General features: G+C 71.6%; 42 protein-coding genes and 3 pseudogenes. 31 read left to right on the top strand and 14 right to left on the bottom strand.

Annotated elements, in window-relative coordinates; genetic code table 11:
* Positions 1-263: pseudogene (locus GEV28_RS19280) on the bottom strand (hypothetical protein); the annotation flags it as partial.
* A gap of 133 nt (positions 264-396) precedes the next feature.
* Between GEV28_RS19280 and GEV28_RS19275 the strand changes: the two are divergent.
* Positions 397-1176 carry a hypothetical protein gene (locus GEV28_RS19275; protein ID WP_291413478.1) on the top strand — a complete coding sequence of 260 codons (780 nt, stop codon included), beginning with the start codon at positions 397-399 and terminating at the stop codon, positions 1174-1176.
* Positions 1177-1489: 313 nt separating this feature from the next.
* Here the strand turns inward: GEV28_RS19275 and GEV28_RS19270 are convergent, their stop codons facing one another.
* Entirely contained in the window at positions 1490-2299 is an 810-nt protein-coding gene (locus GEV28_RS19270) for an alpha/beta hydrolase (RefSeq protein ID WP_291413477.1), read from the bottom strand.
* A 75-nt stretch (positions 2300-2374) separates the two neighbouring features.
* Here GEV28_RS19270 and glmS point away from each other — a divergent pair, with 75 nt between their 5' ends.
* The 5 genes from glmS to tsaE all read left to right on the top strand — a co-directional run bounded on the left by glmS (position 2375) and on the right by tsaE (position 8528).
* Positions 2375-4249 carry a glutamine--fructose-6-phosphate transaminase (isomerizing) gene (gene glmS, locus GEV28_RS19265; protein WP_291413476.1) on the top strand — a complete coding sequence of 625 codons (1875 nt, stop codon included), beginning with the start codon at positions 2375-2377 and terminating at the stop codon, positions 4247-4249.
* Between the two features lie 4 nt (positions 4250-4253).
* Positions 4254-5729 carry an NAD(P)H-hydrate dehydratase gene (locus GEV28_RS19260; RefSeq protein ID WP_291413475.1) on the top strand — a complete coding sequence of 492 codons (1476 nt, stop codon included), beginning with the start codon at positions 4254-4256 and terminating at the stop codon, positions 5727-5729.
* A gap of 140 nt (positions 5730-5869) precedes the next feature.
* On the top strand, positions 5870-6985 hold the full coding sequence (gene alr / locus GEV28_RS19255) for an alanine racemase (protein ID WP_291413474.1): 1116 nt from the start codon (positions 5870-5872) through the stop codon (positions 6983-6985).
* Entirely contained in the window at positions 6982-8073 is a 1092-nt protein-coding gene (locus GEV28_RS19250) for an alpha/beta hydrolase (protein ID WP_291413473.1), read from the top strand. The genes alr and GEV28_RS19250 overlap by 4 nt, the downstream gene beginning before the upstream one ends.
* Positions 8061-8528, top strand: a complete 468-nt coding sequence (gene tsaE / locus GEV28_RS19245) for a tRNA (adenosine(37)-N6)-threonylcarbamoyltransferase complex ATPase subunit type 1 TsaE (protein WP_291413480.1) — start codon at positions 8061-8063, stop codon at positions 8526-8528. Before GEV28_RS19250 ends, tsaE begins: the two co-directional genes overlap by 13 nt.
* A gap of 322 nt (positions 8529-8850) precedes the next feature.
* Here tsaE and GEV28_RS19240 read toward each other — a convergent pair whose 3' ends face one another.
* Positions 8851-9951: an HAD-IA family hydrolase gene (locus GEV28_RS19240; RefSeq protein ID WP_291413472.1), complete on the bottom strand. Its 1101-nt coding sequence runs from the start codon at positions 9949-9951 to the stop codon at positions 8851-8853.
* A 279-nt stretch (positions 9952-10230) separates the two neighbouring features.
* Here GEV28_RS19240 and GEV28_RS19235 point away from each other — a divergent pair, with 279 nt between their 5' ends.
* From GEV28_RS19235 to GEV28_RS19210, 6 genes are read left to right on the top strand one after another with little or no spacing between them, the layout of a single operon-like run.
* A complete protein-coding gene (locus GEV28_RS19235) occupies positions 10231-10932 on the top strand; it encodes an HAD family hydrolase (protein WP_291413471.1) in 702 nt (233 codons plus the stop codon).
* A gap of 43 nt (positions 10933-10975) precedes the next feature.
* Entirely contained in the window at positions 10976-11611 is a 636-nt protein-coding gene (gene tsaB, locus GEV28_RS19230) for a tRNA (adenosine(37)-N6)-threonylcarbamoyltransferase complex dimerization subunit type 1 TsaB (protein WP_291413470.1), read from the top strand.
* Positions 11608-12099, top strand: a complete 492-nt coding sequence (rimI, locus tag GEV28_RS19225; RefSeq protein WP_291413469.1) for a ribosomal protein S18-alanine N-acetyltransferase — start codon at positions 11608-11610, stop codon at positions 12097-12099. The genes tsaB and rimI overlap by 4 nt, the downstream gene beginning before the upstream one ends.
* On the top strand, positions 12096-13139 hold the full coding sequence (tsaD, locus tag GEV28_RS19220) for a tRNA (adenosine(37)-N6)-threonylcarbamoyltransferase complex transferase subunit TsaD (protein ID WP_291413468.1): 1044 nt from the start codon (positions 12096-12098) through the stop codon (positions 13137-13139). The genes rimI and tsaD overlap by 4 nt, the downstream gene beginning before the upstream one ends.
* 33 nt (positions 13140-13172) lie before the next feature.
* Complete coding sequence (locus tag GEV28_RS19215; RefSeq protein WP_291413467.1) at positions 13173-14054, top strand: TIGR01777 family oxidoreductase; 882 nt, start codon at positions 13173-13175, stop codon at positions 14052-14054.
* A 29-nt stretch (positions 14055-14083) separates the two neighbouring features.
* Complete coding sequence (locus GEV28_RS19210; RefSeq protein WP_291413466.1) at positions 14084-14428, top strand: DUF4873 domain-containing protein; 345 nt, start codon at positions 14084-14086, stop codon at positions 14426-14428.
* Between the two features lie 165 nt (positions 14429-14593).
* Here the strand turns inward: GEV28_RS19210 and GEV28_RS19205 are convergent, their stop codons facing one another.
* From GEV28_RS19205 to GEV28_RS19190, 4 genes and pseudogenes are all read right to left on the bottom strand, one after another.
* Positions 14594-15025 (bottom strand): hypothetical protein, encoded by a 432-nt coding sequence (locus GEV28_RS19205; RefSeq protein WP_291413465.1) that lies wholly within the window; start codon positions 15023-15025, stop codon positions 14594-14596.
* Between the two features lie 74 nt (positions 15026-15099).
* A complete protein-coding gene (locus tag GEV28_RS19200; protein WP_291413464.1) occupies positions 15100-17025 on the bottom strand; it encodes an N-acetylmuramoyl-L-alanine amidase in 1926 nt (641 codons plus the stop codon).
* 128 nt (positions 17026-17153) lie between these two features.
* Positions 17154-17425, bottom strand: a pseudogene (locus tag GEV28_RS19195) (PhoD-like phosphatase N-terminal domain-containing protein); the annotation flags it as partial.
* Between the two features lie 297 nt (positions 17426-17722).
* Positions 17723-18667 (bottom strand): helix-turn-helix transcriptional regulator, encoded by a 945-nt coding sequence (locus tag GEV28_RS19190; RefSeq protein WP_291413463.1) that lies wholly within the window; start codon positions 18665-18667, stop codon positions 17723-17725.
* A 111-nt stretch (positions 18668-18778) separates the two neighbouring features.
* On the opposite strand from GEV28_RS19190, the gene GEV28_RS19185 reads away from it, so the two are divergent.
* From GEV28_RS19185 to groL, 3 genes are all read left to right on the top strand, one after another.
* Positions 18779-19579, top strand: coding sequence for a toll/interleukin-1 receptor domain-containing protein (locus tag GEV28_RS19185; RefSeq protein ID WP_291413462.1), 801 nt, complete (start codon positions 18779-18781; stop codon positions 19577-19579).
* A gap of 150 nt (positions 19580-19729) precedes the next feature.
* The gene (gene groES / locus GEV28_RS19180) at positions 19730-20038 is read left to right on the top strand and encodes a co-chaperone GroES (RefSeq protein WP_291413461.1); all 309 of its coding nucleotides are present in this window, start codon (positions 19730-19732) and stop codon (positions 20036-20038) included.
* 80 nt (positions 20039-20118) lie between these two features.
* Entirely contained in the window at positions 20119-21750 is a 1632-nt protein-coding gene (groL, locus tag GEV28_RS19175; protein WP_291413460.1) for a chaperonin GroEL, read from the top strand.
* Positions 21751-21827: 77 nt separating this feature from the next.
* Here groL and GEV28_RS19170 read toward each other — a convergent pair whose 3' ends face one another.
* Positions 21828-22127 (bottom strand): WhiB family transcriptional regulator, encoded by a 300-nt coding sequence (locus GEV28_RS19170; RefSeq protein ID WP_291413459.1) that lies wholly within the window; start codon positions 22125-22127, stop codon positions 21828-21830.
* Positions 22128-22350: 223 nt separating this feature from the next.
* On the opposite strand from GEV28_RS19170, the gene GEV28_RS19165 reads away from it, so the two are divergent.
* The 6 genes from GEV28_RS19165 (at position 22351) to GEV28_RS19140 (ending at position 26899) form a co-directional block, all read left to right on the top strand.
* On the top strand, positions 22351-23343 hold the full coding sequence (locus GEV28_RS19165) for a MerR family transcriptional regulator (RefSeq protein ID WP_367115134.1): 993 nt from the start codon (positions 22351-22353) through the stop codon (positions 23341-23343).
* Positions 23340-24167, top strand: a complete 828-nt coding sequence (locus tag GEV28_RS19160; protein ID WP_291413458.1) for a hypothetical protein — start codon at positions 23340-23342, stop codon at positions 24165-24167. Before GEV28_RS19165 ends, GEV28_RS19160 begins: the two co-directional genes overlap by 4 nt.
* Positions 24168-24289: 122 nt before the next feature.
* A complete protein-coding gene (locus GEV28_RS19155; protein ID WP_075129007.1) occupies positions 24290-24886 on the top strand; it encodes a response regulator transcription factor in 597 nt (198 codons plus the stop codon).
* Positions 24887-25164: 278 nt separating this feature from the next.
* Complete coding sequence (locus tag GEV28_RS19150; RefSeq protein WP_291413457.1) at positions 25165-25737, top strand: sigma-70 family RNA polymerase sigma factor; 573 nt, start codon at positions 25165-25167, stop codon at positions 25735-25737.
* A 39-nt stretch (positions 25738-25776) separates the two neighbouring features.
* The gene (locus tag GEV28_RS19145; protein WP_291413456.1) at positions 25777-26691 is read left to right on the top strand and encodes an anti-sigma-D factor RsdA; all 915 of its coding nucleotides are present in this window, start codon (positions 25777-25779) and stop codon (positions 26689-26691) included.
* A 31-nt stretch (positions 26692-26722) separates the two neighbouring features.
* The gene (locus GEV28_RS19140; RefSeq protein ID WP_291413455.1) at positions 26723-26899 is read left to right on the top strand and encodes a hypothetical protein; all 177 of its coding nucleotides are present in this window, start codon (positions 26723-26725) and stop codon (positions 26897-26899) included.
* An 81-nt stretch (positions 26900-26980) separates the two neighbouring features.
* Here the strand turns inward: GEV28_RS19140 and GEV28_RS19135 are convergent, their stop codons facing one another.
* Complete coding sequence (locus GEV28_RS19135) at positions 26981-27382, bottom strand: DUF5319 domain-containing protein (RefSeq protein WP_291413454.1); 402 nt, start codon at positions 27380-27382, stop codon at positions 26981-26983.
* Between the two features lie 86 nt (positions 27383-27468).
* Between GEV28_RS19135 and guaB the strand changes: the two genes are divergently transcribed.
* From guaB to GEV28_RS19115, 4 genes are read left to right on the top strand one after another with little or no spacing between them, the layout of a single operon-like run.
* On the top strand, positions 27469-28971 hold the full coding sequence (guaB, locus tag GEV28_RS19130) for an IMP dehydrogenase (RefSeq protein ID WP_291413453.1): 1503 nt from the start codon (positions 27469-27471) through the stop codon (positions 28969-28971).
* A gap of 24 nt (positions 28972-28995) precedes the next feature.
* Positions 28996-30141, top strand: a complete 1146-nt coding sequence (locus GEV28_RS19125; RefSeq protein ID WP_291413452.1) for a GuaB3 family IMP dehydrogenase-related protein — start codon at positions 28996-28998, stop codon at positions 30139-30141.
* Positions 30138-31157, top strand: coding sequence for a GNAT family protein (locus GEV28_RS19120; protein ID WP_291413451.1), 1020 nt, complete (start codon positions 30138-30140; stop codon positions 31155-31157). Before GEV28_RS19125 ends, GEV28_RS19120 begins: the two co-directional genes overlap by 4 nt.
* Before the next feature lie 33 nt (positions 31158-31190).
* A complete protein-coding gene (locus GEV28_RS19115) occupies positions 31191-32879 on the top strand; it encodes a GMC family oxidoreductase (protein WP_291413450.1) in 1689 nt (562 codons plus the stop codon).
* Here the strand turns inward: GEV28_RS19115 and GEV28_RS19110 are convergent.
* Positions 32860-33615 carry a Fic family protein gene (locus GEV28_RS19110; RefSeq protein ID WP_291413449.1) on the bottom strand — a complete coding sequence of 252 codons (756 nt, stop codon included), beginning with the start codon at positions 33613-33615 and terminating at the stop codon, positions 32860-32862. The two genes, GEV28_RS19115 and GEV28_RS19110, sit on opposite strands and share 20 nt — an antisense overlap.
* Positions 33616-33722: 107 nt before the next feature.
* Between GEV28_RS19110 and GEV28_RS19105 the strand changes: the two genes are divergently transcribed.
* Positions 33723-34682, top strand: a complete 960-nt coding sequence (locus tag GEV28_RS19105; RefSeq protein WP_291413448.1) for an MBL fold metallo-hydrolase — start codon at positions 33723-33725, stop codon at positions 34680-34682.
* Here the strand turns inward: GEV28_RS19105 and GEV28_RS42430 are convergent.
* Entirely contained in the window at positions 34579-35133 is a 555-nt protein-coding gene (locus tag GEV28_RS42430) for a hypothetical protein (protein WP_367115133.1), read from the bottom strand. The two genes, GEV28_RS19105 and GEV28_RS42430, sit on opposite strands and share 104 nt — an antisense overlap.
* A 76-nt stretch (positions 35134-35209) precedes the next feature.
* Positions 35210-35398, bottom strand: a pseudogene (locus tag GEV28_RS42425) (SAM-dependent methyltransferase); the annotation flags it as partial.
* A 116-nt stretch (positions 35399-35514) separates the two neighbouring features.
* Between GEV28_RS42425 and GEV28_RS19095 the strand changes: the two are divergent.
* Positions 35515-37068, top strand: coding sequence for an FAD-dependent monooxygenase (locus tag GEV28_RS19095; RefSeq protein ID WP_291413447.1), 1554 nt, complete (start codon positions 35515-35517; stop codon positions 37066-37068).
* A 28-nt stretch (positions 37069-37096) separates the two neighbouring features.
* On the opposite strand, the gene GEV28_RS19090 is transcribed toward GEV28_RS19095, so the two are convergent.
* A complete protein-coding gene (locus GEV28_RS19090) occupies positions 37097-38053 on the bottom strand; it encodes a helix-turn-helix transcriptional regulator (protein ID WP_291413446.1) in 957 nt (318 codons plus the stop codon).
* 150 nt (positions 38054-38203) lie between these two features.
* Here GEV28_RS19090 and GEV28_RS19085 point away from each other — a divergent pair, with 150 nt between their 5' ends.
* From GEV28_RS19085 to GEV28_RS42420, 3 genes are read left to right on the top strand one after another with little or no spacing between them, the layout of a single operon-like run.
* Positions 38204-38692, top strand: coding sequence for a hypothetical protein (locus tag GEV28_RS19085; RefSeq protein WP_291413445.1), 489 nt, complete (start codon positions 38204-38206; stop codon positions 38690-38692).
* Between the two features lie 41 nt (positions 38693-38733).
* Entirely contained in the window at positions 38734-40065 is a 1332-nt protein-coding gene (locus tag GEV28_RS19080) for an FAD-binding oxidoreductase (protein WP_367115132.1), read from the top strand.
* On the top strand, positions 40062-40256 hold the full coding sequence (locus GEV28_RS42420; RefSeq protein ID WP_367115131.1) for a BBE domain-containing protein: 195 nt from the start codon (positions 40062-40064) through the stop codon (positions 40254-40256). The genes GEV28_RS19080 and GEV28_RS42420 overlap by 4 nt, the downstream gene beginning before the upstream one ends.
* Here GEV28_RS42420 and GEV28_RS19075 read toward each other — a convergent pair.
* On the bottom strand, positions 40237-41691 hold the full coding sequence (locus GEV28_RS19075) for an aldehyde dehydrogenase family protein (RefSeq protein ID WP_291413444.1): 1455 nt from the start codon (positions 41689-41691) through the stop codon (positions 40237-40239). The genes GEV28_RS42420 and GEV28_RS19075 overlap by 20 nt on opposite strands.
* Before the next feature lie 42 nt (positions 41692-41733).
* On the opposite strand from GEV28_RS19075, the gene guaA reads away from it, so the two are divergent.
* Positions 41734-42905, top strand: a 1172-nt coding sequence (gene guaA, locus GEV28_RS19070) for a glutamine-hydrolyzing GMP synthase (RefSeq protein WP_291413443.1), incomplete at its 3' end; no start/stop codon positions are given.

Raw genomic sequence — 42905 nt, 5'->3', positions numbered from 1 at the left:
TCGACCAGCAACCCGCCGGGCTCCAGCGGGCCGGGTGAGTCGTCGACGCCGCCGCCGGTGAGCACGCCGCCGCCGAGCGGCCCGGGTGGTCCCGGCGGGCCGAGCAGTGTCTCGCCGCCGCCTCCGCCCACGCCGCCGGAGGTCCCGATGCCGCCGAGCAGCACGGACCCGTCCGGCACGACCGACCCGTCCTTCGCCGGCCCCGGCCAGGTGCCGCCGGGCAGCTCGCCGGGCGGTCCCGGCGAGACCAGCCCGTCCGGCACCCCGGGCACCGGTCCGGGTGGAGTGCCGGCGGTACCGCTGCCGGGGACGAGTGGGCCGGGCTCCGGAATGCCGGGTACCGGCCTGCCGGGTTCCGGTGTTCCGGGCGCGGGTACGCCGGGCGCGCCCAAGGAAGTGACGATCAAGGACGGCAACCGCACGATCACCGTCGGCCAGCCGGACTCGAGCGGCCGCAGCAAGGTCACCGTCGACGACGGCGAGGGAGACCCGTCGGAGTACGTGGTCGACTGGACCGACGACCCGGGTGAGCAGCCCGAGGAGGGGGTGATCCGGGCGGAGGACGGGAAGGCCGTCATCCAGGACGGCGACGCCGCGATCACGCTCGAGCAGGTGCCCGGCCCGACCGACCGGCTGAAGATGACCGTCGACGACGGCACCCCGGCCAGCTACGACGTGGACTTCGGGCCGGACTCGGAGCTGCCGGACGTGCCCGATGTGCCGTCCACGCCGCGCCCGTCCCTGCCGGACGTGCCGACCCCGTCGAGCTTCGGCGGCGACGCCGGCGGCGACGCCGGTGGTGGCGGAGGTGGCTCCCCCGGCGGTGGTGGGGGTGGCGGCTCCTTCGGCGGCGCCGATACCCCGGGCAGCTCCACCGGTGGTCCTCAGCCGGGCACCATGGTCGGCGCTGGCTCCCCGGACACCGGCGGCGACCAGCGCGCGGCGGCCGCGAGTGCCGGTGGTGGAGGTGCCGGTGGTGGCGCCTCCGGGCAGGGCGCGATGGGCGGAATGCCGATGGGCGGCATGGGCGCCGGCCAGGGCGGCGGCGACCAGACCCGCCAGAGCAAGTGGCGCACGACCGGCCAACTCTTCGACGACGCCGACCCGGCGGCCAACTTCAGCGGCGTCGTGGGCCGAGACCCGGGCGAGACCAACAAGTCCGCCCCGAAGCGTTAGTGGTCGCGAACGGCGCCTTCCCGAAACAGGGGAGGCGCCGTTCGCGCGTCACGACCCGCCGGCCCCGACTTGCCCACAGGCGCCGCCCGCGCCGACCGAAACCGTCGGTGCGCCCGGGTAGCGTTGAAACCGGGGGTCCCCCGGCGAGTTGCCCACAGGGGACCTCTGTGCGGGCCGGAACTGTCGGTGCCCGCCCGTAGAGTTGAAACCGGGGGTCCCCCGGAGGGTTGTCCACAAGTGGCTTCTGCGCTCGCCGAAGTTGTCGGTGGCCTGCGGTAGCGTTGGAACCGGAGCCGGAGGCCACGGCGCCGCCTCAGCGCACCAGTTCGTCCTCTTCGGTCTCGATCACGGCGCCCTTGATGTCCTCGTCCAGCAGCGGCTGGAACCGGTTCTCGCCGGCCAGGTGGACCAGGAAGAACGCGGTCAGCAGGATCCGCGACAACCGCTGCGTCGCATGCTCGGACTTGCCCGGCAGCACCAGGTTCGACCAGTGCCGCCCCTCCGTGAAGCCCAGGTGGCTCGCCTTCGGCACGGTCCGGAGCTGCGCGGAACCGCCCCAGTTCGACGCGATCAGCCCGGCGTGCCCGACGGCCGGCGCGACCACGTCCTGACCCGCCGCCAGGTGCAACGACGGCATCCGGCAGCGCGCGGCCGCGTCCGTCGAGAACGGCTTCGTCTGCGTCGCCGCCAGCGTCGCCACCGCCCGCACGCGCGAGTCGTCGGCGGCCGCCAGCACCGCGCACCCGCCACCCACCGAGTGGCCGGCGAGCCCCAGTCGCGCCGGGTCGACGCTGATCTCGCCGTCGCCGAGGCGCACCCCGACGCACACGTCCAGCGCCGTGCGCAGGTCGGCCGCGAACAGCCGGTGCGACGCGAGCGGCCCGCGCTGGGTCGCCGGCGCGGCCACCACGACGCCCCACGACGCCAGATGGCGCAGCAGACCGAGGTAGCGCTCCGGCGGCTGCAGCCACCCGTGCCCGAACGCGACGGCCGGCAGCCCGAGTCCCGCCGTCGGGGTGAACACCACGCCCGGCAGGCCGACGAGGGCCAGGTCACCGCGCAGCACCCGGTGCGGCCCCTTGTGGGACAACTCCTCAGCGAGGTGCTTCGCCTTGTTCGCCATGGTCGTTGACCCTATCGAGATCGAGGGCCGAAGGCCCTACCGGCGGCCTCACCCGACCTCGTTACGCTCGTCGGTGTGTGCGGAATCGTGGGATATGTAGGGCATCGCCCGGCGCTCGACGTGGTCCTCGACGGGCTGCGACGGCTCGAGTACCGCGGGTACGACTCGGCCGGTGTGGCCGTACTCGCAGGTCAGGGTCGGCTCGCGGTCGAACGCAAGGCCGGCAGGCTGAGCAACCTGGAGGACCGGCTGACGGAGGTCGGCCGGGACGCCTTCGCCGGCACCGCCGGCATCGGGCACACCCGGTGGGCCACCCACGGCGCGCCGGTGGACCGCAACTCGCACCCGCACCGGGACGCTGCCAACAGGGTGGCGGTGGTGCACAACGGGATCATCGAGAACTTCGCCGCGCTGCGCGCCGAGCTGGAGGCCGCCGGCGTCGAGTTCGCCAGTGACACCGACACCGAGACCGTCGCCCACCTGGTCGCCCGCGCCTACGACGGTGTCGACGGGGCCGAGGGCACCGCCGGTGACCTGCCGGCCAGCATGCGGGCCGTCTGCCGGCGCCTCGACGGGGCGTTCACCCTGGTGGTGACCCATGTCGATCAGCCGGACGTGATCGTCGCCGCGCGCCGGTCCTCGCCGCTCGTGGTCGGCATCGGCGAAGGGGAGACGTTCGTCGCATCCGACGTGGCCGCGTTCATCGAGCACACCCGCGACGCCGTCGAGCTCGGCCAGGACCAGGTCGTTACGATCAACCGGGACGGCTACCACGTGACCGACTTCCGCGGCGAGGACGCGGTGAGCAGGCCGTTCCACGTCGACTGGGACCTCTCGGCCGCCGAGAAGGGCGGCTACGAGTACTTCATGCTCAAGGAGATCGAGGAGCAGCCCGAGGCGCTCGCCGACACCCTCCGCGGGCACTTCAACGGCGGTCGCATCGTGCTCGACGAGCAGCGCATGTCCGACCAGGACCTGCGCGACGTGGACAAGGTGTTCGTGGTCGCCTGCGGCACCGCGTACCACTCGGGCCTCATCGCGAAGTACGCCATCGAGCACTGGACCCGGCTGCCCGTCGAGGTCGAGCTGGCCTCGGAGTTCCGCTACCGCGACCCCGTGCTCGACCGGGACACGCTGGTGGTCGCCGTGTCCCAGTCCGGCGAGACCGCGGACACGCTGGAGGCCGTGCGGCACGCGCGTGAGCAGAAGGCCCGGGTCCTCGCGGTCTGCAACACCAACGGCGCGCAGATCCCGCGCGAGTCCGACGCGGTGCTCTACACGCACGCGGGCCCGGAGGTCGGCGTCGCGTCGACCAAGACCTTCCTGGCCCAGATCGCGGCGAACTACCTGGTCGGACTCGCCTTGGCGCAGGCCCGCGGCACGAAGTACCCGGACGAGGTGGCCCGCGAGTTCGACGAGCTGGCCGCGATGCCCGAGCAGGTGCGCCGGGTGCTCGGCACGGTGGAGAAAGTCCGGTCGCTGGGCCGGTCGCTGGCCGACGCGAAGGCGGTGCTGTTCCTCGGCCGGCACGTCGGCTACCCGGTGGCGCTGGAGGGCGCGCTCAAGCTCAAGGAGCTGGCGTACATGCACGCCGAGGGGTTCGCGGCGGGTGAGCTCAAGCACGGGCCGATCGCGCTGATCGAGGAAGGTCTGCCGGTCGTCGTGGTGATGCCGTCGCCCAAAGGGCGCGCGGTGCTGCACGCGAAGCTGCTGTCGAACATCTCGGAGATCCAGGCCCGGGGCGCGCGCACGATCGTGATCGCCGAGGAGGGTGACGAGACCGTGCGGCCGTTCGCCGACGAGCTGGTGGAGGTGCCCGCCGTGCCGACGCTCCTGCAGCCGCTGGTGTCGACGGTGCCGCTGCAGGTGCTGGCCGCGGAGATCGCCAGGGCGCGCGGGTACGACGTGGACAAGCCGCGGAACCTGGCGAAGTCGGTGACGGTGGAGTAGCGCCGTGCGCGGGGTGTGGACGACCGAGCAGGTCAAGGCCGCCGAGGACCAGCTGCTGGCGCGGACGCCTCCGGGTGCGCTGATGCGCAAGGCCGCCTTCGGGGTGGCCGTCCAGGCAGCAGCGATGCTGCGGTCGCTGACCGGCGCGGTGGCCGGGCGGCGGGTCGTGCTCCTGGTCGGCGCCGGCAACAACGGCGGGGACGCGTTGTGGGCCGGGTACTTCCTGCGCCGGCGGGCGGTCGCGGTGACGGCGTTGTTGCTGTCGCCGGACAAGGCGCATCCGGAGGGCTTGGCGGCGTTGCGGCGGGCCGGTGGTCGGGTCGTCCCCGCCGAGGGTGCGACACCTCCGGTGGCGTCCGCGCTCGGTGGTGCCGACCTGGTGATCGACGGGATCGTGGGGCTGTCGGCCCGCGGCCCGCTGCGCCCGCCGGCGGCGGAGCTGGTCGAGGCGGTCGAGGCGCCGGTGCTCGCGGTGGACCTGCCCAGCGGCGTCGACCCGAACACGGGCGCGGCGCGAGGCCCCGCGGTGCACGCGGACGTGACCGTGACGTTCGGCGCGCGCAAGCCGGTGCACGTGCTGGCCGAAGGCGCGGTCCGGTCCGGGACCGTGCACCTGGTGGACATCGGCCTCGGGCCGTGGCTGGACGAGCCGTCGCTCGTGGTGCTGGAGCAGTCCGACGTGGGCCGGATGTGGCGGGTCCCCGGTCCGGGCGACGACAAGTACAGCCAGGGCGTGACCGGTGTGGCCGCGGGTTCGGCGACGTATCCCGGGGCGGCGGTCCTGTCCTGCGGGGCGGCGGTGCTGGCGACGTCCGGGATGGTGCGCTACGCCGGCTGGGCGGCGGACGGTGTCCGCGCCCGCTGGCCGGAGGTCGTGGCGACGGGTTCGGTGGAGGACGCCGGTCGGGTGCAGGCGTGGATCGTCGGCCCGGGCCTCGGCACGGGCCAGGCCGGTCGGGACGTTGTGGCCGATGTGCTGTCGGACGGCGTCCCCACCTGCGTCGACGCGGACGGCATCACGTTGCTGGCCGCCGACCCGTCGCTGTGGGACCGCCGCGAGCCGGACGCCGCGGTGGTCCTGACCCCGCACGACCGCGAGTTCGCCCGCATCGCCGAGCCGCTGGGCATCGAGCTGGGCGACGACCGCCCCGAGGCGGCGCGTGCCCTGGCCCGGCGCTTGGACAGCGTCGTCCTGCTGAAGGGCCACACGACGGTGATCGCCGATCCCGGCGGCCGCGTGCTGGTGAACCCGGCGTCGTCGGCCTGGCTGGCGACCGCGGGCTCCGGCGACGTGCTGTCCGGCCTGGTCGGCGCCATGCTGGCAACCGGGTTGGACCCGTGGCTGGCGACGGGCTGCGCGGCCTGGATCCACGAACGAGCGGGCGTGCTGGCCGCGGCCGACGCCCCGGCCCCGGCCTCAGCGATCCTGCACACGATCCCCGACGCAATACGCTCCGCCCGAGCGACCCGCAACCCCTGACCCGTACGAACGGCCCATTCGCACGGCCCTGGGGACCCCCCGGTTTCAACCCTGCCAGGCCACACCGACGGTTTCGGCCGCCGCTGAGAGCTGCCTGTGCACAACCCGGCGCCCGGGGCTGTGCAAACATTGGCCACGTCATGGCTGTTCATCCACCGCGGGCCGAGGCGGTCGTCGACCTCGATGCCCTGCGCCACAACGTCACCCTGCTCGCCGGCCGGGCCGCTGCGTCCGGGGCCGCCACCATGGCCGTCGTCAAGGCCGACGGCTACGGCCACGGCGCGGTTCAGGTCGCCCGTGCCGCGCTCCAGGCCGGCGCCACCTGGCTCGGCTCGTGCTCGCTCGCCGAGGCCCTCGTCCTGCGCGACGCCGGCATCACCGCCCCGATCCTGAGCTGGCTCGAAGCCGCCGACCGGGACTACGCGCCTGGCATCGCCGCCGGCGTCGACCTCACCGCCTCGAGCGTCCGCGAGCTCGGCGCCATCCTCGACGCGGGCCACCCGCGGGTCCACCTCAAGATCGACACCGGGCTCTCCCGCAACGGCTGCCCCGCCGACGAGTGGCCCGACCTCGTCGAGACCGCCGCCAAGGCCCAGGCCGACGGCCGCGCGGAGGTCGTCGCCATCTGGTCGCACCTCGCCTGCGCCGACGAGCCCGGCCACCCGTCCGTCGACGCGCAGGCACGCAGGTTCCAGCAGGCGTACGACATCGCGACCGACGCCGGCCTGGATCCCAAGCGGCACCTCGCGAACTCGGCCGGCACGCTCAACCGGCCCGACCTGCACTTCGACCTCGTCCGCGTCGGCATCGCCATGTACGGGCTGAACCCGTTGCCGGGCAAGGAGGACCTCCGCCCGGTGCTGACGTTCCGTTCGTCCGTCGCGCTCACCAAGCGGATCGCGCGGGGCGAGTCGGTCTCGTACGGGCAGATCTGGACCGCACCGCGGGACACCACCGTCGCACTCGTGCCCGTCGGCTACGCGGACGGCGTGCCGCGGCTGCTGTCCGGCCGGATGGACGTGTGGCTCGCCGGCCGGCGCCGGCCGGTCGTCGGCCGGGTGTGCATGGACCAGATCGTGGTCGACTGCGGTGACGACGACGTGCCGGTCGGCGCGGAGGTCGTCCTCTTCGGCGCCGGTGACCGAGGCGCGCCGACCGCGACCGAGTGGGCCGACACGATCGGCACCATCGACTACGAGATCGTCACCGGCATGTACCGGCCGCGGGTCACGCGGACCTACCGGGGCGCCCGGTGACGGTGTCCAAGAAGGTCGGCGCGGTGATCGGCACCGCGATCGGCGTCGCGGCCGCGGGCACCGCCATCGCGGTCGGCGTCTCCCGCCGCCGCCACGACCCCGACGACCCGTACGCCGGCGAGCCGCTCGGCCGCCTGCGCCCCGACCGGACGTACACAGTGATCACCGACGACGGCATCGAGCTGGCGGTCGAGGAGGTCGACCCCGCCGACGGCGGCAAGCCGGAGCTCACCGTCGTCTTCGTGCACGGCTTCGCGCTGTCCCGGCGTTCCTGGCACTTCCAGCGCCGCGCGCTCGCCCAGCTCACCGAGCCGCGCGTGCGCCAGGTCCTCTACGACCACCGCAGCCACGGCGACTCCGGCCGGGCCAACGAGGCGTCCAGCACCATCGACCAGCTCGGCCTCGACCTCGGCGAGGTCATCGACAAGGCGGGGATCGTGGGCCCGACCGTCCTGGTCGGACACTCGATGGGCGGCATGACGATCATGGCGCTCGCCGAGCAGCGGCCGGAGCTGTTCACCGAGCAGGTCTGCGGCGTCGCGCTGATCGGCACCTCGGCCGGCGAGGTCGGCAAGAGCGGTCTGCCGCGGCCGCTGCTGTCCCGGTACAACCCGCTGACCAGGGGTATCGGCAGGCTCGCCGACTGGCAGCCGGGCATGGTCGAGCTGGTCCGCGCGGCCGGCGGGCAGCTCACCCGGCGGGCGGTGCGCTCGCTCGCGTTCGGGTCCAAGGACGTCAGCCCGTCGCTCGTCGACTTCCTGCTGGAGCTGCTCGACGCGACGCCGGTGCGGGTGCTCGCCGACTTCATCGGCACGCTCGGCACGCATAACCGCTACGCCGCGCTCGCCGGCCTCAAGCACGCACACGTGCTCGTGATCAGCGGCGACGCCGACCGGATGACCGCGTTCTCGCACGCCGAGCGGATCGCGGTCGAGCTGCCGGACGCCGAGCTGGTTCGGGTGCGCGGCGGCGGGCACATGGCGATGTTCGAGCAGCCGCAGCTCATCAACGACCACCTGGTGATGCTGTTGCAGCAGTGCGCGTTCGGCGACCCGGAGCACGACCGGCGCAAGTGGTGGCGCCGGTGACGACCGTGGAGCTGCCCGAGGTGTCGGACACCCTGCGGTTCGGCCGCGGCCTCGGCGCGGTGCTCGAGGCCGGTGACCTCGTGCTGCTCGCCGGACCGCTCGGTGCCGGGAAGACCGTGCTGGCCAAGGGAATCGCCGAGGGTCTCGGCGTGGCCGGCCGGGTCAGCTCCCCGACCTTCATCATCGCGCGCGAGCACCGGCCGGCGCCCGGCGGTCGCGGGATCCCGCTCGTGCACGTGGACGCCTACCGGCTCGGCGGCGACCTCGACCAGCTCGACGACCTCGACCTGGACACGTCCCTGGTCGACGCGGCCGTGGTGATCGAGTGGGGTGAGGGCGCCGGTGAGCGGCTGTCCGCCGACCACCTGCTGATCCGCCTGGAACGCCGCGCGGACGACGCCCGCCTGGCGACCGTCATCCCGCACGGCGCGTGGGTCGACCGCCCGCTGACCTAGTGTCCTGAGTCGGCAGTTTGGCGCCAGATCCGGTGATCCGCGTGGTGGCTGGCAAGGCGGCGGGAAGTCCTCGTACCGGGTCGTACTCGGGCTTTCTGCCAACGCCGCCAGCCGCCGCGCGGGCGCCGGAGGTGGTGTCGAATCTCCAACTCAGGACACTAGTGTCCTGAGTCGGGAGTTCGTCACTCGATTCGCCGGCCCAGCTTCCTGCTGGCGGCGTCGCCGGTCCGCCCGAGTACAACCCGGTACGAGGACGAACCGGCGCCTTGCCAGCAGAAACCTGGACTCGCCGACTCAAGCAACAGACTCCCGGCGGGGGACACTAGACCCCGAACCTGTCCAGTGTGGACACCAGGGCGTCCGGCCGGTCGGCGGTGGGCAGCGCGTCGATGATCGCGGTCCGCACGCCGACTGCCTCCGCGCCGCCGTCGGCCTCGGCGCTGTCGCCGACCATCAGCGCGTCCTCGGGCGCGACCCCGATCCGCTGGCACGCCACGAGGAAGATCTTCGGGTCCGGCTTCATCGAACCCTCCACATAGGACAGAACAAACTCGGCGACGAGGTCCGCCGCGCCGTGCCGGCCGAACACGTCCCGGATGTCCCAGGCGATGTTGCTGACCACGGCGACGGGGATCCCGGCGGTCCGCAGCCGGCGCAGCGCGGCGACCGTGTCCGGGTAGGGCTGCCAGGCGGTCGGGTCGAGGACGCGTGCGTAGGCGGCCTCGGCCATCCCCGGCCCGAGCTCGACCCCGCTTCGCGCGAGCGCGGTGAGGTAGACCCGCCGGTGGAGGGCGGGATCGAGGTCGCGGCGCGCCCACTCGTCGGCGAAGTCCGGCGGCAGATCCTTCGTGCCGTTCGGCGACCACGTCGTCACGACGCGGGTCAGCTGGTCCCGTTGGGCGTCGCTGAGCTGCGAGAGCTCCTCGCCCCAGGAAGCCCCGGGTTCGAGATGGAAGAGAGTGCCGGAGAAGTCGAGGAGAACACCGCGGATCATGCCCGCCACGTTACGGCCGGCGGCCGCGGGCCGGCTCCAGGTGGCTGCCGAAGTACCAGTCGTAACCGGCGGCCAGGTGGGGTTGGCCTCGACCTGTTCACGCAGGGGGCGATGGCTCCACGGCCGGCGGGCCTCCTCGGTGAGGAGCTCGTGGCCCGCCTCGTCGCCGATGATCTCGACGTCCGGCCAGGCGCACCCGCCCCAGGTGTGGTCCCAGTGGTGGTGCGTGTAGACGAGCCGGCCGGCGGGCGGCAGCCCCGCCCCGACCATGGCGGCCTGCACGTTCCTCGCGAGCGCCGGACTGTGCCCCGCGTCGACGACGGTGCTGTCCTCACGCCCGGCGATGACCGCGACGCCGCCCTGCACGTTGTCGGGGTCGGGATCGTGCGGGTAGAGCCAGCCGCGGCCGGCCAGATGCTGGAGGGTCACCGGCCCATCATCCGAGGACGCGGCCCGAACGGCCACGATGTCCCGAAGAACCCCGCTGACCTGCCCGAACAACTCCTCGCGCGCACGCGCGCGGGCAGAACCCGAGCCCCGAAAGCCCCCACCCTCTCCGGGGGCACCCCGTCATCCACTTTACCCGCGGGCGGCGGCCCAGAGGGGATGCAAGATCGACTTGTGGACAAGTGGGCTGGTTGTGGATAACTCGGTTCGGACCGGGCCAAAAGGCTTGAGACTGTCGTGGGGCACCGTCAGGCTGGGGGCATGCGTGCGGTGATCTTCGACTGGGGTGGCACGCTCACCCCCTGGCTCACAATCGACTATCTCGCGGCCTGGCGTAGCTACGCCGACGTGCTGCACCCCGGTGACGCCGACCAGGCCGATCGGGTCGCGGCGGCCATCCATGAGGCCGAGGAGGCGGCCTGGCGCCTCGCGCGCGACGAGCATCGGGCCTTCACCATCGGCCAGGTGCTCGCGGCAGCCGACACCGTCGAGCACGACGGCGGGTTCGCGGCCTATCGCACCTTCTGGGACCAGGCCACCCACACCGACCCGGACGTCGCCCCGCTCGTGCAGGCCCTGCGCGACAAGGGCTTACGCATCGGCATCCTCTCCTCCACACCGTGGCCCGCGGCCTGGCACGAGGAGGTCCTCGAGCGCGACGGCGTACGCGACCTGTTCCACGCCCGCGTCTGGAGCAGCGACCTCGAGTACACCAAGCCGCACGCCGCGGCCTTCCGCGCCGCCATGACCGCCGTCGGCGTCGAGGACCCGGCCGACTGCGTCTATGTCGGCGACCGCCCCTACGACGACATCAGTGGCGCAAAGGCCGTCGGCATGCGCGCGGTCCTCGTCCCCAACAGCGACATCCCCACCCACCAGCAGGTGCCCGTCGACGTCGAGCCCGACGCCGTCGTCACGCGCCTCGCCGAGCTCGAGGAGGTGGTCGACCGCTGGCTGGCCTGACCAGCGCCGAGCGGACAACGAGAAGCACGTAGGCTTGACGGCCGTGCTGGTACTCGCAGTCGACTCCGCCACGCCCGCGGTCACCGCAGGCGTGGTCGCCGTCAACGGCGCGCGTCTCGACGTGCTCGCCGAACGCGTCACCGTCGACGCCAAGGCGCACGGTGAGCTCCTGACCCCGCACATCCTCGCGGCGTTCGAGGACGCGGGCCGCCGACTCCAGGACCTCGACGCGATCGTCTGCGGCGCGGGCCCCGGACCGTTCACCGGACTGCGCGCCGGCATGGCCACCGCGGCCGCGCTCGGCCATGCGCTCGGCATACCGGTCCACCCGGTCTGCACGCTCGACGCCATCGCGGCCCTCGAGCGCGGCCCGTTGCTCGTCACCATCGACGCGCGGCGCAAGGAGCTCTACTGGGCCACCTACGACGACCACGGTGTCCGCACCGAGGGCCCGGCGGTCGCGAAGCCGGCCGACGTCCCACAATTGAACAAGCGCGCGGGCACCAGGCTCTACGTCGACACGCTGACCATGCCGCACACCGGCGCCGAGTACCCGACCCCGGCCGGCCTGGTGCGGGCGGCGGACCTCGACACCGAGCCGGGCCCGATGACCCCGCTCTACCTGCGACGGCCCGACGCCACCGAGCCCGGCGCCCGCAAACGGGTGACCGCGCCGTGACGGTTCGGCTCGCCCCGCTGGACTACGCGGACCTCGACCGCTGCGCCGAGCTGGAACGGACCCTCTTCGCCGGCGACGACCCCTGGTCCGTGTCCATGCTGCGGTCCGAGCTCGACCACGGCCACCAGTACTTCGGGGCCTTCGCGGACGGCGTCGGCCTCGTCGGCTACGCGGGCATCTCCGTGCTCGGCACCATGCGCGACGCCGAGGCCAGCGTGCACACCATCGGCGTCGACCCGGCCTGGCAGGGCCAGGGCATCGGCAAGGCGCTGCTGCGCGCCCTGCTCGCGATCGCCGACGAGTTCACCGCGCCGGTCTACCTCGAGGTGCGCACCGACAACGCCGCCGCCATCGCGCTCTACCAGGCACACGGCTTCGTCCGGATCGGCTTGCGGCGCAAGTACTACCAACCCTCCGACGCCGACGCCTACACCATGGCCCGCCCGGCGCAGGTCGGCCAGAAGGCCCACAAGGACGGAAGCCAGTGACGATCATCCTGGGCATCGAGAGCTCCTGCGACGAGACCGGCGTCGGCATCGTCGGGCTGCGCACCGACGGCACCATCGAGCTCCTCGCCGACGAGGTCGCCTCCAGCGTCGAGCAGCACGCCCGCTTCGGCGGCGTCGTGCCCGAGGTCGCGAGCCGCGCCCACCTCGAGGCCATGGTCCCGATCATGAAGCGCGCCTTCGCGACCTCCGGGCTGGAGCTCGGCGACGTCGACGCCATCGCCGTCACCTGCGGGCCCGGCCTCGCCGGGGCGCTCCTCGTCGGCGTGTCCGCGGCCAAGGCCTACGCCGCCGCGCTCGACGTCCCTCTCTACGGCGTCAACCACCTGCCCGGCCACGTCGCCGCCGACACCCTCCAGCACGGCCCGCTGCCCTCGCCGTGCCTGGCGCTGCTCGTCTCCGGCGGCCACACCCAGCTCCTCCAGGTCGACGACCTGGCCGGCAGGATCACCGAGATCGGCTCGACCATCGACGACGCGGCCGGCGAGGCCTACGACAAGGTCGCCCGCATCCTCGGTCTGCCCTACCCCGGCGGCCCGCCCATCGACGAGGCCGCCAAGCGCGGCGACCCCCGGGCCATCCGCTTCCCGCGTGGGCTCACCGGTCCTCGCGACGCCAAGTTCGACTTCTCCTTCTCCGGCCTCAAGACCGCGGTCGCCCGCTGGGTCGAGAACCACGAGCGCGACGGCGGCGCGATCCCGGTCGACGACGTCGCCGCGTCGTTCCAGGAAGCAGTCGCCGACGTGCTCACCGCCAAGGCCGTGCGCGCGGCCGGCGAGCTCGGCATCGACACCATGGTCGTCTCCGGTGGCGTCGCGGCCAACTCCCGGCTGTCGGGCCTCGCCGCGCGGCGCTGCGCCGAGGCCGGCATTGAGCTGCGCGTTCCCCGACCCCGGCTGTGTACGGACAACGGCGCGATGATCGCCGCGCTCGGCGCCCACCTCGTCGCCGCCGGCGTGCGACCGTCCTCTTTGGATCTTTCGACAGATCCTGCGCTTCTCGTCAACGCCGTGTCGGTCTGAGGACAGGATCACGCGCCCCGTACCCTCAACCGGGTGAACGTCGCGGTCACCGGTTCCAGTGGTCTGATGGGGCACGCGCTGGTGAGTCACCTGCGCTCCCAGGGCCGCCGGGTGACCCGGCTCGTTCAGCGCCGGCCGTCCGCCGAGGACGAGGTGCTCTGGTATCCCGAGCTCGACACCGCCGGTCTCGCCGACGTCCAAGCCGTGGTGCACCTCGTCGGCGAGCGGGTCTACGGCCGCTGGACCGAGCACCACAAGGAGGCGATCCGCGAGTCCCGGGTCGCCGGCACGCGCGCGCTCGCCGAGTCCCTCGCCAAGATGGACGGCGGCCCCCGCACGCTGCTCTGCGCGTCGGCGATCGGCTACTACGGCGACCGAGGCGACGAGATGCTGACCGAGGTCAGCCCGCCCGGCGAGGGCTTCCTCGCGTCGGTGCACCGCGAGGCCGAGGAGGCCGCGGCCATCGCCGAGCGCGCGGGACTTCGGGTCGTCCACCTGCGGATCGGCATCGTGCAGTCACCGGAAGGCGGCGCGCTCGCGTGGTTGCTGCCGCAGTTCCGCCGCGGGCTCGGCATCCGCGCCGGGACCGGTAGCCAGTACGTGAGCTGGGTGTCGCTGCCGGACCTCGTCCGAGCGATCGGCCACGTGCTCGCGACCCCGTCGCTCGCCGGGCCGGTCAACGTCGTCGCGCCGCACCCGGTGACCAACCGCGAGTACGCCGACATCCTCGCCGGTGCCCTCGGCCGACCGCGGTTCATCGCCCTGACCAGGGGGCTGACCAGGCGAATGTTCGGCACGGACGTCGCCGACGAGATCGTCCTCGCCAGCATCCGTGCGGTGCCCGACCGGCTGTTGCGCACCGGCTTCACATTCCGTCACCCGAAGCTGGAGATCGCCTTCCGAGAGCTGCTCTGAGTATCTATTACTTGCGGTAACATGCACGCATGGGTGAGCTTGCGAGCGAGTCATCGGCATACGGCGATCACGACGAGGACGGCTACGAGGGTGTGGCGGTGCTCCGGGTGGCCGGCGCCGAGCTGACCGTCACCGTGACCCTGGCCGGCAACTTCGAGCCGATCGACGGCAAGTACCACTGGTACGGCCGCATCCAGCCGAGCGCCGAGCTGACGTCCCTGCTCGACGGGCGGCAGGGCGCGGGCGTGCTGCGGACACGGCACGGCGAGGCGGACGGCCGGCTCACCGATCCGGACCCATGGGGTCGCTATCGGATCAGCGGCACCGGCCGCCCGCCGTTCCCCGTCCCGACAACCCTCGAAGAGCTCGCTTAGGTCGTGTCTCGTGGATCTTGGGAAAGCGCCGGGATTCGTGATCCAGATGGCTTCTGGCAAGGCGGCGGAAGGTCGCGCATACCGGGTTGTATTCGGGCCTTCCGACAACGCGGCCAGGGGGCATCCGGGCGCGAATACCACGATCCAAGATCCGCGAGACATGGCCTAGTGCTCGCGCCGCCGCTGCCGCGCCGGCGGCGCCTCCAGCCGAACACCGCGCAGCCCGAGGCGCGCGGCCTCTGCCGCCTGTCGAGCACAGCGCTCGGCGCGCTCGGCCTCGGCGAGCGCGATCCGAAGCGGGCGGGTCTCGGTAACTCGCCGGTGGACGCCCATGGCAACCACCGCGAGACCGGGGAGCAGACCCCAGAAAGCCCAGGTCGGGTCGAGCGCGATGATCAGGCCGGCGAGACCGCCGACCATCGCGCCCACGAACGCGAGCACGGCACCGATCCCGATCTCCCACCCTCCCGGGCGTGCCTCCTCGAGCGCCCCGCGGGCGGCCACGACCGCGGCCGCGGCGTCGCGCACCGCCGCCTCCGCACTCGCGAGCGTCGTCGTCGGGTCGGCACCGGTGTTCGGGTCCGGAAGGTCGGCCATGGTCCGAGCATGCCATGCCACCGGCGCCGGCCCGGGTGGTTTCGCCGAGCCGGCGCCGGTGGCGTCCGAGGTATCTAGCGGACCGAAGACCGCAGGTCCACGTCCGCCGCGTTGACGAAGGCGATCCGGTGGCCGAACTGGATCTGGACGTACCTCGTCTTGCCGCGGACCACCGTGTGGTTCGTGGCGTCGAAGGTCACCGCCCAGTAGTACTCCGAGCCCGTGACCAGGCCGACCGCGTACTTCTGGCCCGCCGCGAGCGTGTACTGCAGCGGGGTGACCGCCTGCGCGGGGATGTTCGCCGGGTACGCCGCCGCCTCCGGGTAGGCCCGGCCGTAGACCGGGATGCTCGCCTTGCCCCGCTTCGGCGTCGCCACCGTGCCGAACGACCACTCCGCGGCCGGCGACCGCTTCGGGTTGTGGAACCAGCCCTTCTGGCCCAGGTACCAGATCGCCGTCCAGTCACCGCGCCGGTCGGCGATCGCGTACCGCTGCCCGGTCTCGACCCGGCTCGAGTGGTCGGAGATGTGCATCGTGCCGGGCGAGCCGTCCGGGTGCAGGCCCACATCGGTGAGCAGTGGGGCGTCCGCACGCGGCTCGGTGTGCAGGATCACCGACCCCGACCCGTGCGGCTCGCACGGCACGCCCGCGGTGACGCAGCCGGTGAACGCCGGCTTGTTCGACGCGTAGTCCGGGTCGATCGTCACCAGGCCGGCCGCCGGGGTGCCGACCCCGCGGAACGGCGCGCCGAGCAGGTCGAAGTAGTGCGCCCAGTCCCAGTACGGGCCCGGGTCCCAGTGCATGCCGGCGACCGTCGACGGGATCGTGCCCGGCACGTTGTCGTGGCCGATGACGTGCTGGCGGTCCAGCGGGATCCGGTACTTGGCGGCCAGGTAGCGCACGAGCTTGGCCGAGCTGCGGTACAGCGCCTCGGTGTACCAGGAGCCGTCGGCGGCGAAGCCCTCGTGCTCCAGGCCGATCGACTTCGAGTTGATGTACCAGTTGCCGGCCTGCCAGGCGACGTCCTTGGCCTTGACGTGCTGCGCGACGTGCCCGTCGGCCGAGCGCAGGGTGTACTGCCAGCTCACGTACGTCGGGTCCTGCACCAGGTCGAGTGTGGTGTCGTAGCTGCCCTCGGTGTCGTGGATGACGATGTAGTCGATCTGCTGGCTCTCCGGCCGGTTCGCCAGGTCGTGGTTGCCGTAGTCGCCGTCGCCGAACTCCGCGTACGGCGCCGGGATCCACTCGCAGCCCAAGCTGCGCGGGCACTCGGTCTCGCCGTTGTCGGTCTGCCGCAGGCCGAGGTCGCCGAGCTGCGCGGTGTTCGGCCGCAGGTCCGGCCGTGCGGCGAGGCGCACCCGCTGCCCGTCGTCGGTGACCCGCTCGACGCCCTGCGCCATCGTGGTGAACACCTCGCCGGCGAACGCCGCCGCGGTCGCGGTGTCGGTCGCGCCGCTGTAGCGGGCCACCGCGCCGTACCAGTCGGCCGGGTTGTCGCTGTCGATGCCCAGGTCACGCTGGTGCTGGGCGAGCAGTGCCGCGCCGCCGCGGATGTTCTGCGCGGGGTCGGTCCGGAGCGCCTTCGTGTCGATGTCGGTGAGCTCGGCCGCCTTGTCGACCGTGCGCAGCCCGGGGGCGGACAGGTCCGGCTCGCCCGCCCGCGGGTGCAGCGCCGGGCGGGCGTCGTCGCCGCGGGGGTCCTCGGCGCCGCCGTCGTGGTGCGTGCCACCCGTGTTGGCGGCGACGACGTCGGTGAGGTGCATCGGGCCGTAGCCCGCGCTCGTGCTGGGCGCTCCGGCGTTGGTGTTCCACCGGGACTCCAGATAGGACACACCGAGCAGGACGCTCTCCGGCACCCCGAACTCGGCGGCCGCGGCGGCGTAGGCCTCCTGCCGGCTCTGTGGAGCCGTTGGCTCGGCATTCGCGGTGGTCATGCCGATGGCGAGGCTCGCGGCAATGACGCAGGTACTGACGATCGTTCTCTTCGACGACCGGGACATCGACGCCTCCAGCAGGGACGGGCGGCTCCAGACCAGGTAACTCTGCTGCCGCCCACCTCGCACAGTCAATTGTTTCCGGCCAAACGGCCTAGTTTGTTACTCGCTGACTCAAGCGCCCGCGCGGTGCTGGACCCGGCTCGGACGACGTGCCGGAACCGCTCATCCGTGGCGATCTGCCACTGGACCTTCTGGTCACGCCCGGGCAACCCCCGAGCCCGTCCTCGGTGAGCGGCTCGAGCGCGAGCCGAGTCCAGAGCACGACGCTCTCGCTGCACGGGTCGCCGGAAGCAACCCCGAGCGTGAACGGATCGGAGGGCAAGTGCGAATGCCCCGCCCCGAGCGGCGCCGCGACGCTGGCATCCCGCCAGCCCAGCAGCCCCGAGGCCGACAGCAGCAGCATCCCAGGCAGAACAGAACGACGAGTGACGTGGGACCGGTGGTCAGGCACGAGCTCCTCCCTGATCGGGTGACTCTCAGAACCTCACAATCCGGTGATGTCGCCTACCGGTAGCAACCAGTAAACGTGCGCCTACACGTTGATTGAACAACGAGAAGCCCAACTGACCGGTTACCTGCCGACCATGGCATTCGGGCCACGGGGCATCGACTCTTCCGTGGATGGCGACTCGTTGAACACGGCGTCCACCATGGTCCCCGACCGCATGCTCGACTTCGGACAGCACGGTAGCCCAGTACCTCACACGTGCGCACCAGCCGCATTCCATAACGCATCGAATGCCCAGCAGGCACGCTCGGTGTGACTGGGGCTCATGAGCATGTCCGTATTGGATTCCTGGTTAGGCCGGATGAGGTAGCCGAGCCAGGTGCCGTTCAGCAAGTACTTGCTGAACTGGGTGAACAGGGCTGGCTCCTCCATGGCGAGTGGCGCGACATCGAGCCTGTACAGGCCGGCGCCGCCCATGACGGGGAGAACGGTCCGCCGGAACGAGCAGTTCTCGTTGAGCTGGTCCCCGCCCACCACCGCGGCGACGAGGCCTCGGAAGCGGGTCACCACTTCGGGACGGGTTCCCAGTTCGCCGGCCAGCAAGAACCGGTACTTGCACCCCTTGGCGAGGTTGGCTGTGACGACCTGGAAGAACTGGCCCGCCGCAGCATCACCACCAGGCATGGCGATGACATCCGGGCCGAGGTCGGTGGCCACGATGTCCGCCTGCTGGCAGTAACGCTCGACCCGCAGGGCCTCATCCTGTTCGATCAGACCTTCCACACCTGCCGTCCGGGACTCCGCAAGCTCTCGGGCCACGACGTCGATGTGGTCGGCCAGCACCCGGCCGATGCGGGTCATCAGATCCGAGTGCCTGCCGGCTTGGGTCCGGACGTCTGCCAACGCGCGCTCGACGTACCTGGCCGGAGAACCGTTGTCACTCGGCGCGCTGACCGGCTCGCCGTACACGAGGTAGTCCAAACTGACACCGAAGAAGTCAGCCAGCGCCACCAGTCTCTGAAAGCTTGGTCGAGTGTGACCACGTACGTACTGGGACAGGGCGGCGGCTGTGACTCCGACAGATTCCAGTATCGCTTGACGGTTTCGACTGTACCCACCGCGTTCGATCAAGCTGCTGAGCATTTCCTCCAGCTTGACTTTCCGGTCGACCACTTTAACCTCCTCGGTGGAGTGCACTTAATCGTCCAACCTGGCGGCCTCGTTGCAAAGTATAACTTCGGGGATCTGAAGCAGAAGTTCATGCTTGCCAGGTCGCCTAAAGGAGAGATTCAATGAGAGGCAATTGACTTGGCGATCGATCTCGAGGTGGGCGACAGTCTGCGACCAGGGATGGTGGAACACATGACGATCTCCGGATTTGGGGAGCCGGGCAGCGGTGTCGTTGGGGTCCCCGAGGACGGCCGAGGCGGACATCTCAGATCAGGCCAGGGCCGTTTCGGGCGCGATGGGCCGTGCCGTGTGTTCGTTTCCTATGCCCATGTCGACGAGGCCGAGAGGATCCGGCTCACTGTTCATCTCGCGCCGCTCGTGCGGGAAGGGCTCATCAATCCCAGATGCAACCGGGTGATCCTGCCCGGAGCGGACTGGAAGCGTGAGATAAATAATGAGCTAGCGCAGGCGGACATCGTCATTCTGCTTGTGACCGCGGATTTCATCGCGTCGGTCTACTGTTTTGAGAAGGAAATGGTCGAAGCGTTGCGCGGCCGTGCGGAGGACGGCGTTCGCGTGCTTCCCGTCATCGTGAAGCCCGCCGATTTTCGAAATATGCCGTTCGGAAGGTTCCAGGCGCTGCCTCGGAACCTGAGGCCCATCAGTACCTGGGCCAACGCGGATGAGGCATGGCTCGAGGTGGTGCACGGCGTGCGTGAGGTGGTGCGGGACATCTACCGTTCCCGTGCCGCTGTGCCCGTACAGCGAACGGGTTCGAGCTCGAGTTCACCCGGCATGTCGCGCTGCTCATCCTCGCCAGGAGACTCGAGCTCATCATCGAGCTGCTGCGTGCGGCCGGCGTGGCTCGATCGCACGGCCGAAGCGGTTCACGCAGCCAGGGGCACGGCGACGTCCGGGCGGCCGATCTGGGTGGATTGACTGCGTTGGTGGACCCTCGTTGCAGGGTTAGCAGTCGCGTGGGTAGAGTGCCAACCGTACGGCACCGACACCGCCCCGGCACCCGCGACGGCGGGGTGGCAGGAGCCGCAAAGCAAGATCAGGTAACTGCCAACGCTTTCGAAAAGACCCGTGGAGGTCACCGCGGTGAGCGTGAACATCAAGCCGCTCGAGGACAAGATTGTTGTCCAGGCGAGCGAGGCCGAGGCCACGACGGCATCTGGCCTTGTCATCCCGGACACTGCCAAGGAGAAGCCCCAAGAGGGCAAGGTTCTGGCCGTCGGCCCGGGCCGGATCGACGACAACGGCAACCGCGTCCCGTTGGACGTGGCGGTCGGCGACGTCGTCATCTACTCCAAGTACGGCGGCACCGAGGTCAAGTACAACGGCGAGGACTATTTGATCCTCTCCGCCCGCGACGTGCTGGCCGTCGTCAACTGACGCCTGGCGTTAGTCACTCACAGCGCCCCGGTGGCCCCCACGGGGGTCCCGGGGTGCTGTGTGTCCAAGAAAGGTAGGACATGCCCAAAGAGATCAGCTTCGACGAGGACGCTCGTCGGGCTCTCGAGCGCGGCGTGAACAAGCTCGCCGATGCGGTCAGGGTGACGCTCGGCCCGCGCGGCCGGCACGTCGTGCTGGCCAAGAAGTTCGGTGGTCCGACCGTCACCAACGACGGCGTCACGATCGCCCGCGAGATCGAGCTGGAAGACGCGTTCGAGAACCTCGGCGCCCAGTTCGCCAAGAACGTCGCCACCAAGACCAACGACGTCGCCGGTGACGGCACCACCACGGCCACCGTGCTCGCCCAGGCCATGGTCCGGATCGGCATGCGCAACGTCGCCGCGGGCGCCAACCCGATGGCACTCGGCCAGGGCGTGCAGCTCGCCGCCGACGCCGTCGTCGAGGCGCTCAAGAGCAAGGCGACCCCGGTCAAGGGTCGCGACAACATCGCCCAGGTCGGCACCGTCGCCTCGCGCGACGCCTCGATCGGCGCGCTGCTCGGCGAGGCCATCGAGAGGGTCGGCGAGGACGGTGTGATCACCGTGGAGGAGTCCTCCACGCTGGCCACCGAGCTCGTCATCACCGAAGGCGTGCAGTTCGACAAGGGCTACATCTCCGCCCACTTCGCCACCGACCTGGAGGCGCAGGAGGCGGTGCTGGAGAACACCGCGGTGCTGCTGCACCGCGAGAAGATCTCCTCGCTCAACGACCTGCTGCCGATCCTCGAGAAGATCGCCCAAGCCGGCAAGCCGGTGCTGATCGTCGCCGAGGACGTGGACGGCGAGGCGCTGTCGACCCTGGTCGTCAACTCGGTGCGCAAGACGATCCACGCGGTCGCGGTCAAGGCGCCGTTCTTCGGCGACCGGCGCAAGGCGTTCCTCGACGACCTCGCGGTCGTCACCGGCGCCACCGTGGTGTCCACCGACGTGGGCAAGAAGCTGTCCGAGGTCGACCTCGACGTGCTGGGCTCCGCCCGTCGCATCGTGGTCTCCAAGGACGAGACCACGATCGTCGACGGCGGCGGCAACAAGTCCGAGGTCGAGGCGCGCGCCGAGCAGATCCGCAAGGAGATCGAGGCGACCGACTCCGACTGGGACCGGGAGAAGCTGTCCGAGCGGCTGGCGAAGCTGTCCGGCGGCGTCGCGGTCATCCGGGTCGGCGCGGCCACCGAGACCGAGCTGGCCGAGCGCAAGCACCGCATCGAGGACGCGGTCGCCGCCACCAAGGCCGCGGTCGAGGAGGGCATCGTGCCCGGCGGCGGCTCGTCGCTCGTGCACGCGGCCAAGGACCTCGTCAAGCTGGCGGAGTCCTACTCGGGTGACGTCGCGACCGGCATCGCGATCGTGCGGGACGCGCTCGCCTCCCCGCTGTCGTGGATCGCGGCCAACGCCGGGTTCGAGGGCCCGGTGGTCGTTTCCAAGGTGCGCGAGCTCGAGTGGGGTCACGGCTTCAACGCCGCCAAGCTGACCTACGGCGACCTGCTCGCCGACGGCGTCGTCGACCCGGTCAAGGTCACCCGCTCGGCGGTCACCAACGCGGCGTCCATCGCGCGGATGCTGCTCACCACGGAGGCATCCGTGGTGGAGAAGAAGGAAGAGGAGCCGGAGGCCGCCGGTCATGGCCATGGGCACGGTCACGGCCCGGGCTACTGACACCTTCTACACAGACGCGAACGACGAACGCCGCGCCCGGTCTCGACCGGACGCGGCGTTCGTCGTGGTCGGGAGCGCTACGTGGCCACCGCCAGCGTGCGCTTCTCGAGCTTGATGATGGCCTCCCGCTCCGCCTCGGACAGGCCACCCCAGATGCCGTACGGCTCGTGCACCGCCAGCGCGTGCTGGCGGCACAGCTCCAGCACGGGACACGCCTGGCAGATCGCCTTCGCTCTGGCCTCACGTCGCGCTCTCGCCGGGCCGCGTTCCCCATCGGGGTGAAAGAAGAACGCGCTGTCCATGCCGCGGCAGGAGCCCTCGAGCTGCCAGTCCCAGACGTCTGCGTTGGGACCGGGGAGCCTGCGAGTGTCCGCCATGGTGACCGCCTCCCTCGCCGGAAATTCGTACGTACCGACTACTCCATTCGGTGCAGCGGAACCAACGCTAGAACCGCGCCAATGCTTGTTCAAGAGTGATCGACTCATTGGCCTGGACATTCAGCCGATCGATTCGCCAGGTAGACGCAGCGTGTTCGTCGATCCAGTTGCCGGACGCCAGTGATCACCCGACGATGGGAGGGTGGCGACGAAGGAGGCGTCCGTGGGCGATCATGGCGCGAACGGCGGGCTCTCGCTTCTGGGCACCCGGACCGATGGGACCGACGAGCTCCAGGACGAGCCGACGCTCCCGGTCGCGGCCGTCGCGCGGCGGCTCGGGGTCGCGCCGGCCACCCTGCGCACCTGGGACCGCCGGTACGGCATCGGCCCGCGCGAGCACACCACCGGCCGGCACCGCCGGTACGCCCCGGCCGACGTCGCCCGGCTCGAGCTGATGCAGCAGGCACTCCTGCGCGGTGCCACCCCGGCGGAGGCGGCGAGCTACGCGCTGCGGCAGGCCCCCACCGAGCCCGAGGTCCAGGTGCTCGCCCCGCGCGAGTCGCGCGAGTCGGGCCTGCCGCCGCTGCTGCGGGACGTCGGCCCGCGGTCGGCGGCGGTGGTCGGGCTGAGCCGGGCCGCGATGGCCATGGACGCGGTCGCCACCCAGCAGCTCATCGCCGACCGCGTCACCGACCTCGGCGTGGTCGCGGTCTGGGACGACGTGCTGCGGCCGGTCCTGTCGGCGCTCGCCGCCCGGTGGGCCCAGTCCGGCGAGTGCGTCGAGGTCGAGCACCTGGTCCACGAGTGCACGCTGGCCGCGATGATCGGCGCGACGCCCGTGGTGACCGCGCCGCGCAACCCGCGCCCGGTCCTGCTGTGCTGCGCGCCCGACGAACGGCACAGCCTTCCTCTGTATGTACTGCGCGCCGCGCTCGCCACGGCCGGCGTCGGCACCCAGATGCTCGGCGCCGCCCTGCCGGCCGAGGCGCTGGCCGCCGCGGTGCGCCGCACCGGGCCGGCCGCGGTCGTGGTCTGGGCCCAGCTGCCCCGCCACGGCGTGGCCGACGTGTTCGAGCGGGTGCCGCGCACCAGGGCCCGGGTACGGCTGTTCGCCTGCGGGCCCGGCTGGTTCACCACCGACCTGCCCGATCGGGTGGACCGGCTCGAGGACCTGGCGGACGCGGTCCACCGGATCAAGTCGCTGGTCGGCGCGTGACGGACGTGGCCGACGCGGCCTTCGGTCACCGGCCGGACCTCGTCATCACCCGAACGCCAACCGACCCGCGCGAGCGGTGGCTCGCCGCCGTCGTGCTCGGCGGCCAGGGGCGGTACGCGGCCGCCGCGACCGTCCTCGACGGGTTGCGCGGCCATCCGGACCCCGTGCTGGCCGCGCTCGCCTGCGCGACGCTGGCCTCGCACCGTCGCCAGCTCGGCGGCCACGCCACCGCCCGGGTGCTCGACGCCGAGGGCCACGCCCGCCTGGCCGGCCTCGCGGACACACCGGGCATCGCCGAGGCCCGGTCGGACGTCCTGCTCGGGCTCGCCGCCGACGCGGTCGGCGCCGCGCGGCTGGGCGAGGCGCGGCGGCTCGTCGCCACGGCCCGGTCGCGGGGGGCGGGCTGGCGGGCCGCCGTCCGCACCGACTGGGTTTCGGCAGAGATCGAGTTGAGTGCCGCTCGAGCCGAGGAGGCGGTGCCCTACGCCGAGCGGGCGGCCGTGCGCGCAGGTCAGGAGGGCTCTGTCCGGCACCGGATCAAGTCCTCGATGGTGCTCGGGGCCGCGCTCGCGGCGCGCGGGACGACCGGGCGGGCGGAGCGGATCGTGCGCCAGGCGCTGGCCGACGCGACCGATCTGGGCCTGTTGTCGCTGGTCTGGCCGGGGGCGTTGATCATGGCCGAGTTGGACGCCACTCGAGCGGACGAATTCTGTCGGTGCGCGGGCCTAGTCTTACAGAGCGTGTTGCGTCGGACCGACCCGATCGGTCGCCGGCTCGCCGAACGCTCTCCGTGGGTGCCTCGGCTCGCTGGCCCAACTGGGTGACGGGGTGGGTACAGACATCTGGGCGAACTGGTCGGAAGAATTACCACCAGATCGTGTCAAGGTTCGCCTCGAAGCGTCCGATAGGGGAGGAGTACGTCACTCGGCTGCAGGAAGGAGTCCCCGTGACGACGGTCTTGATTTGCGACGACCGCCGCGGCGTGCGGGAAGGCTTGACCCGTGTCATGTCCGCGGTTCCAGGGGTTAGTCGCATCGACTGCGTAGCGCACGGTGACGAGCTGCTCGCCAGGTTCTCCCGCGCTCCGGTCGACGTCGTTCTAGTCGGCACCCAGCGCGCGGTGCCGACCGGGGTTGAGGCGACCCGCCGTCTGGTTTCGGCGAACCCGCAGGCCAACGTGATCGTGTTCGGCGCTCCCGACGACGCCAGCAGCATCGCGGCCGCGATCGCCGGCGGTGCCCGCGGCTACCTCCGGTGGGACGCCTCGCGTCCCGAGCTGGTGGCCGCCCTCGCGCACACGCTCGCGAGCACCTCGGTGCCCGCGCCGCGGCAGCCGTCCGATCCGGGCGTGCAGCTCACCGATCGCGAGCTCCAGGTGCTCCGCGGCATGGCCATGGGCAAGAGCAACGGCCAGATCGGCCGCGAGCTCTACCTGTCCGAGGACACGGTGAAGACCCACGCCCGCCGCTTGTTCCGCAAGCTCGGCGTCCGCGACCGTGCCCAGGCCGTCGCACACGGCTTCCGGCGAGGTCTCGTCTCGTAATATTCGACACACGCGCACCGGACGACGCCCACCCGCACGCCATGCGGGGAAGGCGTCGTTCAGCGCGTCCGGGCCCACCTGAAACGGTGGCCGGCCGACGGCGAGTAGGACGTCGGTCACCCAGAGGAACGACACCGTGTCGCTCACCAGCGCATAAGGGAGCGGTTTGTGTTGCGCGGTACGGTGGGTGACACCCGGGTGAGGGAATGCACAGCCCCTCACCGAGTGTGATGTCCGACTGACCGTACCTGCACGTAACACCGAGGCTGCTCGCTGCGATGACCACATTGGGGGACGGACTGGACGCTTCAGTTGGCGCTGCCGTCGAGGGTGATCCACGCGCCATTGACCGGGTGCTTGCGTCCATCCGGCCTCTGGTCGTGCGGTACTGCCGCGCGCGTGTGGGAAGGCAGGAGCGTTCGTTCGCTTCGGCAGACGACGTCGCACAGGAGGTGTGTCTCGCGGTGCTAACGGCATTGCCCAGCTACCGCGACCAGGGACGACCTTTCCTGGCGTTCGTGTACGGCATCGCCGCGCACAAGGTCGCCGACGCGCATCGAGCCGCTGGGCGTAACCGATCGGAGCCGGTTGCCGACGTTCCAGATGAACCGGAGACCGATGCCGGTCCGGAGCAGCGCGCCATGCAGGCCGACCTCAGCCGTCGGATGGGTGATCTGCTGGACGTGCTTCCGGACAAGCAGCGGGACATCGTACTGCTGCGGGTGGTTGTCGGACTCTCGGCCGAGGAGACCGCGGAGGCGGTCGGCTCGACGCCGGGAGCGGTTCGGGTGGCGCAGCACCGCGCGCTCGCACGGTTGCGGAAGACGTTGTCCGCGGAGGAGGTGGTCTGAATGGGTGATCGAGGGGATCGAGGCGAAATGGGTACCGGTTTGCCACAGGATGACCGGCCGGCCGAGGCCGCTTCCGACTTCGACTTCGATCTCTCGTCGGTTCACGCCGACGACGAGTATCTCGACCTTCTCGGTGGGGCGAACCTGGAGGATCCGGACGGGGTGCCGGACGACCAGTTGAGCGCGCTGCTGATGGCATGGCGCCAGGACGTCGAGACCGAGCCCATCGGCGAGCTCATCGACGACAAGCTCGCCACGGTCACCGTCCAGGCCGCCCGGCTGCGCCGCAAGCGCCGCCCGCGCCTGCTCGTGCCGGTGGCCGCCGCGGCAGCCGTGCTGGCGATGGCGTTCGCCGGCGTCGGTCTCGCCGCGCAGAACGCCCAGCCTGGCGACACGCTGTGGGCGCTCACCAAGGTGCTCTACGCCGACCACGCCCGTTCGGTCGAGGCCGCCCAGGCGGTCAGGGCCGACCTCCGCGAAGCCAAGGCCGCACTCACCGACGGCGACCTCGACGTGGCCAAGTCCAAGCTCGAGGCCGCGCACGCCGCACTGCCCACGGTGTCCAAGGAGGAGGGCAAGGACGACCTGGAGAAGCAGCACGCACAGCTGCTCGCGCAGCTCCCGGGCAACCCGTCCGGCGAGGCGCCGTCGCCGCCACAGCCCAACCCGAGCACCGCCACCGACAACCCCGGCAGCGGCACCGATCCGGGCACCGACCCGGGCACCGGTTCCGGCGATCCGCAGACCTCCACCTCGCCGGACACGAGTGAGAGCACGCCGCCGGACGACACGAGCACCACCAACCCGCCGACCACGACCGAGGAGAGCCCCCGCAGCGGCGAGCCGGGCGACGAGCCGGCCAGCCCGTCCGGCGGAGAGCCCCTGGGAGCGCTGTCCGTCCCCGAGAGCGGTGACTCCGCGGCCGCGGAACCGACCGGCGAGCCGGTCGGCTGAGCCCGACCACTCGCGAGCTACGCTTGCGCCCATGATCGCAGGTCACGTGTACAGCCAGGCTCCCCGCTGCGGGGAGTGCGGCGGTCGTGCGCTGCTGATCGAGGAGGCGGCGCAGGCGTTGGTCAAGGAGTCCCTCGGCCGCCTGGTCGCCCGCCGCTGCACCCAGGAGGACGGCTGGCACGTCCACGACCCCGCGACGGAGACCTGATGCCCTGAACGACGCGCTCAGGGCGTTCAGCGTCCCGAGCGACGCGTTCGAGGCATCGGTGGCCGGCTCCGGCGCGGGACCCTAGTTCTGCGGGGTCAGCGCCCGCTTCGCGGTCGCGGTGACGCCGTCGGTGAAGCCGCGGCAGTACTCCCAGGACACGTAGGCCGCCGGGTTCGGGTCGAAGGCGGGCTCGTGCGGGCGCATGCGGCCGTCGTTGAGCAGCTGTTCCAGCGATGCTCGCAACAGGTCCCAGTCGTGGTAATGCGGCTCCTGGCACTCCGCGCAGTCCACGACCACACCGCGGACCGCGCGTTGCTCGAGCAGTGACTGGTATACAGCCAGGTCCCGCAGGTCGGCCAGCAGCTCGGCGCGCTCCTGCGAGGTGACAGTCTCGTCGACCGGCTCGTCAGGACTGTCGAGCGCCCGCGCGGGGTCGTCCGGATCGCCCGCGAACGGGTCTGGCGGCAGTGCGTCGTCCCTCACGACCTCGCACGGTACCGGGCCGGGTGGTCGGGTGGTCCAGATACCATGGGTTATCGGTGTCCAGCCTGCGAAAACGGAAGGTCCGCATGACCACCGCTGAGGGAGTCCCGGCCAAGTTCGCCACGCTCGGGCTCACGTTCGACGACGTGCTGCTCCAGCCGTCCGAGTCCGACGTCGTGCCGTCCGAGGTGGACACCAGCACCAGGCTGACCCGCAACGTCACGCTGCGCATCCCGCTGGTCAGCGCCGCCATGGACACGGTCACCGAGGCCCGCATGGCCATCGCCATGGCCCGGCAGGGCGGCATCGGCATCCTGCAGCGCAACCTGTCCATCGAGGAGCACGCGCGGCAGGCCGAGACCGTCAAGCGTTCCGAGGCCGGCATGGTCACCGACCCGGTCACCTGCCTGCCCACCGCCACCCTCGCCGAGGTCGACGCGCTCTGCGCCCGCTACCGCATCTCCGGCGTCCCGGTCACCGACGCCGAGGGCACCCTCGTGGGCATCATCACCAACCGGGACATTCGCTTCGAGGTCGACCACACCCGCCAGGTCAGCGAGGTCATGACCAAGGGCCCGCTCGTCACCGCCCAGGTGGGGGTGAGCGCGGACGCGGCGCTGGGCCTGCTGCGCCGGCACAAGGTCGAGAAGCTCCCGATCATCGACGGCGCCGGCATGCTCCGCGGCCTCATCACGGTCAAGGACTTCGTCAAGACCGAGCAGTTCCCCAACGCCACCAAGGATCCCGACGGCCGGCTCATCTGCGGTGCCGCGGTCGGCGTCGGCGACGACGCCTACAAGCGGGCGATGACCCTGGTCGACGCGGGTGTCGACGTGCTCATGGTCGACACCGCGCACGGCCACTCCCGCGGCGTCATCGAGATGGTCCGCGGTCTCAAGAAGGAGCTCGGTGACGCGGTCGACATCGTCGGCGGCAACGTCGCCACCCGGGCCGGGGCGCAGGCGCTGGTCGAGGCGGGCGCCGACGGCGTCAAGGTCGGCGTCGGCCCCGGCTCCATCTGCACCACCCGGGTGGTCGCCGGCGTCGGCGTCCCGCAGATCACCGCGATCTACAACGCCGACCTCGCCTGCCGCCCGGCCGGCATCCCGGTCATCGGCGACGGCGGCATCCAGCACTCCGGCGACATCGCCAAGGCCATCGCGTCCGGCGCGTCGGCGGTCATGCTCGGCAGCCTGCTCGCCGGCACGGCCGAGTCGCCGGGCGACGTGATCCTGGTCAACGGCAAGCAGTTCAAGACCTACCGCGGCATGGGCTCGCTCGCCGCCATGCAGTCCCGCGGCGCGACCCGGTCCTACTCGAAGGACCGCTACTTCCAGGACGACGTGCTCAGCGAGGACAAGCTGGTGCCGGAGGGCGTGGAGGGGCGGATCCCCTTCCGCGGCCCGCTGTCCCAGGTCGTGCACCAGCTGGTCGGCGGCCTGCGGTCGGGCATGGGCTACACCGGCTCGCGCACCGTCGCCGACCTGCAGAACGCCCAGCTCGTGCGCATCACGGCGGCCGGGCTCAAGGAGAGCCACCCGCACGACGTGACGATGACCGTCGAGGCCCCCAACTACACCACGCGCTGAGGCGCGCTCGGAAGGACGACCACAGTGCGGGATCTTGTCGAGATCGGCATGGGCCGGACGGCCCGGCGTGCCTTCGGGCTGGACGAGGTGGAGATCGTCCCGTCCCGCCGGACCCGCTCCTCCCAGGACGTGTCCACCGCGTGGCAGATCGACGCCTACCGGTTCGACATCCCGCTGATCACCCACCCCACGGACGCGGTCGTGTCCCCGGCCACCGCGGTCGCCGTGGGCGGGCTCGGCGGGCTGGGCGTGCTCAACGCCGAGGGCCTGTGGGCACGGCACCCGAACGTCGACGAGGCGCTGGCGAAGGTCCAGGAGGCGGCCGGCTCCTTCGACACGGCGGCCGACCTCACCGCGCTCACCCGGGTCCTGCAGGAGCTGCACGCCGCGCCGATCCGGCCCGAGCTCATCGCGGAGGCGATCAAGCAGGTCACCGAGGCCGGCGTCACCGCGGCCGCGCGGGTGAGCCCGCAGCGCGCCACCGAGCTCACCCCGGACCTGCTCGCCGCGGGGGTGGAGATCCTGGTCGTGCAGGGCACCATCGTGTCCGCCGAGCACGTGTCCAAGGGCGGCGAGCCGCTCAACCTCAAGAGCTTCATCGCCGACCTCGACGTGCCGGTCGTCGCGGGCGGCGTGCACGACTACCGCACCGCCATGCACCTCATGCGCACCGGCGCTGCGGGCGTCATCGTCGGCTACGGCTCCGGCCCGGTCACCACCACCGACAGCGTGCTCGGCATCGGCGTGCCCATGGCCACGGCCATCGTCGACGCGGCCGCCGCGCGCCGGGACTACCTCGACGAGACCGGCGGCCGGTACGTGCACGTCATCGCCGACGGCGGCGTGGACGTCAGCGGCGACATCGCCAAGTCGATCGCGTGCGGCGCGGACGCGGTGATGCTGGGCTCGCCGCTCGCGCTGGCCACCGAGGCGCCCGGGAAGGGCCTGTACTGGACGGCCGCGGCCGCGCACCCGTCGCTGCCCCGCAGCCGGGTCGAGCCGGTGGCCGACGTCGAGGAGCTCGTCGACCTGCGCACCCTGCTGTTCGGGCCGTCCTCGGACGCCGAAGGGCTGGTCAACCTGTTCGGCGCGCTGCGCCGGGCGATGGCCAAGACGGGCTACTCCGACGTGAAGGAGTTCCAGAAGGTCGGCCTGACGGTGCGCTCATGACCCGCCGCGATGGGGTGGCCGAGTCCGGTGACCTGGTCCTGGTCGAGCTGACTGCCGAGGACAAGGACCAGCTCGACGCCGAGGAGGACGGCGGCGCCTACGACGTCGACGAGGACGCCCGGCCGCCCGCCTACGTGCCGGCGGTCCGCCGGCTCGGGGTGGTCGCGGGCGACGAGCTGGTGGGCTCGGTGAGCTGGCATGCCACCGGCTACGGGCGCACCTTCGGGTGCACCGCGTGGAACATCGGCATCGGCCTCGTGCCGGCCGCGCGCGGCCGGGGGCTGGGCGCCCTGGCGCTGCGGGTGCTGGTCCAGTACCTGATCGCCACCACCGAGGTCGACCGGATCGAGGCGGAGACAGACGTCGAGAACGTGCCGGCGCAGCGGGCGCTCACCCGGGCGGGGCTGCGCCCCGAGGGCGTGGTTCGCGGCGCGCACGTGCGTGGTGGCGCGCGGCACGACATGGTGTCGTTCGGCCTGCTCCGCTCGGACCTGGTCCGAGCGGAACCGGGCGCAGGGCGGGTGATCGTGGCCGAGCGCGACGGGGTCGCGCTGGTCCGGCCGGTGGAGGGTGAGCGGGAGAAGTTCTACGTCGAGGCGGCCGGCGACTTCGAGATCGACCAGGACGACCGGCCCCGGGTGGCGGCGGCCTCGCGCAGCTCGCTGCTCACCGTGCTGGATACGGAGAGCGGCGCGTTGCTCGGCGGCGTCACCTGGCACGCGGTCGACTACGGCGGCACGCTCGGCTGCTCGGCGTGGAACATCGGGATCGGCCTGCTGCCGTCGGCGCGCGGCCGGGGTGTCGGTACGGTCGCGCAGCGGCTGCTGGCCGAGCACCTGTTCGCCACCACCGAGATCGACCGGATCGAGGCGGGCACCGACATCGAGAACGTCGCCGAGCAGCGGGCGTTGGAGCGCGCGGGTTTCCGGCGCGAGGGCGTGCTGCGCGGGACGCAGCTGCGCGGCGGGGAGCGGCACGACCTGGTGCACTACGGGATGCTTCGTACTGACCAGTAGCTTTCGTCGGGCGGTCGAACTAACCTCGTCCGCATGGACGGCGACATGGACTACGACGTGGTGGTTGTCGGTTCCGGGTTCGGGGGCAGCGTCGCGGCGCTGCGGCTCACCGAGAAGGGCTACCGGGTCGCGGTGGTCGAGGCCGGCCGCCGTTTCGCGGACGACGAGTTCGCCACGACGTCGTGGGACCTGCGCAGATACCTGTGGGCGCCGGCGCTCGGGTGCTTCGGGATCCAGCGGATCCACCTGCTGAAGGACGTGATGATCCTCGCGGGCTCCGGCGTCGGCGGCGGCTCCCTCGTCTACGCGAACACGCTCTACCGGCCGCTGAAGCCCTTCTACGCGGACCGGCAGTGGGCGCACATCACCGACTGGGAGTCCGAGCTCGCGCCGCACTACGACCAGGCGTCGAAGATGTTCGGCGTCGTGGCGAACCCGACGATCACCCCGTCCGACGAGGTGATGCGGAAGGTCGCCGTGGACCTGGGCGTGCCCGAGACGTTCCACCCGACCCCGGTCGGCGTGTACTTCGGCTCACCGGGCGAGTCGGTGCCGGACCCGTACTTCGGCGGCGTGGGCCCCGCTCGGACGGGGTGCACCGAATGCGGCTCGTGCATGACGGGCTGCCGGGTCGGCGCCAAGAACACGCTGGTGAAGAACTACCTGTACCTGGCCGAGCAGGCCGGCGCGAAGGTCCTGCCGCTCACCACGGTCACCGCCGTCCGGCCGCGTTCCGCCGGCGGCTTCGACGTGGACCTGCGCCGCACGGGCCGTCGGGTGCGCGCGACGGTCAGTGCGTCGCGGGTCGTGTTGGCCGCGGGTACCTGGGGGACGCAGCGGCTGCTGCACTCGATGCGCGACACCGGCGTCCTGCCGTCGCTGTCGCCGCGGCTGGGCGAGCTGACCCGCACGAACTCGGAGTCGATCATCGGCGCGGCCCGGCCGACCGTCGACCCGTCCCGGGACTTCAGCCGCGGCGTGGCCATCACGTCGTCCATCCACCCCGACGAGATCACCCACATCGAGCCGGTCCGCTACGGCCGGGGCAGCAACGCGATGGGCCTGCTGCAGACGGTCGCGACGGACGGCGCCGCGTCGGCGCCCCGATGGCTCCAGGCACTCCGTTTCCTGGCGCGGCACCCGGTGAAGTCCGCGCAGCTGCTGCGGGTGCACCGCTGGAGCGAGCGAACGGTGATCCTGCTGGTGATGCAGAGCCTGGACAACTCCATCACCACCTACACCAAGCGGGGCCTGTTCGGCCGCCGCAGGTACACGTCCCGCCAGGGCCACGGCGAACCGAACCCGGCGTTCATCCAGGCGGGCTACGACGCCAACCAGTCCGCGGCCCGGCACATCGACGGGATGGCCGGCGGCACCTGGGGCGAGGTGTTCAACATCCCGCTGACCGCCCATTTCATCGGCGGCTGCCCGATCGGCTCGTCGGCCGCCGAGGGTGTGATCGACCCGTACCACCGGGTTCATGGTTATCCCGGTCTGTCCGTTGTGGACGGCTCGGCGATCTCGGCGAACCTCGGTGTGAACCCGTCGCTGACGATCACCGCCCAGGCCGAGCGGGCGTTCTCCTTCTGGCCCAACAAGGGCGAGCCAGACCCGCGGCCGGCCCAGGGGGCTCCGTACTCGCGGCTGGCCCCGGTGGCACCGGCGAACCCGGTGGTCCCGTCGGCGGCACCGGCCGCGCTCATCAGTTGCCGTACGGGTTGACCGGACGTACGCGCCCGGCGGCTATCTCGTTTCGAACGGCCCGGAGGTCGTTCGTCGCGACATAGACGCGGCCTCGTGTCTCACCGACCGGTTCGAGCAACTTGGCCGCCACCATCATTCTCAGATCCCTGGCCGCGGTAGGAGGCTCGAGACCGGCTTCCCGCGCATAGCCCGCCCGGCGCACCTTGAGACCGAGCAGCGCGTCGTAGATCGCGAACCCTGCCCGCTCGGGAAGGTGTTTGCTCGCAAGCAACTCGTCGATTCGTACCCACATCCGGCTGGCTTCGTCGATACGACGCAGCACGGTCTGCGCTTGCATGTGGTGAGCCATCAGGTTGAACTTGACCCACGGCGTCGCGTCGCGGCCGGGACTCCACCTTCCTCGGCCGACCCCGGCCAGCACATCGTAGTAGGCGTTGGTGTTGCGGCCGAGCCATTCCTCGATGCTGCTGAACTCCGGCGTCAGAATTTTCTCTCTGGCCAGTACAAGAGTCTGCAGTGCGCGCGCCATGCGCCCGTTGCCGTCACGGAAGGGGTGGATCATCACCAGGTTCAGGTGAGCCATCGCGGCGCGCACGAACACGGGTGCGTCGGTCCCGGCTGGGACGACATCGACGAGTTCGCCCATCAGCCCGGGAACGATGTCGGCGTCGGGGCCTTCGTAGACGATGGTGCCACGCTCGTCGTCATGGACGTAGATCGACTTCTTTCGGTACAGCCCAGGACTTTTCTGCATGTTGACGAATCATTCGTCAACATGCACGGATCATTCGTGAACATGCACGGATGAACTGTTCATCCGCGCATGTGCCATCACCCGGCGAAGGGTGGCAGGGTGGGGGCGTGGCGAAAGCGTTTGCGTCCAGTGCGGACACCGAGGCCAAGACCGAGACGTTCACCGAGCTCGCGCCCGGTGTCCACGCGCTCACCGCGGACGGGGATCCCAACGTCGGGGCCATCGAGGCGGAGGACTTCCTCGTCTGCTTCGAGGCTCGGGCCACGCCCGTCGCGGCGCGGCGGTGGCTCGCGCGGTTGCGGGAGCGGACCGACAAACCGGTGCGCTACCTCGTACTCAGCCACTATCACGCGGTGCGGGTGCTCGGGGCCAGCGCCTTCGAGGCGGGCGAGATCATCACGCATGAGCAGACCCGGCGGCTGATCGCCGAGCGCGGGCAGGCGGACTGGGACTCCGAGCTCGGGCGGATGCCTCGGCTGTTCGAGGAACCCTCCTCGATCCCGGGGCTCACCAGGCCCACGCTCACCTTCTCCGACCGCATGACCATCCCGCTCGGCAACGGCCGTGAGCTGGTCCTGAAGTACTGCGGGCGCGGGCACACGGCCGGCGACATCGTCGCGTGGCTGCCGGACGAGCGGATCCTCTTCGCCGGCGACCTCGTCGAGGCGCGGGCCGCCCTCTACACCGGCGACGCGTTCCACCGGGACTGGGCGACGTCCACATTGGACAACGTGGCGGCCTTCGGCGCGACCGCGCTCGTCGGCGGGCGGGGCGCCGTCGCGCGGGGCGAGGAGGAGGTCGCGGCGGCCATCGCGCAGAGCCGGCACTTCCTCGACGAGCTGCGCCGCACCGTCGGCTCCGTGCATGCCGCCCGGGGGAGTCTGGCCGAGGCGTTCGCGGCCGCGCATGCGGCACTCGCGTCCCGGTTCGGCGGGTGGCCGATCTTCGAGCACTGCCTGCCGTTCAACGTGCAGCGCCACTGGGACGAGCTCGACGGCGTCGACTGGCCGCGCATCTGGACCGCCGAGCGCGACCGCGAGGTGTGGGCGGCATTGCAGGACGGCTGACCGGGCCCCGCCACGTCGCATTCTCCCAGACCGAGACGTGCGTGGTGCTGGCGCTCGTGAAGGGCTCGCGCTGCCAACCGCTCCAGCGGTCGCGCAAGGTCATCCCGGCGAGTCGTGCCATCAGGTCCAGCTCGGACGGCCATACGTAGCGGTGCGGCGAGGAGAAGGTCTCGAGCTCGCCGTCGACCACCCAGTAGTGGTGGGAGAAAGCGATCTGCGCCGCGATGTCGTACTCCTCGAAACCGAGATGCGTCGGCGTCACGGTGAACGCGTGGAACGTCTCGCCGGGCGGGAGCCGTTGGAGCGCCGGGATGTACACCTCGATGACGAAGCATCCGCCGGGTTCCAGCTGCGCGGCGACGTTGCGGAAGCACTCCACCTGTTCGTCCTGCGTGGTCAGGTTGGTGATCGTGTTGCGCACGAGGTAAGCGAGCGTGAACGTCCCGCCCACCCTGGGTGGTCGCGAAGTCGCCGATCGTCACACCGATGTCGGCCGCGCCCGGTTTCGCCCGCAGCCGCTCGACCATGGCCGGCGACAGCTCGATCCCGTGCACGCGAACGCCCCGCCCACGCAGCGGTAACGCGATACGACCGGTACCGACGCCGAGCTCGAGAGCGGCGCCCGCTCCCGCCAGATCGGCCAGGAAGCTCACCGCCGGGTCGACGACCGCCGGGTCGAACAGGTTCGCCCATGTGGTGTCGTACCCCTTGGCCATCCGTTCGTCGAAGTAGATCTCGGGCACGGGTGCACTGTGCCAGGGGCTCCGTAGAGTCGCGACCGAGTTCTCGGGTCGTCGCGGGCAGACCGGGGGCAGGCAGCGGAGGGAGTGGGATGTCGGAGCCGGTGGTCATCGCGGGGGCGGGGCCGGTCGGGATGGTCGGGGCGCTGCTGCTGGCTCGGCACGGGGTGGCCAGCGTCGTGCTGGAGGCGCAGCCTCGGCGGGTCGCGGTGGGGAGCCGGTCCATCTGCGTGCAGCGCGACGTGCTCGACATCCTCGAACGGGTCGGCGTCGGCGCGCTCGTCGCCGACGCCGGGGTCACCTGGACCCGCGGCCGGACCTACTTCCGCGAGCACCAGGTCCTCGAGATCACCTTCCCCGAGGTCGGCGACAGCGCCTTCCCGCCGTTCGTCAACACCCCGCAGTCCGTCGTCGAGCTGCTGCTGGAGCAGCGCCTCGCCGAGGAGCCGCTCATCGAGGTGCGGTGGGGCCAGGAGGTCACCTCCGTCGCGCAGGACGACCACGGGGTCGACGTCGCCACCCGCGGCGGGGTCGTTCGCGGGTCGCACCTGATCGCGGCGGACGGGCAGCGGTCGGCCGTTCGGCACGCGCTCGGGCTCGCGTTCGACGGGATGTCGTTCTCCGACAAGTTCCTCATCGCCGACATCCGGGCCGAGCTCGGCTACTCGGTGCCGGAGCGGCGGTTCTACTTCGACCCGCCGTGGAACCCGGGCCGGCAGGTCCTACTGCACCCGCAGCCGCACGGGGTCTGGCGGATCGACTGGCAGGTGCCGGACCAGTTCGACCTGGCCACCGAACGCGACAACGGAGGGCTGGACGAGCGCATCCGCGCGGTCGTCGGCGATCGGGGCTACGACATCGTCTGGCTGTCGGTCTACCGTTTCCACCAGCGGATGGCCTCGCGCATGCGGGTCGGCCGGATCCTGCTCGCCGGCGACGCCGCACACGCCATGAGCCCGTTCGGCGCCCGAGGGCTCAACTCCGGAGTCGCCGACGCGGACAACGCCGTCTGGAAGATCGTGCTCGCCGGACAAGGGCGCGCCGGGCCCGGACTGCTCGAGTCCTATCACCTCGAACGGGGGGCCGCCGCCGAGGAGAACCTCCGGATCACCGGCGACACCATGCGGTTTCTCGTGCCGCAGACCGACGCCGAGAAGGCCAGGCGAGTCAACGTCCTGGAACGCGCCGTCGACGACCCGGACGCCCGCACGGAGATCGACTCGGGAAAGCTCGCCGAACCGTTCTGGTACGTCGACTCGCCGCTGACCACCGGCGACCGGCTGGTGCGGTTCCCGCGCGAGCCCGGCGCCGCGCGGCCACCGGTGGCGGGCGTGCTCTGCCCGGACGGCCGGCTCGACCGCGGCATGCGGCTGCGCGAGCTGGTCGGGCCCCGGTTCGTGGTACTCACCCACTGGTGCCCGTGGCGGCCGGCTGACGACTGGGAGCGCGAGCTGGTCGGGCAGCCGGTCCCGCTCGACCAGGAGGAGGACGACCACCTCGTCCAGGCCCTGCGGCTGCGGCCGCGCTCGCTGGTGGTCGTCCGGCCGGACGGGCACCTCGCTGCCGTGCTCCGGGAACCCGAGCCGCCGGAGCCGATCGGCCCGCTCGTGACGGCGGCGCTGCGGCGCGCCACCGGCTGGGGCTAGCGAGGCAGATCGACGGCGGCTTCCCGGGCTACGGAAGGAAATCTCCCGTCACGCCCTTTCGACGCAGCTCCGCCTCAAGATGGAACTCCTTCCTCACACCGGGCCGGCCGGGCGCGGCATACCTCTCATGCTCGTCCTGGGGATGGCTGAGAACGGTTGCCACGGTGGCAAGCCACGCTCGGGACTGTTCCTCGTCCAGCGCAACTCTGTCCAGATCGGCCACCGTGAGTCGGTAGCCGGCGATGGTGTCCTGCTGTTCGAGGAGGGCCGCGGAGTTGAGATTCTCGAGCCAGACTGCGGGATTCAGTTCGGCGAACTCCATCAAGTGGAACGGCTGGTGGCTGCTGTGGAAGCCGCCTGCGTCGGGTACAACTCGGAGGTGGAGGTTTGGCCGCACGGCCAGCCGCAACAGGTGATGGACCTGGTCGGACATGATGTGGCGGCCGGCCCCGGTGCGGGTCACCACGTGCTCGTCGATGAAGAACCGGCACTTGGGCGGATTGTGTTGATCGTGGCGGTCCTGGCGTTTGGTCCGCAGAGCCACGCGTTCCGGGATCTCCTCCTTCGGGATGAATGGCATGGATTCCATGAGCGCGGTCATGTAACTCTTGGTCTGCAATAGGCCTGGTACACGCCCCGGATCGAAGCCGGTGATCGCGGTGGCCGCGTCCTCGTTGTTGCTCAGGGTGGTGAGCCGTATCGGAAGGCACTCGCCGAACTCCACCCACCAACTTGGTTCGAAGGCGCGTTCTGCCAACTCCAGCAGCTCATCGCGGCGGGCGCCGGTGACGTCGCACTTGGCAAGCAGCGCGGCGATGTCCACCAGCTTCGCCCCGCGCTTGCCGCTGAACAGCCGGCTGATCCGGCTGGGCGTCCACTTCAGCGCCAGCGCGAGCTGCCGGCCGTTGAAGCCCTTGGCGTCCGCTGCCTTCTGTAGTGCCAGCCCGAGCTCGCGGGACCGGACGGTGGGCTCCAGATCGAACATCGCGCACTCCTCGTCACTCGACTACCACGTGCCGTCCACGTGTTGTCCCACGCTAGAACGCGACCCCGCAGAGTGCCGCATTCCGCTGGGCAGGTTCACGCGGACGGAGCCGGCGTGCCGGCGGGGCAACACTGCTAAGTTGCGCCAACGATGAAGAAGAGGCTGCCCTGGGTGATCCTTGCCGTCGCGGTGCTCGTCGCCGCGGTCGTCGTGACGCTGGTGCTTACCGCGAACGACGCGCCGGTCGAGACCCCCGACGCCGAGTCGGGCTACGACCTCAGCACGCCGGAGCGTGCCGCCGAGTCGTTCGCGAGGGCGGCGGCGGCCGGCGACGGCGAGGCGCTGCTGGAGCTGACCTGCCTCGACGACCCGACGTGCGTGGCGCAGCAAGGCGCGGGCGTCGCTCAGCAGGTCGACGAGGCCAAGCGGCTGATCCTCGCCAGCATGGCCGACCTCGCCGCGCAGCTCGACGGCGCCGTGTTCGGCAAGGCCTCCGAGGCGGCCGTGCCCGGCGCGATGGAGGTCTCCTACCGCACGCCCGGCATGGCCGCCGGCGAGCGCCGCTCGCTGATGTTCGTGAAGTTCGAGGGCCGGTGGCTGTACGTGGGCAGCGCGGGCGCGTCCGCTCCGGCAACCTGATCACCTACCCATACGTCTGGGCAGGGGGAGGTGTCGGGGCCTTGATCAGTAGACGAACGTTCCTCGCCGCGGCCGCGGTCAGCACAGTGGTCGGCACGGTGGGTGCCGCGGCCGGGTGCACCGGGTCGCCGTCCGGCACGGCGGGCACGCCCGCACCCACCACACCGCCGTCGCCGACGCCATCGAGCCCGCCGAAGCCGGTACCGCCGGACTGGAACACGTTGCGGGCCAAGCTGCCTGGCGGGCTGGTGCTCCCGGGCGAGGCCGGCTACCCGGCCGCGGCGCAGGTGTACAACCCGCTGTTCGACACGCGCAAGCCCGCCGCCGTCGCACGCTGTACCCGGCCGGAGGACGTGCGGGCCTGCGTGGACGTCGCCGCGAAGGCGCGGATGCCGATCGCCGCGCGGTCCGGCGGGCACAGCTACGCCGGCTACAGCAGCCCGGACAACGCGCTGGTCGTCGACCTGCACCCGATGTCCGGAGTGGACACATCGCCGGACGGCGTCGCGGTGATCGGCGCGGGGACGCGGCTGATCGACGTCTACGCGGGACTCGCCGAGGCGGGCCGGTGCCTGCCGGCCGGGTCCTGCCCGACGGTCGGCATCGGCGGGCTGACGCTGGGCGGCGGCATCGGCGTCCTCGCCCGCAAGTACGGCCTGACCTGCGACCAGCTGGTGTCGGCGCAGGTCGTCACGGCCGACGGCAGGCTGGTCACCGCGTCGGCCGACGCGGAGCCGGACCTGTTCTGGGCGCTGCGCGGCGGGGGCGGCGGGAACTTCGGGATCGTCACGTCGTTCACCTTCGCCACCGCGCCGGCCCCGGCGCTGACGGTGTTCTCGCTGCGGTTCGGCGGGGGCGCGGCGGACGTGCTGGGCGCGTGGCAGTCGTGGGTGGCGGACCTGCCGGACGAGCTGTGGACGAACTGCGTGGTCTCGGCCGGCTCGCCGCCGACCGCGCGGGTGGGCGGGTGCTTCGTCGGGTCGGCCGGCGGGTGCGAGCGGCAGTTGGCGCGGCTGGGACTCGCCGCGTCGTCGCGGTTCGTCACCGGCAAGTCCTATCTGGACGCGATGCGGTACTTCGGCGGCTGCTCGCAGCGCGGCGTGGCGCAGTGCCACCCGGAGTCGGAGGGCGGGTGCTGGGGCGGGAGTCGTTCGTCGCGTCGTCGCGGATCCTGGAGAAGCCGGCCGACCCGGCGGCGGTCGTCGCGCTGCTGGACGGCCGCTCGGGGTTGGACCTGCTGCTCGACTCGTTGGGTGGCGCGGTGTCGCGCATCGCGCCGGACGCCACCGCGTTCCCGCACCGGAGCGCGCTGGCGAGCGCGCAGATCTACGCGAACACCGGCGCCGGCCGGGACGCCGCGAGCCGCCAGGTGAGCGAGGTGCGCGACGGCCTCGGTGCGGTGGCCGGCGCGCACGGGTACGTCAACTACATCGACCCGGGCCTGCCGGACTGGGCCAACGCCTACTACGGCGCCAACCTGCCCCGGCTGCGCGAGGTGGCCGAGACCTACGACCCGGACGGCGTGTTCGCCTTCGCCCAGGGGCTCAAAGCTCCAAACCGGTGAGCACCATGATCCGCTCCTCGGTGAGGTCGGCCATCGCGCTGCGGATGCCCTCGCGGCCGAAGCCGGAGCCCTTCACGCCGCCGTAGGGCATCTGGTCCGCGCGGAACGACGGCACGTCGCCCACGATGACGCCGCCCACGTCGAGCTCCGCGCGGGCCCGGAAGGCCACCTGGACGTCCTTGGTGAACACGCCGGCCTGCAGGCCGTACCGCGAGTCGTTGACCTGCGCGAACGCGTCGTCCACCCCGTCGGTGACCGACACGACCAGCACCGGGCCGAAGACCTCCTCGGCCCAGCACTTCGCGTCGTGCGGGACCCCGGAGAGCACGGTGGGCTCCAGCGACGCGCCGTCGCGCTTGCCGCCCGCCAGCAGCGTGCCGCCGGCCGACACCGCCTCGTTGACCCAGCTCTCGACGCGCTCCGCGGCCGCCTCGTCGACCAGCGGGCCGACCTCGACGTCCGGGTCGTGCGGGTCGCCGGTGCGCAGCGCGCCGATCGCGTCGAGCAGCTTCGGCACGAACGTGTTCGCCACGGCGTGGTCGACCAGCACCCGCTGCACGGCGATGCACGACTGGCCGGCCTGGTAGTTGCCGAACGTCGCGATCCGCTTGGCCGCGAAGTCGAGGTCCGGCCAGTCGGCGCAGACGACCGCGGCGCCGTTGCCGCCGAGCTCGAGCACGACCTGCTTGCGCGGCGCGGAGTCCATGATCGACCAGCCGACCGGGCCGGAGCCGGTGAACGACACCACCGGCAGCCGCGGGTCCTTGACCAGCTCGACCGTCTCCTCGTTGCCGACCGCCAGCACGGAGAACGCACCCTCGGGCAGGTCGGTCTCGGCCAGCAGCTCACCCAGCAGCAGCGCGGACAGCGGGGTCCGCGGCGCGGGCTTCACGATGATCGGCGCGCCGACCGCGATGGCCGGGGCGATCTTGTGCGCGACCAGGTTCAGCGGGAAGTTGAACGGCGCGATGCCGAGCACCGGCCCGCGCGCGACCCGTCGCACGACCGCCATCCGGCCCTCGGCCGCGGGGTCGGTGTCCAGCCGCTGCAGCTCGCCGGAGAACCGGCGGGCCTCCTCCGCGGCGAACCGGAACGTCGACACGCAGCGGGTGACCTCGACGGTCGCCCACTTGAGCGGCTTGCCGTTCTCCGCGGTGATCATCTCCGCCACCTCGTCCGCCCTGGCCGCGATGGAGCGGGACACGTGGTCCAGCGCGGCGGCCCGCACGTGCGCGGGGGTGGTGCGGAACGGTCGCGTGGCGGCCACCGCGGCGGCCACGGCACGCTCGACCTGTCCGGCGCTGGGCACGCAGACCGTCGCGATCTCGTCGCCGTCGTACGGGTGGTGCACGCTGAGCGTCTGGTCACTCTGCTCCGCGCGACCGGCGATGAAGGCGGGCCGGGGGGTAGGCAGGTGCGGCTCTGTCGCGTTCATGCCCTCCACCGTAGTTCCCCGGGCCCGTGCCATGCTTTCCCTGTGACGCAACACCAGCACCGGCCGGTTCTCGTGGTCGACTTCGGCGCGCAGTATGCCCAGCTCATCGCCCGTCGGGTGCGTGAGGCTCAGGTGTACTCGGAGGTCGTGCCGCACACCGCGAGCGTCGCCTCGCTGCTGTCGCGCGACCCGCTGGCGATCGTGCTGTCCGGGGGCCCGGCGTCGGTGTACTCCGAGGGCGCGCCGGCCGTCGACCCCGCGCTGTTCGACGCGGGGGTGCCCGTGTTCGGCATCTGCTACGGCTTCCAGGCGATGGCCCAGGCGCTCGGCGGGACCGTCGAGCACACCGGGACGCGCGAGTTCGGCCGCACCGAGCTGGGCGCGTCCGGCGGCGTGCTGCACGCAGACCTCCCGGCGCGGCACCCGGTGTGGATGTCGCATGGGGACAGCGTGGTCGAGGCGCCGCCGGGGTTCACCGTCACCGCGGGCTCCGACGGTGCCCCGGTGGCCGCGTTCGAGGACGTGTCGCGGCGGCTCGCGGGGGTGCAGTACCACCCGGAGGTGGCGCACTCGCCGCACGGCCAGGAGGTGCTGCGCCGGTTCGTCCACGACATCGCGGGGCTGCGTCCTTCGTGGACGATCGCGTCCATTGTGGACGAGCAGGTGGCGCGGATCCGTGCCCAGGTCGGCGACGGGCGGGCGATCTGCGGGCTGTCCGGCGGGGTCGACTCGGCGGTGGCGGCGGCCTTGGTGCAGCGGGCCATCGGCGACCGGTTGACGTGTGTGTTCGTCGACCACGGGCTGCTGCGGGCCGGCGAGCGCGGGCAGGTGGAGCGGGACTTCGTGGCGGCGACCGGGGTGAACCTGGTGACCGTGGACGCGGCCGACCGGTTCCTGTCGGCGCTGTCCGAGGTGACCGATCCGGAGCAGAAGCGCAAGATCATCGGCCGGGAGTTCATCCGGGTGTTCGAGCAGGCCGAGCGGGATCTGCAGGCCGGCTCGCGGTATGACTTCCTCGTCCAGGGCACGCTGTACCCGGACGTCGTCGAGTCGGGCGGCGGGGCCGGGGCGGCGAACATCAAGAGCCACCACAACGTGGGCGGGCTGCCGGACGACCTGACGTTCGAGCTGGTCGAGCCGCTGCGCGAGCTGTTCAAGGACGAGGTGCGGCGGGTCGGCCTGGAGCTGGGCCTGCCGGAGACGATCGTGCACCG

The organism is Actinophytocola sp., from assembly GCF_009379765.1.
Lineage (GTDB): Bacteria > Actinomycetota > Actinomycetes > Mycobacteriales > Pseudonocardiaceae > Actinophytocola.
The sequence above is the reverse complement of the archived record's forward strand: the minus strand, read 5'-3'. Positions and strand labels throughout refer to the sequence as shown.

Coding starts and splice junctions, on each gene's coding strand:
- GEV28_RS19270 (WP_291413477.1), bottom strand. CDS start 2,299: ATGGCGAACAAGGCGAAGCACCTCGCTGAGGAGTTGTCCCACAAGGGG.
- alr (WP_291413474.1), top strand. CDS start 5,870: ATGGCTGTTCATCCACCGCGGGCCGAGGCGGTCGTCGACCTCGATGCC.
- GEV28_RS19235 (WP_291413471.1), top strand. CDS start 10,231: ATGCGTGCGGTGATCTTCGACTGGGGTGGCACGCTCACCCCCTGGCTC.
- GEV28_RS19210 (WP_291413466.1), top strand. CDS start 14,084: ATGGGTGAGCTTGCGAGCGAGTCATCGGCATACGGCGATCACGACGAG.
- GEV28_RS19205 (WP_291413465.1), bottom strand. CDS start 15,025: ATGGCCGACCTTCCGGACCCGAACACCGGTGCCGACCCGACGACGACG.
- GEV28_RS19200 (WP_291413464.1), bottom strand. CDS start 17,025: ATGTCCCGGTCGTCGAAGAGAACGATCGTCAGTACCTGCGTCATTGCC.
- groL (WP_291413460.1), top strand. CDS start 20,119: ATGCCCAAAGAGATCAGCTTCGACGAGGACGCTCGTCGGGCTCTCGAG.
- GEV28_RS19170 (WP_291413459.1), bottom strand. CDS start 22,127: ATGGCGGACACTCGCAGGCTCCCCGGTCCCAACGCAGACGTCTGGGAC.
- GEV28_RS19150 (WP_291413457.1), top strand. CDS start 25,165: ATGACCACATTGGGGGACGGACTGGACGCTTCAGTTGGCGCTGCCGTC.
- GEV28_RS19140 (WP_291413455.1), top strand. CDS start 26,723: ATGATCGCAGGTCACGTGTACAGCCAGGCTCCCCGCTGCGGGGAGTGC.
- guaB (WP_291413453.1), top strand. CDS start 27,469: ATGACCACCGCTGAGGGAGTCCCGGCCAAGTTCGCCACGCTCGGGCTC.
- GEV28_RS19120 (WP_291413451.1), top strand. CDS start 30,138: ATGACCCGCCGCGATGGGGTGGCCGAGTCCGGTGACCTGGTCCTGGTC.
- GEV28_RS19115 (WP_291413450.1), top strand. CDS start 31,191: ATGGACGGCGACATGGACTACGACGTGGTGGTTGTCGGTTCCGGGTTC.
- GEV28_RS19110 (WP_291413449.1), bottom strand. CDS start 33,615: ATGCAGAAAAGTCCTGGGCTGTACCGAAAGAAGTCGATCTACGTCCAT.
- GEV28_RS19095 (WP_291413447.1), top strand. CDS start 35,515: ATGTCGGAGCCGGTGGTCATCGCGGGGGCGGGGCCGGTCGGGATGGTC.
- GEV28_RS19090 (WP_291413446.1), bottom strand. CDS start 38,053: ATGTTCGATCTGGAGCCCACCGTCCGGTCCCGCGAGCTCGGGCTGGCA.
- GEV28_RS19085 (WP_291413445.1), top strand. CDS start 38,204: ATGAAGAAGAGGCTGCCCTGGGTGATCCTTGCCGTCGCGGTGCTCGTC.
- GEV28_RS19075 (WP_291413444.1), bottom strand. CDS start 41,691: ATGAACGCGACAGAGCCGCACCTGCCTACCCCCCGGCCCGCCTTCATC.